Annotated in this window: 58 protein-coding genes (1 of these 58 running past the window's edge); 31 read left to right on the forward strand and 27 right to left on the reverse strand. The window is 60.6% G+C overall.

The annotated features are described in order from the left end of the window. Nucleotides 1-26, reverse strand: partial view of an integrase gene (locus SJY33_RS14755; protein ID WP_379923657.1) — the start only. Its footprint begins 1,300 nt before the window's first position; only the first 26 of its 1,326 coding nucleotides appear in the window; its start codon is at nt 24-26; its stop codon lies off the left edge, out of view. Nucleotides 27-188: 162 nt separating this feature from the next. Between SJY33_RS14755 and SJY33_RS14760 the strand changes: the two genes are divergently transcribed. Continuing rightward, the gene (locus SJY33_RS14760) at nt 189-1,091 is read left to right on the forward strand and encodes a hypothetical protein (protein ID WP_379923659.1); all 903 of its coding nucleotides are present in this window, start codon (nt 189-191) and stop codon (nt 1,089-1,091) included. Between the two features lie 305 nt (nt 1,092-1,396). Here SJY33_RS14760 and SJY33_RS14765 read toward each other — a convergent pair whose 3' ends face one another. From SJY33_RS14765 to SJY33_RS14880, 24 genes are all read right to left on the reverse strand, one after another. Continuing rightward, a complete protein-coding gene (locus SJY33_RS14765; protein ID WP_379923660.1) occupies nt 1,397-1,927 on the reverse strand; it encodes a hypothetical protein in 531 nt (176 codons plus the stop codon). A gap of 131 nt (nt 1,928-2,058) precedes the next feature. Further along, nucleotides 2,059-5,139, reverse strand: coding sequence for a class I SAM-dependent DNA methyltransferase (locus tag SJY33_RS14770; protein ID WP_379923661.1), 3,081 nt, complete (start codon nt 5,137-5,139; stop codon nt 2,059-2,061). Nucleotides 5,140-5,180: 41 nt separating this feature from the next. Next, complete coding sequence (locus SJY33_RS14775) at nt 5,181-5,471, reverse strand: XRE family transcriptional regulator (protein WP_379923663.1); 291 nt, start codon at nt 5,469-5,471, stop codon at nt 5,181-5,183. Nucleotides 5,472-6,389: 918 nt separating this feature from the next. After that, entirely contained in the window at nt 6,390-7,304 is a 915-nt protein-coding gene (locus SJY33_RS14780) for an Abi family protein (protein WP_379923664.1), read from the reverse strand. A 739-nt stretch (nt 7,305-8,043) separates the two neighbouring features. Next, nucleotides 8,044-11,400, reverse strand: a complete 3,357-nt coding sequence (locus SJY33_RS14785; RefSeq protein ID WP_379923665.1) for a conjugal transfer protein TraG N-terminal domain-containing protein — start codon at nt 11,398-11,400, stop codon at nt 8,044-8,046. 38 nt (nt 11,401-11,438) lie between these two features. Then, nucleotides 11,439-12,896 carry a conjugal transfer protein TraH gene (locus SJY33_RS14790; RefSeq protein WP_379923667.1) on the reverse strand — a complete coding sequence of 486 codons (1,458 nt, stop codon included), beginning with the start codon at nt 12,894-12,896 and terminating at the stop codon, nt 11,439-11,441. Beyond that, entirely contained in the window at nt 12,896-13,723 is an 828-nt protein-coding gene (gene traF / locus SJY33_RS14795) for a conjugal transfer protein TraF (protein ID WP_379923668.1), read from the reverse strand. The genes SJY33_RS14790 and traF overlap by 1 nt, the downstream gene beginning before the upstream one ends. A 4-nt stretch (nt 13,724-13,727) precedes the next feature. Continuing rightward, nucleotides 13,728-14,315, reverse strand: a complete 588-nt coding sequence (locus SJY33_RS14800) for a hypothetical protein (RefSeq protein WP_379923670.1) — start codon at nt 14,313-14,315, stop codon at nt 13,728-13,730. Then, nucleotides 14,315-16,027 carry a conjugal transfer protein TraN gene (locus tag SJY33_RS14805; protein ID WP_379923671.1) on the reverse strand — a complete coding sequence of 571 codons (1,713 nt, stop codon included), beginning with the start codon at nt 16,025-16,027 and terminating at the stop codon, nt 14,315-14,317. Before SJY33_RS14805 ends, SJY33_RS14800 begins: the two co-directional genes overlap by 1 nt. 317 nt (nt 16,028-16,344) lie before the next feature. After that, nucleotides 16,345-17,091, reverse strand: a complete 747-nt coding sequence (gene trbC / locus SJY33_RS14810) for a type-F conjugative transfer system pilin assembly protein TrbC (protein WP_379923672.1) — start codon at nt 17,089-17,091, stop codon at nt 16,345-16,347. 10 nt (nt 17,092-17,101) lie between these two features. Continuing rightward, nucleotides 17,102-18,118 (reverse strand): conjugal transfer pilus assembly protein TraU, encoded by a 1,017-nt coding sequence (gene traU / locus SJY33_RS14815; protein ID WP_379923673.1) that lies wholly within the window; start codon nt 18,116-18,118, stop codon nt 17,102-17,104. Further along, nucleotides 18,115-18,393 (reverse strand): hypothetical protein, encoded by a 279-nt coding sequence (locus SJY33_RS14820; RefSeq protein ID WP_379923675.1) that lies wholly within the window; start codon nt 18,391-18,393, stop codon nt 18,115-18,117. Before SJY33_RS14820 ends, traU begins: the two co-directional genes overlap by 4 nt. Further along, nucleotides 18,390-19,046 carry a type-F conjugative transfer system protein TraW gene (gene traW, locus SJY33_RS14825; protein ID WP_379923676.1) on the reverse strand — a complete coding sequence of 219 codons (657 nt, stop codon included), beginning with the start codon at nt 19,044-19,046 and terminating at the stop codon, nt 18,390-18,392. Before traW ends, SJY33_RS14820 begins: the two co-directional genes overlap by 4 nt. After that, on the reverse strand, nt 19,043-19,567 hold the full coding sequence (locus SJY33_RS14830) for a S26 family signal peptidase (RefSeq protein WP_379923678.1): 525 nt from the start codon (nt 19,565-19,567) through the stop codon (nt 19,043-19,045). The genes traW and SJY33_RS14830 overlap by 4 nt, the downstream gene beginning before the upstream one ends. Before the next feature lie 161 nt (nt 19,568-19,728). Further along, nucleotides 19,729-20,328 (reverse strand): TrbI F-type domain-containing protein, encoded by a 600-nt coding sequence (locus SJY33_RS14835; protein WP_379923680.1) that lies wholly within the window; start codon nt 20,326-20,328, stop codon nt 19,729-19,731. A gap of 2 nt (nt 20,329-20,330) precedes the next feature. After that, nucleotides 20,331-20,759, reverse strand: a complete 429-nt coding sequence (locus SJY33_RS14840) for a hypothetical protein (RefSeq protein ID WP_379923682.1) — start codon at nt 20,757-20,759, stop codon at nt 20,331-20,333. Beyond that, entirely contained in the window at nt 20,756-23,314 is a 2,559-nt protein-coding gene (traC, locus tag SJY33_RS14845) for a type IV secretion system protein TraC (RefSeq protein WP_379923684.1), read from the reverse strand. Before traC ends, SJY33_RS14840 begins: the two co-directional genes overlap by 4 nt. A gap of 3 nt (nt 23,315-23,317) precedes the next feature. Then, on the reverse strand, nt 23,318-24,055 hold the full coding sequence (locus SJY33_RS14850; RefSeq protein ID WP_379923685.1) for a conjugal transfer protein: 738 nt from the start codon (nt 24,053-24,055) through the stop codon (nt 23,318-23,320). A gap of 1 nt (nt 24,056) precedes the next feature. Further along, on the reverse strand, nt 24,057-24,833 hold the full coding sequence (locus SJY33_RS14855) for a DsbC family protein (protein WP_379923686.1): 777 nt from the start codon (nt 24,831-24,833) through the stop codon (nt 24,057-24,059). Nucleotides 24,834-24,902: 69 nt separating this feature from the next. Then, nucleotides 24,903-26,204 carry a TrbI/VirB10 family protein gene (locus tag SJY33_RS14860; protein ID WP_379923687.1) on the reverse strand — a complete coding sequence of 434 codons (1,302 nt, stop codon included), beginning with the start codon at nt 26,202-26,204 and terminating at the stop codon, nt 24,903-24,905. Next, nucleotides 26,201-27,025, reverse strand: coding sequence for a type-F conjugative transfer system secretin TraK (locus tag SJY33_RS14865; RefSeq protein WP_379923688.1), 825 nt, complete (start codon nt 27,023-27,025; stop codon nt 26,201-26,203). Before SJY33_RS14865 ends, SJY33_RS14860 begins: the two co-directional genes overlap by 4 nt. Then, complete coding sequence (locus SJY33_RS14870) at nt 27,022-27,600, reverse strand: type IV conjugative transfer system protein TraE (protein ID WP_379923689.1); 579 nt, start codon at nt 27,598-27,600, stop codon at nt 27,022-27,024. Before SJY33_RS14870 ends, SJY33_RS14865 begins: the two co-directional genes overlap by 4 nt. Nucleotide 27,601: 1 nt before the next feature. After that, complete coding sequence (traL, locus tag SJY33_RS14875; RefSeq protein WP_379923690.1) at nt 27,602-27,886, reverse strand: type IV conjugative transfer system protein TraL; 285 nt, start codon at nt 27,884-27,886, stop codon at nt 27,602-27,604. A gap of 34 nt (nt 27,887-27,920) precedes the next feature. Further along, nucleotides 27,921-28,196 carry a hypothetical protein gene (locus tag SJY33_RS14880; RefSeq protein WP_379923757.1) on the reverse strand — a complete coding sequence of 92 codons (276 nt, stop codon included), beginning with the start codon at nt 28,194-28,196 and terminating at the stop codon, nt 27,921-27,923. Nucleotides 28,197-28,753: 557 nt separating this feature from the next. Between SJY33_RS14880 and SJY33_RS14885 the strand changes: the two genes are divergently transcribed. The 6 genes from SJY33_RS14885 (at nt 28,754) to SJY33_RS14910 (ending at nt 34,423) form a co-directional block, all read left to right on the forward strand. Next, nucleotides 28,754-29,242 (forward strand): hypothetical protein, encoded by a 489-nt coding sequence (locus SJY33_RS14885; RefSeq protein ID WP_379923692.1) that lies wholly within the window; start codon nt 28,754-28,756, stop codon nt 29,240-29,242. Between the two features lie 187 nt (nt 29,243-29,429). Continuing rightward, on the forward strand, nt 29,430-30,632 hold the full coding sequence (locus SJY33_RS14890) for an AAA family ATPase (RefSeq protein WP_379923693.1): 1,203 nt from the start codon (nt 29,430-29,432) through the stop codon (nt 30,630-30,632). An 80-nt stretch (nt 30,633-30,712) separates the two neighbouring features. Further along, complete coding sequence (locus SJY33_RS14895) at nt 30,713-31,768, forward strand: ParB/RepB/Spo0J family partition protein (RefSeq protein WP_379923694.1); 1,056 nt, start codon at nt 30,713-30,715, stop codon at nt 31,766-31,768. Nucleotides 31,769-31,886: 118 nt separating this feature from the next. Next, entirely contained in the window at nt 31,887-33,122 is a 1,236-nt protein-coding gene (locus SJY33_RS14900; RefSeq protein WP_379923696.1) for a replication initiator protein A, read from the forward strand. A gap of 639 nt (nt 33,123-33,761) precedes the next feature. Then, nucleotides 33,762-34,028, forward strand: a complete 267-nt coding sequence (locus SJY33_RS14905; RefSeq protein WP_379923697.1) for a WGR domain-containing protein — start codon at nt 33,762-33,764, stop codon at nt 34,026-34,028. Nucleotides 34,029-34,147: 119 nt separating this feature from the next. Then, a complete protein-coding gene (locus SJY33_RS14910; RefSeq protein WP_379923698.1) occupies nt 34,148-34,423 on the forward strand; it encodes a hypothetical protein in 276 nt (91 codons plus the stop codon). On the opposite strand, the gene SJY33_RS14915 is transcribed toward SJY33_RS14910, so the two are convergent. Beyond that, on the reverse strand, nt 34,390-35,325 hold the full coding sequence (locus SJY33_RS14915) for a lytic transglycosylase domain-containing protein (RefSeq protein WP_379923699.1): 936 nt from the start codon (nt 35,323-35,325) through the stop codon (nt 34,390-34,392). The genes SJY33_RS14910 and SJY33_RS14915 overlap by 34 nt on opposite strands. A 311-nt stretch (nt 35,326-35,636) precedes the next feature. Between SJY33_RS14915 and SJY33_RS14920 the strand changes: the two genes are divergently transcribed. The 8 genes from SJY33_RS14920 to SJY33_RS14955 all read left to right on the forward strand — a co-directional run bounded on the left by SJY33_RS14920 (nt 35,637) and on the right by SJY33_RS14955 (nt 45,833). Continuing rightward, entirely contained in the window at nt 35,637-36,266 is a 630-nt protein-coding gene (locus SJY33_RS14920; protein WP_379923700.1) for a toprim domain-containing protein, read from the forward strand. A 64-nt stretch (nt 36,267-36,330) separates the two neighbouring features. After that, nucleotides 36,331-40,557, forward strand: a complete 4,227-nt coding sequence (locus SJY33_RS14925; protein WP_379923701.1) for a strawberry notch-like NTP hydrolase domain-containing protein — start codon at nt 36,331-36,333, stop codon at nt 40,555-40,557. 91 nt (nt 40,558-40,648) lie between these two features. After that, nucleotides 40,649-42,694, forward strand: a complete 2,046-nt coding sequence (locus tag SJY33_RS14930; protein WP_379923702.1) for a ParB/RepB/Spo0J family partition protein — start codon at nt 40,649-40,651, stop codon at nt 42,692-42,694. 102 nt (nt 42,695-42,796) lie between these two features. Further along, the gene (locus tag SJY33_RS14935) at nt 42,797-43,768 is read left to right on the forward strand and encodes an ArdC family protein (protein ID WP_379923703.1); all 972 of its coding nucleotides are present in this window, start codon (nt 42,797-42,799) and stop codon (nt 43,766-43,768) included. A 44-nt stretch (nt 43,769-43,812) separates the two neighbouring features. Then, complete coding sequence (locus SJY33_RS14940; protein WP_379923704.1) at nt 43,813-44,463, forward strand: hypothetical protein; 651 nt, start codon at nt 43,813-43,815, stop codon at nt 44,461-44,463. 26 nt (nt 44,464-44,489) lie between these two features. Continuing rightward, entirely contained in the window at nt 44,490-45,152 is a 663-nt protein-coding gene (locus SJY33_RS14945) for a DUF6927 domain-containing protein (protein WP_379923706.1), read from the forward strand. Nucleotides 45,153-45,159: 7 nt separating this feature from the next. Continuing rightward, nucleotides 45,160-45,372 (forward strand): hypothetical protein, encoded by a 213-nt coding sequence (locus SJY33_RS14950; RefSeq protein ID WP_379923707.1) that lies wholly within the window; start codon nt 45,160-45,162, stop codon nt 45,370-45,372. Beyond that, nucleotides 45,369-45,833, forward strand: a complete 465-nt coding sequence (locus SJY33_RS14955; RefSeq protein ID WP_379923709.1) for a thermonuclease family protein — start codon at nt 45,369-45,371, stop codon at nt 45,831-45,833. Before SJY33_RS14950 ends, SJY33_RS14955 begins: the two co-directional genes overlap by 4 nt. On the opposite strand, the gene SJY33_RS14960 is transcribed toward SJY33_RS14955, so the two are convergent. Continuing rightward, nucleotides 45,823-46,308 carry a hypothetical protein gene (locus SJY33_RS14960; protein WP_379923758.1) on the reverse strand — a complete coding sequence of 162 codons (486 nt, stop codon included), beginning with the start codon at nt 46,306-46,308 and terminating at the stop codon, nt 45,823-45,825. The two genes, SJY33_RS14955 and SJY33_RS14960, sit on opposite strands and share 11 nt — an antisense overlap. 280 nt (nt 46,309-46,588) lie before the next feature. On the opposite strand from SJY33_RS14960, the gene SJY33_RS14965 reads away from it, so the two are divergent. The 16 genes from SJY33_RS14965 (at nt 46,589) to SJY33_RS15040 (ending at nt 56,434) form a co-directional block, all read left to right on the forward strand. Then, nucleotides 46,589-47,683 (forward strand): hypothetical protein, encoded by a 1,095-nt coding sequence (locus SJY33_RS14965; protein ID WP_379923710.1) that lies wholly within the window; start codon nt 46,589-46,591, stop codon nt 47,681-47,683. Nucleotides 47,684-47,812: 129 nt separating this feature from the next. Further along, the gene (locus SJY33_RS14970) at nt 47,813-48,451 is read left to right on the forward strand and encodes a DUF7007 domain-containing protein (RefSeq protein WP_379923711.1); all 639 of its coding nucleotides are present in this window, start codon (nt 47,813-47,815) and stop codon (nt 48,449-48,451) included. Beyond that, the gene (locus tag SJY33_RS14975; protein ID WP_379923713.1) at nt 48,448-48,777 is read left to right on the forward strand and encodes a hypothetical protein; all 330 of its coding nucleotides are present in this window, start codon (nt 48,448-48,450) and stop codon (nt 48,775-48,777) included. The genes SJY33_RS14970 and SJY33_RS14975 overlap by 4 nt, the downstream gene beginning before the upstream one ends. After that, complete coding sequence (locus SJY33_RS14980) at nt 48,774-49,739, forward strand: hypothetical protein (RefSeq protein ID WP_379923714.1); 966 nt, start codon at nt 48,774-48,776, stop codon at nt 49,737-49,739. The genes SJY33_RS14975 and SJY33_RS14980 overlap by 4 nt, the downstream gene beginning before the upstream one ends. Further along, complete coding sequence (locus SJY33_RS14985) at nt 49,733-50,092, forward strand: DUF3768 domain-containing protein (RefSeq protein ID WP_379923716.1); 360 nt, start codon at nt 49,733-49,735, stop codon at nt 50,090-50,092. The genes SJY33_RS14980 and SJY33_RS14985 overlap by 7 nt, the downstream gene beginning before the upstream one ends. A gap of 265 nt (nt 50,093-50,357) precedes the next feature. Next, nucleotides 50,358-50,708, forward strand: coding sequence for a hypothetical protein (locus SJY33_RS14990; RefSeq protein ID WP_379923717.1), 351 nt, complete (start codon nt 50,358-50,360; stop codon nt 50,706-50,708). A 52-nt stretch (nt 50,709-50,760) separates the two neighbouring features. Beyond that, nucleotides 50,761-51,267 carry a hypothetical protein gene (locus tag SJY33_RS14995; RefSeq protein WP_379923718.1) on the forward strand — a complete coding sequence of 169 codons (507 nt, stop codon included), beginning with the start codon at nt 50,761-50,763 and terminating at the stop codon, nt 51,265-51,267. A gap of 99 nt (nt 51,268-51,366) precedes the next feature. Beyond that, complete coding sequence (locus tag SJY33_RS15000; protein ID WP_379923719.1) at nt 51,367-51,711, forward strand: hypothetical protein; 345 nt, start codon at nt 51,367-51,369, stop codon at nt 51,709-51,711. Between the two features lie 109 nt (nt 51,712-51,820). Next, nucleotides 51,821-52,927 (forward strand): phosphoadenosine phosphosulfate reductase family protein, encoded by a 1,107-nt coding sequence (locus SJY33_RS15005; protein WP_379923720.1) that lies wholly within the window; start codon nt 51,821-51,823, stop codon nt 52,925-52,927. After that, nucleotides 52,924-53,226 carry a hypothetical protein gene (locus tag SJY33_RS15010; protein WP_379923722.1) on the forward strand — a complete coding sequence of 101 codons (303 nt, stop codon included), beginning with the start codon at nt 52,924-52,926 and terminating at the stop codon, nt 53,224-53,226. The genes SJY33_RS15005 and SJY33_RS15010 overlap by 4 nt, the downstream gene beginning before the upstream one ends. Nucleotides 53,227-53,353: 127 nt before the next feature. Beyond that, nucleotides 53,354-53,857 (forward strand): hypothetical protein, encoded by a 504-nt coding sequence (locus SJY33_RS15015; protein WP_379923723.1) that lies wholly within the window; start codon nt 53,354-53,356, stop codon nt 53,855-53,857. Nucleotides 53,858-54,062: 205 nt separating this feature from the next. Further along, nucleotides 54,063-54,515, forward strand: a complete 453-nt coding sequence (locus tag SJY33_RS15020; RefSeq protein ID WP_379923724.1) for a DUF736 domain-containing protein — start codon at nt 54,063-54,065, stop codon at nt 54,513-54,515. A 138-nt stretch (nt 54,516-54,653) separates the two neighbouring features. Continuing rightward, nucleotides 54,654-54,902, forward strand: coding sequence for a hypothetical protein (locus tag SJY33_RS15025; RefSeq protein ID WP_379923725.1), 249 nt, complete (start codon nt 54,654-54,656; stop codon nt 54,900-54,902). 116 nt (nt 54,903-55,018) lie between these two features. Then, the gene (locus tag SJY33_RS15030; protein ID WP_379923726.1) at nt 55,019-55,294 is read left to right on the forward strand and encodes a type II toxin-antitoxin system Phd/YefM family antitoxin; all 276 of its coding nucleotides are present in this window, start codon (nt 55,019-55,021) and stop codon (nt 55,292-55,294) included. Further along, nucleotides 55,281-55,694 carry a hypothetical protein gene (locus SJY33_RS15035; protein ID WP_379923727.1) on the forward strand — a complete coding sequence of 138 codons (414 nt, stop codon included), beginning with the start codon at nt 55,281-55,283 and terminating at the stop codon, nt 55,692-55,694. The genes SJY33_RS15030 and SJY33_RS15035 overlap by 14 nt, the downstream gene beginning before the upstream one ends. A gap of 200 nt (nt 55,695-55,894) precedes the next feature. Then, nucleotides 55,895-56,434, forward strand: coding sequence for a hypothetical protein (locus SJY33_RS15040; protein ID WP_379923728.1), 540 nt, complete (start codon nt 55,895-55,897; stop codon nt 56,432-56,434). Nucleotides 56,435-56,971 lie beyond the last annotated feature (537 nt).

The following is a 56,971-nucleotide window of genomic DNA, read 5'->3' on the forward strand; positions in this document are numbered from 1 at the left end:
ATCAAAGAGGACGAATTGGCGGTCATTCGCGCACCATAAGGGCGCAATCCACCAATGTCACTATCGATAGTATGCAATTATCGATAGTGAATAAACAGATCCTATTTAAGCGCAAAAGCAAACTGCGGTTTTGCTTTCTTTGACGACCGGCATGTGCTTCATTCGGCGCGATTTCAGGACATTGCTCGATGACTCCCTTGCATGCTCTTCTCGCCCTTGGACGGCTCGACGGCCGCCTCACCCACAGTCCGGCGCACACCGCATGGAGCATCCGCGCGCGCTTCGAAGGTGCCGCGATTGCCGCCTGCAATGCTGGCGTTCCGACCGATGCGAATGCCATCGAGGCATGGTTTTCCGGGTCTGGTGCGCCCCCGCGCGCAAGCGAAGGCCTTAACGATCCGCTCGGTGTGGCGGCAATCGTGCATTTCTTCCTCGCTGGCCTTAGCCCGAAAAATGGAGGCCGCGACCGCGAAGTGTTGCGCCTGCTCGGGAGCCTGCTTGACGCGGAACGTGAGGCATCAACTTGGTCGAACGCGGATTTGGTGCACTATGGTCCGCTGTGGCGTGCTTTGCTAAAGACGGCCGAGGAGCCCGGGCTTGAACCATCGCTGACCTCGATCTCAAAACGCCTTGCCCTAATGGCGCGATTGGTGACACGGGCAGCGGATCATTCTGCGGTTATCGCAACGCTTCCCGACAGCCGCACCGTCTCCTTCGACCGCGACCATCCGCGCGCTTGGCTGGTGCTCGCTCTGGTACCAACCTTGCTGCAGCGATCGGGAATGAGCGCGAACCTTCTCCCTGCACTAGTTCCGCGCCGCAAACTCCTGTGCTCGTCGGCCGCCGAGTGGCGCGAGCTCCTGCTCGAATGCCTGTCCGCACAAGTTCTGCTGGCCACGCGCACTCTTGAAAGATTGGAGCGCGAAATTGCACAGTCGCGCTCGCGCTATGAACGCACTGCACGCAGCCGCTTGGCGGATGCGGCCGAACTGTGCATCGCGCTGCCGTCGCTGACGCGCAATAAGCTGGCAATCGCAATTAATGCGACGCCTGCGGGCGCCGGCTATCTGATGCGCCAGATCGAACGCTAGCGAAGCACGAAAACACAGGACACCGTGCGATGGGTTTGCCTGCCGGACGCTTGAAAGCGAATTGGATTCCCAGATAGTCAATGATCGAATTTAAGACAAACTCGCCGTTCCCGCACCAAGAATTCAGCGGCAGGTTCATCACCAAAACCTGACAGTCGGCGAACGCAAGCCTGAGCTGGAACTCCGGCTGCAAATGGGGCGGTTGCGGACCGGCATCTTTGTTGTTCACCTTAGTGCTGTCAGGCGGTGCGCTTGGGGACACTAATGACGGATTGCCGGTGGACCGCCATGCGGACCGCAGCTGGTTATGCCCTACTTCGAGACAGCCCGGGGTACTCCAATACCAAGTGGTAGCAGTTGAATGCGGAGGGATAGAGTTTACCGGTAGGAACAATCCTGGTGTGTTTCGAAACGCGATTTGGCCGCGCGCTGTGCTCGACAACATCGTGAAGTTCGCAGCCGAGCTTAGTTGCAATCGAGGCGAATGCGTCCGTCGCACCGCCAGAGATCAGGTAGGCCAGCATCGCACCGGAACTCGAAAACGGTGCATAGCGGCACTTCAAAAATTCGTTCTCCACGTCGTGAGCATAAGCAGCTACGGCGCCGGGAGTTTCTAAAACCTTCGCCTCGAGCGGCCACATGATTCGCTCATCAGCTCGTAGCACGAAAGCGAGATCGTATTCCGGCGGCTGTGCAGGTGCTGGACGCTTGGTTTCCCTTTCGAACGGTCCGTGCTGGACGTAGAAGGGTTCAAATCCCGTCATCGCAGCGGAAATTCGCGGCTCAAGAACTTGAGTGATGCTGCGCTCCAGATCACCACAGTCGATGAACGGCATCGACTCATGCATCGCGTCATAGGCGAGCCAAACGAGAGACAAGAACTGCCGTGCCGGCTCGGGCGCCCACGTTGCGGCAAGGACTAGAAATGCAGGGTCCGCGGTAGACCGCGACGGCGAGACAGCCCAAGTCAATTGACCGTCTCCTGGATGGGGCGCCCCCACGTAAGCAAATCCAGCGCGACCTCATCGCCGTCCTGGAGACCAACGCTTCTTGTCCAGAACCGCTTCTGATCTGGCTTCACGAGAAAAATCGTCGGGACGCCACTGCTTGCATCGTAGATGCGGCCAATCCGGCGGTTGAACAATCCGCCACCCGACGGGGCGTCTAAGTCGACCAGCCGCTCCAATTGATGCAGAAGCACTGGTGAAGCAATCTCCTGGATGGAGATCCCCGTGTCGCCACCAAGACGGAAGGCGACAAGTCGCAAGGGCATTTGTTCCTGAGACGCCCGGAAGATCGTTGCCGAGAGCGTTTTATCCTCGCCGAATCCCGCTCGGATGACCCTCATGAAATGTTCGCAATAGGAACGGAGGTGGCCCTCGTCGTCAGTATCACCCGACGCAGTCGGCTCATCACCCAGAGTTCCATCAGTCTCCAGAAAGCCGCCAACGGTGTAGGCCAGCGCATCCTCGATCAGCACACGCTCCGCTTCGTTGAGGCGAAAGAGATCGAAGACTCGTCTGTCGAGGCTAGCGTAATCCGAAACCCCTTCCAGTGAGGCTTCGGCCGGGTCTGGTATAGGGAGAGCAAGAATCTCGTCGCGCGATAACTTAGGGCGATAGGCGGACACCCGTCCGCTCGTCAGAAAGTGGAAGTAAACCGCAAGGCACGAGTTGTGCGCTAGGCAAGCGGCATCTAGGATCGCTGGGTCGGCGTGGACGGAAAAATAGCTCTGGTTGGGAAGAACGCCTTCCTTGGTTGGCGATTTCGTAATGCGCGCATGGAAACGCCGCGTCGGGCTGTTCAAGCTATGCTTGATGATGAGTTGGGGCCAAGCGAAGGCGGCAACCCCGGTCGAAGCCTTCGAGTGAATCTTCAGGTCATGCGCGACAGGCAGTGGTTCGGCGTCTAGGCTCAGGAAGCTATCCGTAGGGAACATCGTTTCATCGAAAATGCGGCGCCCTTCGAGGCTCGGCATCGCCTTCGTCCGGTCTCCGAAATTAAGGCCCTGCTGATACGGAAATGCCCGCTGAGCAGCTAAGGCGCCTAGGCTCGGAAAACTCTGAAGCCGCCGGATCAGTTGGAGATCGCGCGGTGCGCCCCACATGAGCTGTGACCAAATTAGCGGTTCCGAAATGGCATCAGAAGTCTGCAGCGCGCGATCGTCTTGAGGCTCGATTAATATGCTGAAGTCATCAACTAGCGGACGGACATGCTTTGGGCAGACGTAGCGGATTAAATCGTCAGTTTCCGGCGCAGCCGGAGTCATGATGACCACACATGCGGGGGCAGCCGAAGTCTTGGTCGTGTGGGTCTTGCGCCGAAAGACCTTAAAGCGGAGCGCCGAGAGATTGAAAATCGCCTCGATCCGGCGGCGTCCGAAAATCTGCTGCCGAAACAAGGTCGCCTTTGGACTAATATTGAAAAGCAGCGAGTTTGCGGACTGGATCATCGCAACGCGTCCAGATGGCGCCGCCAGATCCGATCCCTTTGCTAGGAACAGTCCGCCGATGTCCTTGTTGGGAATAGACCATCCCCGCCCTGCCTTGGCCCATATTTTCGCGTCCTCAGTGATCACACCGTCGCCCCACGGCGCGTTCCCGAGCACCAGATCGTATGAGGCGCCATCTGTCGCAGTATCGAAACCGGTTTGCCCCTCAGTGAAGAAGTCCGAGCAAATCAGGCGGCGACCGCGCATGGGTGGGAAGGTTACCTGGGTCCAGTAGTGACGCGGCTCAATCTCGTCGCACATGGCGAGGTAAAGACTGAAGCACGCGACCCGCACCGCATGCTGATCCTTGTCGACGCCAAATATGTTACGCTCGAGCAGCCGGCGCAGCGTTTCTGCACGCACCGTATCCCCCGGGTTGGCGAGCTTCCAGCGGTGGACCAACCTTTGGAACGCTTTGACCAGAAAAATCCCGGATCCACACGCAGGATCGATGATCTTCAGATCCCATTCGCTTCCGTTCCAGGGCAGAACCTGATCGAGAATGAAGTCCACTAGATAGGGCGGCGTATAGAAGATGCCGTCCTTGGCAGCACGCTCCGTCACGAATGTCTCGTAGATACTGCTAATGAATTCGAGCGGGATAACGTCGAAGGCGTATTGCGGCCACAGAGACATCTGCCGGGACTCTAAGTCTACATCGCCCCGAATGAATTCAGCCAAAGATGCCAAGTGTTCCGGGCGAACAACGTCCTTCTCTATCGCCCAACCGACCGCCCGAGCCTGATCTGTGTCACCCTTGCCTAGAAACAAATCACCGTTGAACTTCGTGTTCAGCCAGTCAAATAGCCGGTAGGTATCATCGTAGCTCGACAGGATGCTGGCGAAGCTGCCGTGAGTTTTTGCGAGGACTCCCTCTTTCTGCAATCGCTGCAAGGTCGCAGGCGTGAGGGCGGCCTTTCCGTCTTGGTCCTTCCGATCGAACAGGAACTGAACGAAGATGATCCGCGCCAGAAGGTCGTGGCAAATATCGTCGTCGACTAGCCCCTGACCGGCCAACACTGCCCGTATATGCCGAAGATTCCGGAGCAGCATTTGATCGGCTCGCCCATCGCGATGAAACCGTGCCGCGTGAGCTAAGAAGAACCGGCCGGAAACCAGATTGATCCAATGCAAGGCCCGCACAGCCTGGGCTTCGAGTGGGTCGGAACCGTGCGGAGACATGGCGTCGGATGCCACGTTCTGAACTAGATACGTCGAAAGATCCCGGCTCGGGTCAGGTGCTTCGCAGCAGGTCCAGACCTTGAGGATCGTGGGTTCGATCGTAACCAGGGTGGGCGCATGCGAGAAGTTCCACGCCAAGCGATGAAGTTCGCGCAGCGTGTCTTCGCTCACAGGGCCTGCGAACTCGGCGACGATCGCCAGAGGTGGTTCTGATGTCGCGGCTTCCGCGTCCGCCATGAGAACGCCCAGGCGAATGCCTTGTGCATCTGGCATGGCGCCGAGTGATCGGCCGATCTTACCTCGTACCAGATTCGCGAAGACTGCCGCGCCCGCGCCCTTGGGGGAAAGGATTGCATCGGTATGCGGCCAGCCCAAGTGGCCGCCAGCAATATCGAGGGTTAGGGGTGGGCTCTCCGTCACGAGCGCAATTCCAGCGTGCCCTGTTTGTCTCCCGCAAACCGTCCGGCGGCCGCAGCACCACGAGGCTTCTTTTTGGTCAAGCCAAGTCGAGCGAAAACGGGCTCAGCCGAAACACCGGAGAGGCGTAATTCAGACAGTAGAGCCGCTATGACAGCCAAATGATCAGGGACCTCCCCCCGCTGCCGATTGTTCGTGATCGAGTTTGGTCTCATGCCAAGCAGGCTGGCAAACTCCCGGATCGTGAGCCCGGCCCGAGCAAGCTCTGTAACAAATTCGTCATAGGTCATAGGAGGGCAGCATCCACATCATTTAATGTACCAAGCACATAAAATGATGTGAATCCACAAGCGATCACTCGCGACTGCGATTTGTCAGATGGCTGCGTCGTGCTTGCGACCGGCAGTATCGTGCTTCGCAGCTGCGGTTAGTCCTGACCACGTTCGGTAGGATAGGTCGGGATTGCGTTCTTTTACTCGAAAGCGATCATGCAGCTTGCCACCCATCCCCGGTCATTCCAGTGGCGACGCCTGCATTCCAAAACCGGCCATAGCCGACAACTGCTTCGACCGGACGCTTACCTATCTGACGCGGAATCTCGTTTTCCAAGGCATTTGATACGCAGCTGGTGCGGTTTCCGGCTTCGTTGTCAGCTTCAACGACTTCATGTATTCGATCCCCCGCGAGTGATACATCACTGGAAATTTGCTACAATTTCCTGGAATCCCATTCCTTGAAGTCGGGAAAGACCGGTCCGTATAGACCGTTTTCCGCTTTGATCGGCACCTGACATCGGACATGGTCTGGCCGCCGAGAGCCGCGGTGCTAAAACTGGGCAAAGACTGAAGGAAAACGTGGGTTTCAGTCGTTATTTTGTTTCGACCGCGCTGGCATCGAGCGTTTCGAAAAAAATTTCTCGCTGAACGTGCCGCAACCGCTGTTCGAAAAAAAGTCGACCGAACTCCGACCGATCGCGTAAATTGCTCGTATTTAACAGCTATTCACAGATTGATTTGTCACAGCGGGTGAGAATCTCACAGTTCCTGACACGGAATCTTATTTGCCGTGACTTTTAACACGATCAGCGACCTCGGCAAACTGTTCAAGGTCTCGCGGCCGACCATCTATCGTACGATCCCGCGGGAAGAGGTTGCTCATAGGCGTTGACTGTGTCCGCACCAGACGGTCGAGCTAACCGGAGAGACCGATCATCGCCATAATGGCTTCTCTTGCCAATCTTCCGGGAACCCCATTGCAGCCAAGTCCCCGGTCGGATGGGTCAGAATGTGCGCCTTCACGTCACGTGCCCACAGAGATTCAGGAGCTACTGTTAGCATCACCCCATTGATCATGGTGATGGTGTTGTAGAGCTTCGCAGGCGGTCGATCACCGGCCGAGTGGTCCAGCGAAAGCTGAAGATCTCTCGGTTTGCTCGGCAAACGCGGGCAGATCAAGAAACCCCGATTCCAAAGGCGCCCATGGTGGGCGCAAATATTGCGGACGTCGACCAGGTGGCGGACGAAAGGCACGAGAACCGTCTCGGTCAGCCCCAGGGGAACTGCTATGCGGTTACGTAGCGATCGGTCCGCGAGGATCGAATACCATCGAGAGAGCTGCCCGAACGACATCATCTCGGCGACCATCCACACCGGTGGCAGAGCCGGGGCCCGATACGTCTTCCGATAGTGATCGATGTAGGTTTCGTTGGACTCCCCGACATCCTTTGCCAGCTTCGCAAGATTGTCATGAAACTTCTTGCGCTCGGAATAGAGACCCGCGTCGAGGTAACTGTGGCCATGATCGAGCGACGCAAGTTGGTAGGCCCAACTGCCGCGCAGAGCGACCTCAACGTGCTCGGTGCCGCGCATGACAAGGCGCCGAAGGAGGCGGTCAAAATCGTACAGCGCGGTCACCGTCTCGAAGTCCGTGCCCCGGTTGAAGCGCGGGCCGGGCTCATCCTTCGGGCGCTCGAAATAGAGCCAATATGCACTCAGCCGATAGTAGCTGACGTGCGTCAGCCAATACCGGGCCCGCTCCTCATCAGGGATGGCCATGCCATTGTCGCGCAGGTGGGCGATCTGCTGATCGAGATTGAGCGAGGGCTTGCTGAAAACGCGCGTCATGCCCGCCGATGCTTAGCGACAGGGGCCTGAAAACAAAAGACCCGCCCAGTGTGCATATCCTTGCGGACAGAGGCCGGGCGGGTTCGATTGAGTTCGAAATAGGCCGGATATCCCAACAAATCAATAAGGCTTGTCATCGGCTCACCGCAGATGTCCAAGAGACCCTCCCCGGCGGCATAGGATGACGGCACCTTGCTGTAAGCGACGCATCAAGATCCAGGTTCAGCAACGCGAATACCGGAATGTTTTCTGGGCATGCGATAGTGATCGAGGGCTGGTCCAATTAGGCTTCAATGAAGCGCTGAACCTGATCCAGCCATTACGGCCGTTCGAGATCAGCCGGATGGTGTTTTTGCACAACTGACCTGATTGCCGATTCCCCATGTTGCGGGAGAGGAAGGCGAACAAAGCTAGAACGCTTGGAAGAACATGACCGCCGTGATATGATGCGTGAGAAAGGCACGGATTATGTCAACTCACAATTACTCATCGCCACATAACCCGCTCAGCCAACCGGATAGCCCCTACACGCCGGGAACACCATCGGGCGAAGCGCATCGAGGGTATGTATTTCAGAAAAGCGAGTCGCTCTTCGAATCGACACACACGCCTCGCTCGAGTCAGCTTCCGGTTGCTCGTATTGTGATGATGCTGATGCTCGGTTTCTGGGGAAGCATCATCTTGAGCATAGTGCTTTCGGTGATCTAAGCTCACTCATGCTCCAAGCTGCACATCGTAATCACTTCCTGTTAGGGAATGAGAGGTGCAAATGATTGTCATGACCCTCGTATTTCTGGGTTAGCCCTTCCTTCACCAACACAGGATCGTTGAAGAGAACGGTGGCACCAGGGTTACGCTCCTTCATGAACTCAATGTAGTTACGCGTTTGCTCGCGATCATAGGCGCGGCTCTGCCAAGTGACAGGAGCATTACCACCATCACGACGGAACGGCCGAATATCCACCTGCCTTCCTTGCTCATGGGTTTCATGGCCAGCAATGTCGCCGCCACCGCGCTTGCTGATGTCCCCGATATTTACCGGAGACCCCCCGCGCCTTGCCCATTCGGCTGACGAAGCGCGCAACTCGTTCGCGACCGACTCGGTTGCATACTGACTGCCAGGCGCGGAGTAGGTTCGAAAACCTTCGCCGGAACGAGGCAGCACAGAATTCACGGGGCCGCCACCAGTGGCCCCTCCCCCGCCGATGCCGAGAGTGTTTCCAACCCGCTCGGACGTATCCGAGATCCAGCCCTTTGCATCCTCAAGATAATTCTCAGCGCCCTTGATCACCGGAGAGACCAGCGACCTGCCGATGGATTCATGATTGCGCTCGTCAACCCGGTCTCCGAGAGCTGCGGCACGGCTCTCGGCGCCGCTGACTTTGTTTCCAAGAGACAGGCCCTCTGAAGTCAGACGAAACGAACCCTCGTCAATTCTTTCTGCCGCTTCCTCTCGTACGGAAGCATCTCCCGAATTAGAGCGCACGCTAACATTGGGGCCACGCGCCGAGATCGCGCCAATGTTCGCCTCGCCGAACGATTGGACATCGTCAGCCGATGAGACCGAAGGCCGCTCACCTGTCGGAGTGCCCAGTTCGGGAAATGATACACCAAGTTCCTGACGCACCTGATCAACCTTGTCGTCCATGAATTGCCGCAGCAGGATCTGCTTGACCTGCTCCTGCTCCGGGGTGGTGGCCACGAGGCGAGGTTGCCAGCCTGTCGATGCAAGGACGCTGTTCTCCGGGGCGCGCAGCGCCTGCTGCGCATAGGTGACGAACTCCTGTGTCTCGTCTTGGCTGAGCGAGTATCCGCGAGACGCAGCCTCGCTGAAGTCCTGACTGTGCCGTTCGTAGGCCTCCTGTGTGCGAGATGCCTCATTCGAATAGGTGCGCGTGTCGGCCAAGCTGGCCGAATAACGATCGGAAAGCGACTTGAGTTCGGTGTCGGAACTCGAACTCGTTGCGCGCGTGAAGTCCTCTCGCGCCTGCCGTGCCTGGGTTGAGTTCGATTCCTTATAGGCGTAATCCGCGACCCGGGAGAGAGCCTGATCGGTGGTCAAGGTTTCGCCGGTTTCATGACGATGCTGAGCAATGATACGACCCGCAAGATTGGCAGAAACGTCGGCTCCGAGAGATGCGATAATGCCTTCAGTACTGCCAGCCCCAAGTTTGCCATTAACGCCTCCAGATCCCCCAGCTTCGCCGGACAAGAAAAAGGTCCTGGCGACGTTCTGGGACTCGCTCTCGGTCAATCCAAACCTCTCTTGAAGAGTATTGGATAGCGAACGAACCTGGTCGTTAAACTTCGACACGCTCGAATTGAACGCCGATCCATTCTCGTTCGAGGACGACGCGCTCCGACTAGCGCTTTCGAGAAGCTCGGTGCCTGTAGAAACAGTGGCGCTACGAGACTCGGATGCCGCTTGCCGAAGCCCCTCTGCCCTGTTGAAGCCTTGGGAAAGAGCCTCCCTGAAGTCCGATGCGAACCCGTCGGTGCGTACCGGCTTGTAGGCCAAGGAAGAGATTGCCTGTCGGGTGTCGAAGGCGTTGGCACCATTGGCGAACCCTGTCTCGATCCCGCCGTCGGAATGAGTGAACGACCTCTTCCCGAACCCGGAGCCATAGCTGAACGTGTCATCGTGCTTGTTGAGGCTGCTATTGTTGCCCGACAGGTTCTGGAACGAGATGTTGCCAGTCGCATAGTTGCCCAAGGTGCGCTCGGCCGCAGCCGCCTGCCCCGCAGCCTGGGCCGGGCCGAGCAGCGACGTGGCCTGCCCGGCAATTGCCATCGCACCGCGCGCCATGCCGGCGGCGATGAACGGCACACTCATCATCATGAACCCGGCAATCGTCGCAATGTCGTTGTTCACATTGGTGATGCCATTGCTGACCAGCAGCGTCGGCCCGGTGGGCGCGACCGCCGCATAGGCGCTGGCGGCGCGGTTCATCACGAACATGTGAAGAACCACATAAAGCGGTCCCCAGCTCGCAAGGTAGAAGAAGCCCATCCCGTAACCGCGAAGCGTCGTGACGCCGGTTCGGGGGAAGAGGAAGAGCGGAAAGATGACCGGGAACATGGCGTAAAAGACGACGTGCAGGACGATGCCGAGGAGCGGCACCCACGTCATCGCCTGCTGCGCGATCGACGTGTAGGTGTTGCGCGCCTGAGCGTCAGCGCGCTGTGCCGCATAGGCGTCCCACCCCGCGTCCGAGAAGCTCTCGCGCGCCGCCATGAAGGCATCCATGACCGAAACCTGCTGGAGATAGGCATAAGGATCGATGGCCGCTCCGTGCATGTTTCCGGCTATAATGCCGAGGTCGTTCCTCAGGCGCTGCGCGGCGATGGTGTCGAGAAGATCGGGATAAGCGCCCTTTGCGAACAGAGGCAGATCGGCATCGATTTCGGCGGTCCATTGCGCGTCGAGCGCCGCATAGGCCGCGTCGCACCGAATGATCGACGACGTCACTGTCGTCCCGCTGCGAACAAGGAATTTCTGGGCACGGGAAGGACTGCCTGTCCCAATATCGCGCCACAGGTTGTTGCTGTTCGTGAGCGTCTCCATCGGCTTGAACCCAAGCAACACGTCATAAAACACGCACTGCTTGAAATGCTCGTCGAGATTGGCGCGGAAGACCGGATCGGTGATCTGGAATGTCTGCGCCTTCTCAAGCAGCCGCGCGCCATAGATGATGCCATTGTTGGTCATCTTGAGCGCGTCGGGCATGACGAACACGGTCTCGGCCGTGCGGGTCATCCAGTCGCCGAACTGGCTCGTGAAAGAAGCCATAACCCCCAAGCCCAAGGGGACGTTGGCGACCGTGGCGGGCGCAAGCCCGGGATCGATCCGGTCGGTGACCTTGATGGTCACCGTGGGCACCAGCAGCATCATGTAGATGGCGGTCGCCTGCAGGAACCAGTTCATCCATGCCCGCCAGTCGAAGTTGAAGGCGAGCACAAGCAGAGAGTAAATAAGGCCCATCACGAACACGACCTGGAGCATGGAGCGGAAGCCCCCTCCCCCAGACCATGCCGCAACAGCATTGAGGACATTGACGATGTACTCGCCGCCGCCAACCGTGAAGACCTCAAGCATCGCCAACGCCCTTCCCTGAAACCCGCGGCCGCGGGCGCTTACCTGATGCCCTGAGCCGAAAGACCACGACCGAACCTGAGCGACGCTGAGATCTGCGGACTCATGGTGTTCTTGAGCGATGCCTCGAGGAACTGCGTGCGCTGGATAATCTGATAGGTATCGCCGAGCTTGCCCGACATCTCGGCGCGCTTGGCATTGAGATTGATGCGAACGTCCTGCACCTGCCTGCGCCAGTCGTTGAAGTTCTTCTGCTCAGGAGCGTCGAACCCGATCTGCGAGCGGGCGACGTCGTCGAGCATACGGTCGATGTTCCCGAGAAGCACCTCAACCGCGACGATCTCGGCAAGGGAATCAAGCTCGCCCGCTCCGAGACCAAATTGTGAGGCGGCGTTAACGACCAGGATCTTGTAGAGCGGAATCGACGACATTCCGAGTAGATTGACCTCATCGTTCGACAACGTGTCGTTGATGCGGATCCTCTGCGCAATGCTCTCCATCATCCGCTTGACACGCGCCTTGTACGCGGAATTGGCATCAACCCTCAGCGGGGTCGGCTGCGGGTTAAGACATTGGTCGGGACCGCTTCCATCGCTACAACGATAGATCTGAGCAGGCGCAACAGACGTGCCGTCGAGGAGGGCAGTGTATGTGTCCCAACTCGCTGGTGCGATAAAGCGGAAAGTCCCGGGAACGCTATCGCTCTCCGGCTTCACATAAATGATCGTGCCGACCATAGTCATGAGCCATTCGGCGTAATCCACATCCGGCCTCGTAGCCGAATTGTTCATCAGCGCCTTCCAGGTATAGTTCTTGCTCTTAGCGATCTCAGCCTGAGGGTCGCTACTGCCATCGATGACTGCGTTACGCCTGTTTTGGTCAGGGCAATTGTGCCGAGCACTAGCGGCGTCGGAGAATATGCCGCTGCTACGCCCGATATTCTGACAAATCGTCTGCGTAGCGCCATCCATCTTCGGCCAAAGCGCACCAACGGCTTGCTGCGCGAACTCGCACGAGTTCATATTGTACTCGTTCATCTGCTGGATCTTGTGGCTCATGTCCTTCATCACACCGCCGATCTGCGCCGAGATGGAATCGATCGCGAGCTGGAAGGCGAAGCCGATCGCATTGTTAGCCGTTGCCTTCAGCGTCGCAACGATCTCATCGGTGTTGATGAAGCTGAAGGAACCGCCGAACAGATCGATCCCGCCGCAACCCCCGCTGGCACGGGGCAGCTGCAGGTTAACCGGATTGATCTGCTTGGTCGGGAACCGAGTCCACAGACTTCCGCCGGAATAGTAGCCTGCCGCCTGCCCGTCGAAAGCCGAGGGTCCGGTGACATTGGCAGCTGCGCCAGATGAGTTGAAATAGGAGTTCATCTCGCCCTCGACACTGGCCATCGCCGGCGCTGCGGCGAGGCTGACAGCTGCGAGACACGCGAGCGAAGCACCGGCGAGACGGAAACCACGACGAAATAAGGATTGCTCAGACTGGCTCATCAGAAGTCACTCCCCGGTTCGGTGTTGGTGAGGGTGAAGATGCGGTCCATGACATCGTCGGCCGCCATCACGCCGTAACCGATCGGCATGGGCTGCTTGGTCACGGTGTCGAACAGCACCAGAGCAGGCACCTGCTTTCCGGCCATGCCCATCGCCTGGAACTGCCCCGTATCGATCAGGTAATTGGGAAAGGCGGCGTTGGGGCCGCCATCGATCGATACGGCCATGACGGTCATCCCGAAGCGGTCGGAGACGCCCCTGATGATCGGAGAGAAGACCTCGCACGCCGCGCAGCCCGAGGAGTAGAAATAGAACACCCCGTAGCGCTGGCTGATGGCGGCAAGCGCGGCATCGCGCTGCGCGGTGCGCTGGGTCGTCCACGTCTTCTTGCCAAGCGCATTGATCGGGCGCTGGAGGGTGTAATCCAGCTCGGGGTTCTGCCAAATGGCGCGGCGCCACACGTCGGCGAAATCTGAAGCGCGGTCGAGCTGTTCGCGCTGATAGGAAATATAGGCCTGCACGTTCTGGGTGGTGGGCTCGAGGATGGCCTTCGCCTTCAGCTCCTCCAGTCTCTCGCTTATGGCCTTGAGACGAACCGCAGCCGGAATACTGGCTTGGGCCTGCGCAACCGTCTCGGGATCGGGTTTGGGCTTCTCGCAATAGAACCACTGCCCAAGATTGCGTTCGCGGCAGTAGAAATCATCGCCCTGCTGAAACCGGATCAGGCCGTCATCGCCCTCATCGCTCTGCTGAGCCACCGCAACGCTCGGAGCGAGCGTCGCACTCATCATGGCTGCACTCAGCACAGCACCCCATATCCGCGTCATCGCCTCACTCCTTGCTGCTGTCGTCCGAAGCTTGATGCCCCTTGCCCTTCGCTTTGCGCTTTGGCGGTTTGACGGTCCCGGACGCGACGTCCGTCCCGGCCGCCTGCGAGCGCGCCTCGCGCGCTTCTTTCCGAGCGTGATCGCGAATATCCTCGCGCTGTGCATCGGTCAGATTTGGCTTGCCCTGGCGCTTGCGCAGGGCTTCCTCGGCGAGGACTGCCTCGTCCTCCACCGATTTCTTCATGATATGCGCCAACAGCGGCGGGTCGGCCTTCTTGAGAGCACGACCAAACTCGCTCCCGACGATTCGAATGAGCGCGGTGAATGACAGCGCCACAGGCTCTGCCGAAGCGCGACGTGTACGAAGTGTGCCGTCCTCCAGCGTGGTGAGATAACCCAGGTGTTCGAGGCGTCGCACCGATGGGCGAATGGCACTCAACGAAATAGCAAAGCCGAACCAATCCGATAAGGTCGGCAGCAAAGCGGGGGCGGGCTGCGGACCGAGGCGCATCAAAGCGATCATGATCGCAAACTCGACCACGCTGAGGTCGGGCAATGCGCGGCCGCTCGAGAGCGGTGTTATCGTTTCCATTACTGTGGTCCATGCTGCTGCAAGTAGTCCTCTATGCGTTGCTGGATTTGCTGCGACGTGTCCAATTCATCGGGGAGCTTGGCAGCGTCGATGAAGTCGGCGTAGACCTCGGAAAAATCCATCACCGAGAGGTCGAGACGTGAGAATTCATCGAGCGTGAAGCCCTTGCAGGTTTCGCTCTTGGGAGCGCCCCACGGCTTGTTGATTTGCTGGCGTCCCTGCTGCTGAAGGATGCGGCTAAGCTTTGATTCAAAACAACAATATGCATCTTTTCGGGTTACGCAGACGCCTAGAACCCTGTCCGAGCAATAAGAGCCGACCCGGTGGCACAGTCCCTTGTCGTCCTTCTTGTCGAGCTCGCGCTCGGCTGCGTTGCACAGGAACGGCGTCAGCAGAGGAACGCCCTTGCCCGAACAGCAATTGGAAAGCCCGAAAACCTTCTTGGTGCAGGTTTCTCTCGAGCCGGCAAATAGCGTCAGATCCGCTTCATTGAACTCAGCGTTAGCTTGCCCGAGGGTGTGGAGGCCAACCAGAGCATCCTTGAACTCAGTAGAAGCCTCGCGCTCGATGGGCTCGCATTCACCATCGATGCAATAGACATCATCTCCGCAGATATACTGCGCGGGGTCGCTGGTTCCGCCGCCCGGAATAGGGCAACGATAGACCTTCGTGGTCAGCTGACACGCGCCTACCTGGGGATCATCAAGACATTCATCCCGAACGAAAGTGCATTGGGGATTGTCGGCGATATCACCGCAATCGGTGGCTTGGCCCGTCCCATTGCACTGATACGTGCGCTCCCACTCCCAACAGGGCCGCGTCACTGCAACACCGTTGATCATCCGCGTCTCGGGTTGGCCGGTGCAAACCTCGGCAGATTGCGTGCAGGTGAGCCCTTCGGTCGCCGCCTGACACTGGCCTTCATCACGCGTTTCGCTGACGATCCGCGTGGTATTAACGAGAGCCCCGCCCGGCACGCCCGGGAGCTGTCCAGGACATGACCAAACCTCGAGATAAAGAGGCTCGCCGGGTTCAGCGCACCATGGACGCCTGTTGGGGGGCCTTACCCATTGCAAACATGTCTCGCCGATCCGTCTGCGGTCAATGAGGCTGCACGTACCATTTTCGAGGGCTGTGTTGATAAGGGCGCAGACGGGACGTCCAGCTTGAGGTTCATCAGAATAGCATTGATACTGCCAATACTGAGAGCCCTCCGTCTGGATTACGAGGGGAACTCGGCAGGTTCGCGCCTCTTCGATCAGCTGCGCGCCCTCTTCACATGTCGCCTCGTAATACTCCGTTCCTGCGCCACTCGGGGGAAGCGGCGCGCATTGACCATTGGTCGAACCGAGCGTCGACCCGGCCAGATAGGCGTCGGGATCTTCAGCGACAGCCTGTGCGCGCAGAAGCCCATCGGCATCCAGCGTGACAACTGTCCGGTCAGGATTGGTCACCAAACGCCACGCATCGTTGCTCAGAGCGCCGCTTGCGCCCTGCGCCGTCAAACCATCAGGATCATCCGCCAGAGCTTCCTGCGGAAGCGTCTGCCCCGTATAGCCGGGAATGGTGCCGGTGAGGTTCGTGGTCGTCGAAATCTGACCACTGGCAGCTCGAGCGCCAGTGACGAAGGTCTTCCCGTCAGCCTTGGCAGCGCTGATGTCTCCTTTAGGAAACGTAAGTGGGCCGCCCGGGACGTACGGCGCGACTGGCACAGACCCTCCCCCGCCCCCGCCAGCTGGGGGCGGGTTCCCCGGAGGTGGCGCGGGTGTGGGAGTGGGAGATGGTGAAGGCGCCGGGGTTTGCGGCGGTTGCGGGAAGACAGAGACGTACGGCGGGATCGGATCGTCAGGCAGTATAGGGATGATCGGCTCAAAGCGCTGCTGCGGCTGAGGCTGCGGGAAGTAGGTGTAATCGTCGAGATCGTAGAAGCCGCCACCCGGCGCAGGCTGCGATGCCTGCGCAAAGAGAGGCAATGGACCCGCTATCGAAAGGCAGGCGGCACCGGCCAGAACAGAGGCAAGCGCCCGCCTCATTTCGAAGCCCTGATATTGCCGAGCGCGGTGCGCGCGACCAGAGCACCGGGGCCGTTGTCCTCAGCGAAGGTCTCCAGCGCATAGTGCACAGTCACGTTGCCACTGATGCTGTCGAACGGCGGCGGCGTGGTGATACAGCTGAGGCCATCACAGGGCGTAAAATCGCTCGACACAGCGACATATGTTGGAACGGCCTGGACATTGAAGGCACGAAACAGCCGGGGATCAACCCCGATCGACGCGAACTGATCGTCGTTGCTGACGATCTTGCTCATGCCGGCGACGAACTGCTTGACCGAGTTGTTGGGAAAGCCCCTGAACACCACGAACCCGCCAGCGGCTGACGTCTGGTCGATGATCGTCTTCAGCGACTCTTCAGGCATCGAAAGGCTGACAAAGACCATGAACTGCGGGGCAGACCCGCGATTGTCCACGAGGTTGCCCGAGGCAGCAGCGATCATCTCGTCAAAATCGACCGCACCTTGGGGGCCCTTGGGCAGCGCGGCGGGATCGAGACCTTGCACCTTCTGCCTGGCAGCAGCATCGAGTGCTTCGGCGTCGGGGCGGTACTCTTCGACGCGCCGGGCGACCTCGGCCGAGAGAACTGCCGCATCCTCGCTCTGTGCGGCAGCACGAGCACGGATTGCATCGAGATCGAGACCATCGACCGTCTGGGCGAGCGCAGCCCCTACGCCGGCAAACCCGCCAATCAGTGCGAGCGTGATGAGAAATTTGCGTGTCATCTCGTCCCCCTCACAGCATGCAGCAATTGCGTTTGCGCCACAGAAGGTAGCCGAAGTCCTCGCCCCCCACCGGATAGCTGCGGCCGGCATCCGGCGGCATGGTCGAGGCCCCAATCGGGGAGCAGGCATATTTGCCGCTCACCGTCGCAATCGGATTGGTCATCTGGATGCGGTATTGCGACTTCTTGAGGATCGGCATGATGTATTTGCCGCACAGCGCACGCGAACCCGCCGTTCCAAAGGCAAGGCCCTGACGGTGCATCTTGAAGAGGAGACGTTCGGCAGCGAGCCGCGACGACTGAACCGGCGAATTGTGCGTCGCAATGTTGCCGTTCATCGGGAACATCGATCCGTTGCAGCCATCACACCAGAACAGCTCGTCAAGCGGAAGGCGAGCGGTTGCCGCTGCGCAGTCCCCAGCGCAGGCAGCGACCGCGATAGGATTGGCAAAGAGGGCAACCTCAGGATTGATGAGGGTGGTCAGCGTGTCGTCGTTCCAAAGCGGATCGATTTCGGTGATGTAGGCGATGTCGAAATTCGCTGCTTCAAAGCACAGGAAATCGGTCAGGATCTCCATCCAGTAGAGCAGCGGGTAGACGTAGTAGTGCGCATGGTAATTGGCGGTGTTGGCTGCGCGCCCTCCCCCCATCTGCGGTGGTGTCACCTGGCCGCGGCCAATGTCGAACCCGGGATCGAGCTTCAAACCGCCAAGGTTGGGAAAGCACCAGGGCTTGGTGGTCACGTCGACCATCCGCGCCGGCTCCCAAAAGCCAACCGCAAGACCGATACGAGGGATCGGTGTGCCACAAGCGCAAATCGGCAGATCGGGATTGTTGGTGTCGGGGCGCCCGGGCCAGAGCTTCGCGCCTCCCAGGGAGATCGGGAAAATGCAGCTCCAGCAGATGTCGGTCACCGGATTGACAAACTTACCCGTACATTTGGAAGGCGCGGTCTGCGCCGATGCGCTGACTGGCACGAGGCACAGCCCAAAAAGCGCGATCAGACCAAGGAGAAAGCGGCGGATCATTGGTCCGTCTCCGCCAACAAAGCCGCAAGATGCGCATCATCAGCGCGCGTTTTGGCGACAAAATAGACAGGCACGAGAACCATGAGGACAATGAGAAGCCCTCCCACAACAGCGCCAGCGCCGATCCCGATCACAGCCCGCAATAGGTCGATGGAGGCAATCGAGACGACCAGCGCAGAGCAGAGCACCAGGATTGTCATCCGCATGCGTTTGATACCTGGGGTCTCGGGTGCGGCCATTGGCGTGCGAAGGACATCAAACAGAGTGAGCATCATGATGCTCCCTTCGCTGGCAGAACGATCTCTCGAACCTCGAGCAGTTGACCCTTCTGGGCGACCACTGCTGGCACATGGACGATGCCGAAATGGCTTGTCAGCTTGCCATGCTGGTCGAAGAAGAAGCGACGTTTGTACTCGCCCATACGGTCGAACGGAGAGCCAGAGACGAAGATGATCTTGGCCTTGTCGCCGGCCCAGTTCTGCGTTGCCCATGCGAGCTGCTCGGCATCGCGGCCGTCGACGAACACCAGATCGGTGGGCATGTCGATGAGTGCGAGCGGGTTGACCCTTGCACCACGCGCAGCGATCACATTCCCCTTCTGATCGCGGATATCGTTCTCGACCACGATCGATGGATCAAACATCCAGCGCCGATCCTTCCGAGTCATTGAAATGCCGGCAACCGGCAAAGGATTGCGCACCCGTTGCTCGGTCTTGGCCACGAGCTCGCGCTTCATCCGTTCGATACTGCCGTTGCCCTCGAGCGTCTTCAGCTTCGCATCGATCGTCGTCAGAAAATCAGGCTCAGCGATCGGCCAGGTCTGGCCCATAACACCGTGGTCGCGCGCAAAAGCCATCGACACCAACGGCGCGACGGTGGTGAGACTCAGAAGCGTGAAGCCCGTCGCGATGATCGGCCAGGCCCTCACAGGATGGGTGTTCCTGTGCCCAGGATCGCCTTGCGGCAGGCAAAACCGATTTCGGCATAGCGGCTGTCGAACCCGTCAGGATGATCGGTCCCGACATAGTAGCAGTCGCGCGGCACAACACCCGTCGGCCCCGGATGCAGCGGCTCGCCCAGACGGGTGCGCGGCTTGATTCGCGCAACCTTTACACCGTCGACATAGACCGATCCGTCGCGATGCTCGACCAGCGCCCCGGGCATACCGATGACCTGCTTGCCGAAAGGGCCCTGATCCGGCCCGAAGTGACGGCTGACAATCTCACCGGGCGGAGGGACGAAGAAGACGTAATCGCCCCTATGCGGCTGTTTGCCCGCGCTGACGAAGAAAGCCCAGTTGGGTAGACTCTCGCTCGCGTTGATCATGAAGGAATGACTTTCCTGCCATGCGGCGATCGCGTTGTGCGAGACGATGCCAGCGGCGAGAACGCCAATCATAGCCCAGCGGGCAAGAACCGAAGGACGGCGAGATGGGATCGAAGCAGTCATTGAGCGATGCTCCAGCCAGCAGTTGATGTCGCTTCAGGCGCCCGCGCAGCCTGCAGGCAGCCCGACAGTGCGGAAACAGGCAGAAGGGACGCCGCCAACACAGATCCGCGGATGGATGACATCGGCGAAGTGCGCATGACGGCGACCCTCCCCTTCCCGATCTACTGTCCGGGGACCGGCATAACGGCCGGCCCCGTAGGCAATTGCTGCTGCGGCGCGTACGCGGGGGGCGGAGCGGATGCTGCCGCGGCAGGCGGGGGAACTTTGGCATAGATCGCGTTACGCACATCGGCCGTGATGTCGGGCACGTTCTGCGAGAGAACAGCTTCGCCGACCATGACCGTGGTCCCATCGGCGCCGCGCGCCTTCAGCTCTTCGCCGAGAGCGGCCATGAAGGCCTGGGTCTGCTGTGTTACGATCTCGGGGGGCGTGTTGCTCCTCGCCTGCGCCTGAACATACTCACCGATGATCTGTTCAAGCCTGACGCTGGCAATTGGAGCCTTGACCACCGCAGGATCGACGATGTTCTTTGTGACCCAGGCGCCCCACAAGAGAACGGCGACCGCGAGACCTGCAAACAGGAAGGTGGCGGGCGGGAGACCCTTGCTGCGAGAAACCGAACGACGTGCGAACGGCGCCGACGACTCCGCATGCGGGCGGCCATTCGCGGCATGCGGATCATTGTGGTTGCCATCCGCGAACGAAGAAGGCGCTGTGTGCGTCTGCACCGCAGGCGGAATCAGGGTGAGCTGCTCGGACATGGTCAATCCTTTCGCTGGGATGCGGCGGCGGAGAAGACGGCTGCAAGCGACCGATACCGGGCAGCGCTGACAGTCAGGAAGAGAACGAGTGTGACAACCGAGAGCTGGCGGACGAACAGCGCCCGGCGGGCAGGCTCGGCATCGCCAAAGCGAACGGACAGATTGGCCAGATGAGCGAAGAAGCCTTCGGCCGAGAATGCACCCAAAGCCATGAAGAACACGGTGTAGAGGCCAAGCGTCGCAAGAGATGTGAGCGCCAGCCATGCCGAGATGCGAAGCGCAAAATAGCACAGGTCAGCGAGAATGGCGCGGAGCGGCGGCGTTGGTTCTGCATTGTCGTTCCGCGCCTTGGATTCGACAGCCAACGGAATGATTCCCGGGGCGGCAAGCCGCGATGCCCGGTGGAGGCGGTGAGGGAGAAGCGCGTTCATTCCGCTGCCTCCCGCATCATCTCACGATCAAGATGGGGGAAGGCGACCATCTCGATCGCCTCATCCATTGTAAAACCCTCTTCCATCAGTCGCTCGATGCGCCCGAACACGGCCGGCGAGGACGAGTAGAGGGTCGCCGAATAGGGATCGAGCACAAGGCGACCGACCGCCAGGGTGTCGGGACCCTTGATCATCACGTCCGAGTAATCCGTGCCGCTGCGCTTCAGAGAACGAAGGAGCGCTTCAGTGTACGAGTCCATGTCGAAGCGGCCATGCTTCTGGAAATCCGCGATGGTCTCGGGCTTCTGCTGAAGAATCACGGACCAGTCGGAGTTCTCGAGCGCAGCCAGCGAACCTTCCGACTTGTAGTAGTCATTGAGCGACTGGGTCGCGGTGATGAGCGAGGCTCCATACTTGCGGCAGGTGCGGCTGTAGGTCTCGACAAAATCAGCCATCGATCCGCCGCGCAGCATCTGCCAGGCCTCGTCGATCAGCAGGGCCTTGGGGATCTCGCGGTTGATCTTGCGCATGCTCTGCGAAGACAGGAACATGATCGCGGTTAAAACAACCGAGCGCAGTTCCTCGCGGCTCGACAGGTCGGAAAGCTCAAAGACGGTGAAGTCGGACGACATGTCGACCGTCGCCTCGCCCATGAAGAACCGGCCATAGGTGCCCTTCGAGGAGAACGGGAACATGGCGGTCGCGAGATCCTCGGCCGCGACACTGCCATGGGACACAAGAACCTCGATAACGTCATCGATCGAGCCATCCCTGCCCTTGGCATGCCAGGCTTGCCCCACCGCATTGTCGATGAGGCCGCGCTCGGTATCGCTCAGGTGATCGACGTGCCGCGCCATCTGGCCGATAATGGATTTGAGCATGGCGAGCGCATCGACAAGGTAATCCTCGTCGCTGTCGATCAGCCCGGCGTCGATCATTGAGAAGGGGTTGAGACTGAACCCGTCGCGCAGCCGGAACTCGACGAATTTGCCGCCCAGCATCTTGGACATGTGTTCGAAGGAACGACCATCGTCGATCACGATGATCCTGGCACCGATCCCGGCAAAGGCAGCACACAACTCCTGAAGCGCCACTGACTTACCGGACCCCGATTTGCCGAACACCGCCACATTGTGGTTGCCGGCGCTGTTCTCGAAGGGTGACCAGAAGAAGGGCTGGCCGCGGCGCCCGATAAACATCAGGTGCGGCTTGGCGCCTCCGAGAAACTCACCCTGCAGCGGGGCAAGGTTGGCAGCGGTTGTGGTGAGCATGGTACGCAGCCGCTTCATGCGCTTTAGATCGACATCGAGCCCGTTGCCGAGCGTCATCGGCAGGCATGACATGAATGCCATGATCTGGAGGAAGCGTTCGTCGAGCAGGTCCCAACCGGCCGCCTTGTAGATCGACTTGATGGTGCGCTCGTTGGCATCGCCCTTCCCCTTCGGGCTCATCATTCCGACCGTGTAGTAGACCTGCACCAGCTTGCGACCCCGGCGGAGCTCCTCTGTGACGTGCCGCCACTCTTCGCTCTGATCCTTCAGCTGCGGGAGCAGGCGGGCCGAGGGCGTATCGGCAAGGCTGGTCGTGCGCATGTGCTTGTAGCCCGCCTTTGAGTTCGCAGCCTCCTCGTCCTGATAGACGATGCACAGACTGGTCATGGTCGGGCAGCCTGGCCGCAGCTTGTCAGCAAACATGTCCCCGATGACCTTCTGGCAATCCCATGGGGCCCAACGCACCGGCAGATTTCGCACCGAAAAGAACCGGTAATCGAAAGCATCCGGGCGAATTTCCTCGAACTCGGTGTCCCCGCCCAGCGTCGTCACCGCGCGAAGAGGCTTGCAAGACACGAGAATGCGGTCGGCCTGCACAGCCGTCTGGACATCGCGCCGCACGCATTGGTCGGCGATCGGATCGAGCTCGCAATAATCCTCGACGTGGTCGGAGACGTCGAAAGCAGGCGCGGTAAGGTCGTCGATCAGAGCGATGAGTTCGACCGGCGAATAGCGGCTTACATCGACATTGATCGACTGGAGCAGCGCCGTGATCGAATCGCGCACAGTAATGAGTTCCTCAACAGTCCCCTTCCCGAGCTTGAAGGAGACCGAGATGACGCAGCGGTGTTGGCGAACGTGGAAAGGCCCATCATGCGCAAGCGAATTCCACGCCCCATGCCCCAGCATCCGCGAGCGGTGCTCGGCGATCTTCTTGTGCACACCGCCGGCGGCATACCGTGGCAAGGCATAGCGCGCGATGGTCCGGCCGACCCGCGGACTCTGAAACGACAAAATCTGCAACCGCGAGCAAGAAGGCAGCGCCTCGGACAGGAATTGCGCGAGGATCTCGCCGGTGCGCTCGTCGGCACCGATCAGGGGTGCGACCTCCAGAGCAAAAGCAATCGAATCGGTCTGATAGAAGATCTCGGTCTTCGGATCGAAGCTGCGATAGGGAAGCCAATGCGCCAGCATTGGAGCGCCGTGGCCGGGTGTCCCCTCGTCGGGCGCATGCTCGTCTCCGAACAGGCGGGCGAACCAGCTTTTCTTGCTCGCAGCGGGCATCGCCTATTCCTCCACGACCGGGTTGAAGGACTGCGGGCGGTTCGCCGGAGCATCGACAGGAGCGGAATCGCCACCTGACGCAGTTTTGGCAGACTTGGCCACAGCGCGCGCTCGCGCGGCAGCGACAGCTTCAGCCGAAGGAACTCCGCGATCATTCATACTGATGCGCGACGTCCCGCCACCTGCTGCCTGACCTCCGACGCTAAGATCGTCGCCAAGCTGTGAGAGGATCTCCGGATTGACCGTCAGATTGACCGTCTGGGCCAGAGAAGCACCGAGCGGGGCACTGGCCTGCATCCAGGCGCCGTTGTCGACCACCGCATTGACGACACTGGTTTCGTGGTAACGGCCGGCGCGATCGACGTGCGCAGGAAACACGATCCGAAGGACCTTTTGCTGACCGGGCATAACGACGGTCTGCGTCGCAGAGGCAAGTGCCACGGTGCCGGGCTGCATCTCGCGAACAGGCGCTCGATAGGGCCCTGCAGGGACGTAGCTGGCATCGCCAGTGATCTCAGCAAGTGCGCGGTCATCGATGACGGTGGCCGGGGCACAGGAGCCCTCGCCCGCAGGGCCGCAGTTGAACTTGCCATTGATGTTCGTGCCGAACGTCGTGCAACCGGCAAGAAAGACGACGCCGGCGGCCAACCCAGCCATCTTGCGTCTCGTCACCGGAGGACGCCAATTGGCAGCAGACCCGTGAGGGAGGCAAATCACATCGGGCAAAGACTTACGCTTCATCTTACGCTCCCTTCAGCCAGGCAATGAGGGCCGCCTTCGGCCGGTAACCTTCAAGAACGGCGCCATCCGAGCGGACGAGCACCGGCGTTCCGGAAAATCCATGCTGGCGGGCGAAGGCCTCGTTTTCATCGAGTCCGCGGGTGTCACAGCTGGATGACTTGACCGGCATCTGCGCGTACGCGGCGCGAACAGCCTCCTGCGGATCGCGCGCACAAAGCACGCGGTCGGCGATGTCCCGGCTGCCAAGCACCGAAATCGGGCGCTCGATCACAGTGACGTTCATCTGCTCAAGCTCGCGGCTCAAAGCGCGGCAGTAGCCGCACTGAAAATCCGAGAAGACCGTGACCTTCTGCCCGCCCTTCCCCCAGACAATCGCTCCCGCGTCAGAGAGCGAGGAGAGGTCGACCTTCTGGGCGACCTGCTGCGAAACGGTGCGCTCACTGCGAGAACCTCTCCCGCCCCGTGCGTCCTCCGCCTCACCGGCATTGGCGAGCGCATTGGCTTTGGCGGCCCCGCCGACCAGCATATCGGGGTTTAGTTCGAGAAGGCGCGCGGCCGTCAGATCCTGCCGGGTTTCCATGTCGTAGACGCGCCCAATGATAAGATAGCGCGCGCTGCCATCGACATAGAACAGGTTCTCCTTCGCGGTGACTTCGCACAGTCCGGCAATGCGGCTACAGTCGACAGCGGTAACCTCGGTTTTGGGCAACCGTGTCTTGAGCAGTGACAGCACATCGGGCGAACTGCCCACGGCGCTGGCCCCAAGCATGAGCGACATCGATGCGATCGCGACATTCGTGGTATTGAACATAACCAAACTCCTTCACTCCGCGCGGCGCGGATGTGCTCAGTTCTGGATGAAAACGCCCTCGAGGAAGACGATCTCGACCTCGATCCCGGTCGGCATCTCGATGACGGGTTGATATTGTTCAGCGCGCTCGATCAGATATTGCGACAAGGTCCCGCCCGCGTTGGCTGCACCGCCACCGATCGCCTGAATGCCGACATCCGAAGCCGAAGGAAGCGTCGGATCCTGCGCGATGCGCGGGATCTGGTTTGCACCTTGAAATGCATTGCCGACGCCGCTGACGAGGCCAGCGAAAAACGCTTGTGTCGCAAGCCCGCCCTCGCGGCTCACCACTCTCCCGCGCACTCCGGTCTTGCCGCCGAAACTGATGAAACCCTTGACGTCGGAGACAGCATAGCGCCCATTGGCCTGGGGACAGGTCATGCGCTGCAGTTTCACATAGACCTTCTCGCTTGAGAGGTCTCCGCGCGCAGCGCCGTTGATCAGACACCCTTCGATCTTAGTCGTGAGCAACTTGCCATCGCGATAAACCGACCGGGCCGGGCCGGTGATACGCAGGACAACCGGCAAGGGATCGGTCTGCGAATTGACACCTGCCGAAGCATCGACCCCGACGATAACGCGCGCCTTGGCGATGGAGTTCGGGGGAAGATAATTCGGGCTGTCGGTGTAACTCGTGGAGCCGCCACTGATCCGGGTTCCGGTGCCCGACGGGCCGCCTTCGAAAGAAACGAGCTTAATCGAGCGGGGGCTGTAGAGAGAGCCGGCCACGGCAGCTGCGGCGGCAGCCCCTGCCTCGCCCTGCGGCGAACCACGGCCGGCCGCGGGGCCGTTGGGACCATACATGCTTTGGGGCGGGATCGGCGCCGCCGCACGCTGGGCGAGCTGCTGGCGCAGCTGGTCATTCTCGGTCTGGTAGGCGCTGACCACGCGTTGGCCATCCGTCGCCATCGACTGGTTCTCGGCTTGGAGCGCCGCGATTTGAGCCTGCAGTGCATCGAGCCGCTGGTCCTGGCCCTCGACGCCGCGCAGCTGGTTCTCGATCCCCTGAATCTGCGCCTCGGACTGGGCCTGCCATTCCTGCTGGCCCATGTTCCTGTTGACCATGTCGTCGGTCGAAACCTTGATCTCGCCGGCATCTGCGACCTTCTTGGCCTCATCGGCCGTGTCGTCAGCGAAGATGTAGGCAGAGCCGGCGACAAGTGCGACCAGGCCCGCGGCGGTCATCAGCATCATCTGCTTCTTCTTGACCGCATCATTGGTGCCGAATTCCTCGACATCAACCGTATCATCAGCATCGAGCTGCTTGGGCTTGCGCTTGAACGGGTTCGTGAAATTCATGGACGTCCTCCCACGGAACTGGCCGCGATCTGGCCCGATGGTGTGATGATGTAGGCTGTGGTCACTTCATCGCTGGCAAGCTCGTGCTTTGCGACGCTGACCGCGATGGCGTTGCTGGGAGCAATGGTCTGCTCGTTCAGGGCAACAGCGACCTTCCCAGTGTTCTCGATCCTGAGCACACGGCCGACAAGGTTGAGGCCGCGATATTCGGTTATCATCTGAACCTTGAGCGGACCCACCATCACCGCGTTCATCGACGGTTGGCGGATTTCGAACCCGTCCATAGCCTGTCCCTGGTACATTGCCTGAACGAGCGAGGCCGAGGTTTCCTCGGGCGACAAAGCGCGCGCAAGCTCGGCCGGTTGCTCGCCGAGGATATCCCGATTCTCGACGAACACCTGATGGGCGCGCTCGCCCTCAAGACGGCAGGCGAATTTGTAGACGAAGCCCTTGGCCGTGGTGCCGAAGAACGAAACCTCTTCCCTACTGAATCCTTCGGGCACCGAGATGTAGATGTCGCCGCGCGTCGGCTCGTTCACGACGGTGAAATCGTCGGTCTCACTGCCGGTGGTGAGCTTGGACACGCTTGCAAAGCGATCATCCTTGAGACTCACACGGGTCAGACCGGACTTCGAAATGGTACAGGCCACCTCACTGTTATCGGTGGCGAGCAACGTCTCGTCTGCGAAAGCTGGCGATGCCATGAAGAGAACGCCCGCTGCGACAAGACCGGTTCCGACGGCCCGACTGCTGATGCAGATCGGACGCGAAAAGAGCGCCATGCCGCTGGCGAACAACCCGAATGCAAAAGGCGTGATCATGCCTCTTCCCCTTGATCCTGACCTTCGACCTTGGAGATCATGCCGAAGCCCACCAGCTGCAGAGACAGTCCCGAATATTTCCAGGTGAAGCGAAAGCGCTTGTGCTCGGCGGTTACGGCCTTTGAGCCAACGACCGTGTGAAGCGTGCCCGACACCTCTGATGTGAGAGTGTCGGGATCAACCCGGATGGACCCGATCGTAAAATACTGGCTGATGCTCGAATTGCCCTGCTCCTTGATGACCTTCATGAGGTCGCGCTTGAGCGCCCCGTGGGCCTCGGGCGCGGCAATCTCGAGGATGGATTCCATCCAGTAGTTGAGGTTCTCGGGACTGCGGTTGAGCGCGATGAGCGCGGTATCGCGCGTCACCATTTCCAGATAGTCCTCCGAGACACCACTCGAAGAGATGATCAACGGACTGCGCAGGACCGGTTGAAGCACGATCTCCCGGTCCCGTGTGAAACCGAAGATCAATACGAGCACCAAAAGACCCGCCAGCGTCAGAGCGGTGATGCCAAGCATGTTGCGCTGCTTGAGCACACGCTGCGATTGCGCCAATCCGTAGGAATGATCCATGTCAGCCCACCATCAAACGAAGATGGGAGGGCGGCGTCGCCTTCAGACCGGTGAAGCTTGACGGCAGGTACCAGTAGGCCATGTGGAATACCCACGATGTGGCCCGGCCGGCTTTGAGCTTGCGGAAGCCCCACCATCCAAACACTGCCAGCACCAATCCGATCACGACGTGCTGCGTCAGAATGCCCCAGATGAACGGAATCGCCATCGCGAGGAACTCATCCAGCGTCCAGAACCCGATAAGTTCGGGATCGTCGAGATGCGAAGGAATGCTGTACCGATCCATTTGCTTGCCACCCTCCCCTTTGTTGCACCCCGCCTCAGATCGTCGCGGTGACGGTCGAGGTGACGATCGGCACACCGGTGCCGGCGCCGACGCCGACGGCGACCGGAACGGCGACCTGGGCGAGGCTGAAGCGACCCGAACCGAGCGCCACGAGGCCGCCGGCAAGGCTCATGACGGTGATGATCCGACCGCCCGAACCTTCGAGGAAGTCCGTGAAGGTGGTCAGCGCGGTGTTGAAGGTGGTGTCAGCACCGGCGTAGGCGGCACTGATGGTCAGGAGACTGACGACAGCGAAGACCGCCAGCGCCATGAGGATCGTGTTCAGCGACAGACCCTGCTTCATCGAGATTGCATTCATTGCAGTTCCCCATTCCAAGGCCCCACGGGATTGCGGAACCCTGTTTAGAAAATGGGAAACGAATTAATGCTTCAAGTGAAATATGATTTACTTGCACTCGGTTCGTCGCAACTCGTCAATTGTTTTCCTCATTAGAGGAATTTCGATATCTTTTGAGGGAAACAGATTGCGACGCATGGCAGGAATTTTCGCCAACGCGGGAACTTCGCTCCTCCGCCATGGAATTTTTTTCCTCTGGGAATCAATTAATTTCCCATCACGGCATCAGCCTGACCGGATGTGTCGTGCCGAGTCGACTTCGCCGCAGCATGTTGCGCATGAGGCAAACTGCCTAGTCGAGATCATTAAAGCTTGACAACTCGAAGGGCTGTTTAGTTAATAGAGTCGCTTGCGATCCGATATTTCTCAGGTCGACCGCGCAAATTTTCTGTTTTTGTCGCCATCTCCGAGTGCCAGAACAACGCATCTGCGCTCGGGGTTTCTTCAATAACCAGGGGGTCGCAAACGCTATGGACAAAGGTTGGAACGAAGAACGCCGATTCGCTCGCTTCGGGCAATATCGTCTGGTGCTGGAAGAGGCCTGGCGGCGCAACGGAATGACGAACAAGCAGGTGGCCATGGCGACGGGCAGAGGGCCAAGCCTGATCAGCAAAGTTAAGAACGGGCGAGCGAACATCTGTGCTGATCTCAGGCATCAGCTGATTGACCTCTTCGAGCTCGATCGGGTGCGGCTTTTCATGGCCATCGAGATAGTGGGCAATGGGATGCTCTATTTTGACCCGGCTTTCAAACATGTCTGCCATGCATCAATGTGCTTCGTGCAGGAGTTGCTGACCCTGATCGATGAAGACATCAATCCGGAGCATAAGGCGTTGTTTGCAGCCTTTTCGGAGCAGACCATCAGCAGTGTCGCTGGCCAAGCCGGCTGCGAGGTCACAAGTCGCATCACAGCAATCATTCCCGCCTTAAACCATCTGGGGAGACGATCGCAGTCCTAATCTCGGTCGCCGGGTCAAGGTGCAGTCTGAGAACGGACCGCTTTGGCTTTGGGTCAAACATCGCGAAGATTGCCCAAAACAGGTTCTGACAAGCTCTACCCCAAATTTGAATGCCTTGAACGCTCGGGTTGCTGATTTGGAGGCTTTCCGTTAATTGGAGCCTAGAAAACCTTCAAGGACCTCCCCAATGGCATATTCAGATTCAGTGGTGGGTCAGATTGGCGATCTCGCTGAAGCAGGCGAACGCATGATCGAGCGGCTTCGTCGCAAGGCTTTCCTGCCTGACAGCCGCAAGGGTCTCCATATCCGATTCGGAATTGCTGAGACAGCGCAGCTGCTCGGATGTTCAACCAACAGGATCCGAATGGCCGAAGAGGACGGCAGGCTCCCCCCTCCTCCGTCAGGCGAGAACGGACGGCGTCTCGGCTACACAGTCGAGGACATACTCCTCATGCGGCAAGTGCTCGACGCAAGTCCCGCCCGCGGCCCCGAAGACACGCCCGCCATGATCGCCGTCCAGAACTTCAAGGGCGGCGTCGGCAAATCGACCGTCACCACTCACCTCGCGCACTACTTCGCAGTTCAGGGCTACCGCGTCCTCGTCGTTGATTGCGACAGTCAGGCTACGACCACGACCCTGTTTGGGTTCAATCCACACTTCAACATTACGAGGGAAGAGACCCTTTACCCGTATCTGTCGATTGATCCGACGCAAGCGGACCTTCTGTACGCGGTTAAGAACACGCCTTGGCCAAACGTCGACCTGATCCCGTCGAACCTCGAACTCTTCGACGTGGAATACGAGCTCGCAGCCTCGGGAGCAGACGGCCAGAATGTCCTTGCCGCGCGCTTTCGCAAATTGAAGCAGGGTCTGACCGATCTTGCCCGAAATTATGACGTCGTGATCCTCGATCCGCCTCCGGCGCTAGGAACGATTTCACTTGCAGTCATGCAAGCAGCGAACTCGCTGTTGGTACCCCTTGCGGCAACCACGCCGGACTTCTGCTCGACGGTGCAATTCCTCTCAATGATGGATCAGGTGATTGATCAGCTGATCGAAGCCGGGGTAGCGGTGGAATACAATTTCGTTCGGCTCCTATGCTCAAAGTTCGACAGCGGTGATCCGAGCCACGAAATGGTGCGCGCCATCATGGAGCAGGCCTTCGGTCCCGCCCTGCTGCCCGTTCCCATCCTCGAGAGCGCCGAAATCAGTCACGCTGCACTGCGCATGATGACGATCTACGAACTGGAGAAGCCTATCGGCACGTCACGGACGCACAAGCGATGCAGGTCTAACCTCGACGAAGCTCTCGGACAGGTTGAGCAACTTGTGCGGCAAGGCTGGGGACGGATCCAGGCCATTGATGAAGCCCTCCTCGTCAATGGTTGAGGCAACAGCATTTCTCGGGTCAAAATTGTGCGCTCGGAACCACATCGCGCCGCCACTGACGGCACAATGAGAGGCCTACGATGGCAAAGAAGCAAAAGGATTATCTGACCGCATTGCTGGCAGATGAGATCGACGGCCAGGAGGCAGAAGCGACTACAGGCCAGCCCGAAGGCGTGCCTACTCCGCGTACAGACAGGGCCCGCAGAAATTCACTTCTTGGACGCGAGAGCGCCCTCGCCCGGGTGGCCAGCGGCGAAGTCAGGCAGGTCACACAGATTGCGCTGGACCCCGCGCGCGTACGCCCATGGGCGGGCAACGCGCGCTCCTATAATCATCTCCATGAAGAAAATTGCCGCGAACTGATCGACGCTATCGTCGCCGAAGGGGGCCAGAAGGTCCCTGCTATTGTCCGCAGGGTGGAAGGCGATCCTGCGTTCGAGTTCGAGGTCATCGCAGGCACGCGCCGACACTGGTCAATTTCCTGGCTTCGCCAGAATTCCTATCCGGACATGAAGTTTCTCGCACAGGTTGCGGATCTCGACGACGAGGCGGCTTTCCGCCTGGCAGACATCGAAAATCGCGCCCGCAAGGATGTCTCTGATCTCGAAAGAGCCCGGAACTATGCCGCTGCGCTAAAAGCCCATTACGGCAATCACCAGTCTCGGATGGCTGAACGGCTCAAGCTCTCGCAAAGCTGGCTTTCAAAGATGATCAAGGTTGCAACAATACCCGACGCAGTCGTTGCAGCTTTTGCGTCTCCCGCCGACGTCCAGCTTAAGCCAGCCTACCCACTCGCGCAGGCATTGGGCGACTCAAAGAGAGCGGCAGCGATCCAGAGGGCCGCCAAGGATTTGGCAGCCATGCAGGCGCAGCTGCAAAAGGAGGGGAAGCCCCCCTTCCCTGCCCAGGACGTCATCAAGGCTCTGCTGACAGCAGATCAAGCTCCACCAGAGAGCCGCGAGATCGTCTTGAATGGAGCGCACGACCGCCCAGCGGTAAGCCTGCAGCGTGCGAACCGGCAAGGTGTAACCCTGTGCCTGCACGCCGGGCACGGCCTTTCCGATGACGAGCTACTGGCGAAGGTGAAGCTGCTGCTTGAGACACTCGCCGCAGACGGCGGGGGACTTAAGAGATGACCACCCCCCTGCCCTTATCAATCAGCGTCACGCGATCGCCTGATTATTCCCCGGGGAATAATGCTCAGTCGAATTATTCCCCGGGGAATAATTTCTGCGGCGAAGGGGGCAATTCCCAATGACGCAGGCAATCAAGAAGCGCGTTCCCGAGCAATTCGACCTCTTCCTGCCCTACCTCGCAGACATGCCGCTGCGTGACCAACGCGAGATGATGGAGCGCCCCTTCTTTTCGCTCGCGAAACGCAAACGGACCAAACCAATCGAATACACTGCGCCGGACGGCAAGCTTTGGGTGCATGTGAGTGCCAACCCCGATTACGGCATGGCCACAATCTGGGACGCCGACATTCTGATTTATTGCGCCAGCCAACTGACTGATATGTCCCGGCGCGGGGTGAACGATGTGCCCCGAAAGCTCCACATCATGCCCTACGATCTACTCCGTGCAATCGGAAGGCCCACGACTGGCCGCGCCTACGAGCTTCTCGGACAGGCGCTAGATCGCCTCGTCTCGACAACGATCAAGACCAACATTCGCGCCGAGAACCGCAGAGAGGCCACCTTTAGCTGGCTCGATGGCTGGACCCAGCTAGTGGACGAAAAGACCGAGAGAAGCCGTGGCATGACGCTCGAGCTATCCAACTGGTTTTGGGAAGGTGTGATGATGAAGGGCGGTGTGCTCAGCATCGACCGCGCTTATTTCGATATCACAGGCGGCCGTGAGCGCTGGCTCTACCGCGTCGCCCGCAAGCATGCAGGCGGTGCCGGCCAAGCAGGATTTGCGATCTCTATGCCCGTTCTGTTCGAGAAATCGGGGGCCGAGGGTGAGTATCGCCGCTTCAAATTCGAGATTCTCAAGCTCGCTGAGAAAAATATCCTGCCGGGCTATCGGCTTGTCATCGAGGAGGGAAGGGGGGCAGAGCCACTTCTCAGAATGATTCGGCTCACTGACTTGGCAGGTAGCTCCGCTGAGAATGAGGCGCACGAAAGTGGGTCTGCCCCAGTATCAGAGGCGCTCAAACCAGAACCAACTCGGGCAGTTAAATTGAAAGATCCAGAGACAACAGCCGCCGAGTCTCCCCAGGGGGAGACCCCGCTGTTTTTTGACGCCCGTACTCTTGTTCGATCCGCTGTCGTTGGCTTGTCCGACAAAGCGACGCGCGGGCTGATAACGGATGAAACCATCGCCTATCTACGTGAGAAATGCCCGGGCTGGGACCTCTACGCTCTCCATGCCGAATTCGAGGCATGGGTGAACGCGGACCCAGCACGGACGCCTGCGAGCTGGCAGAAGGCCTTCATCGGTTGGGTTAAGCGCCATCACGAGAAGCACAAACACGACCTGCGCAGATAACCAACCTGTGTGTGAATACCGCTAGAATCGGACGCCACTGAACAGCGCAGGCTCAGTGCGTGAGGGCCCATGCGTGCGAAGCGTTCCAAATGTGTCGTGTCGATCAGAGACGCATGCGCTCGAATGGTAACGCCAAGGCAAGATTGAAGCTCTTCTCCCGACCTCGCCTCGATAATGATTCAATTTGTCTCGCTCCTGACCCCCATAAGACGGGATTTCGACACTTTAGGAACAGCCTTTCCACAACCTCCGACACTTCAGGAACGAAGACACGGTCTTTCGGGAACAGACATTCGGAACATCAGGAACACATCGCCGACACTTTGGGAACCGCATGTCCGAAATTCCCAAGAGAATCCGACGAGTCGCGACCCGGGAGCGCAGCCTTAACTGATCTAACTTAAATATAACCCGTCTAACCAACGGGAAGCTTACAGCTTTTTTGGATCGGTATGATGATTGCTCCCTGACAGATGCCACTGCTGACGATGGTCCCTGCGGAGTAAACAGGACCAACGGGCGTGGGTCGGCACGCGCCTCGTCACAGAGCCAGGTGCGATCGTTCCTCTGAATCACAGGCTGCACAGTGATTCAGAATTCCAATTGGACCCTGCGATGATCGGTCTGGCAGCATAAGGCATGGAAAGACCTTACGATCAGTCATGGCATTGGCAGGCAATTGACCCCTCACGGAACATTGCTCGCAATTATCACCTCTGGGTCGCCACTGATTTATTCGGATGGACAACAGTCGAGCGACGTTGGGGACGGATAAGTACGAAGGGGAAGGGCGCTACGGCCTCATTTGCGAACAGAAGCGATGCGGAAGTGGCCGCTAAGTGCATTCGTCAGCGGCGAAGGAGCTCCCTTCGTCGCATCGGAGTCGTCTATAACGAAATCGATTGATGGCTCGGTCGGCGGGCGATCTCGACCATCGACCTTACAAGCATTCGACCCTCAGTAATTTCCGGCATACCAGAAGCTGAGTTCGTGTTACCCTGTGAAAAATTCAGGAGGCTTTGCGCATGCCAATTGCGACCTACAATGCCTGGCTCGCTCTCTACATCGGCGTCGGGCTTATGGTCGCGCTCTGCGCTGTGCTGGCTGCCGTGAAAACCATCTATGACCTTCGCCTGGGCTTGCTCGTGCTCGAATTCAGCGACTGGAGAGGACGGGTCTTCGCCGTCCCGAAACTATGGTGGCGCTGGCAGATCAATTATCTCTCAGGCACGCCAGTGATCATGCTGACGGCGATCCTGTTAGCCCATCATCTGGGATTTGCCACACTTGTTGATGTGTAGTCAGCCACGGACGCCCTTTGGGGACTGCCAAGTGTCGGAATAGTGGAGGACCCAGCGAAACGGGTCGGGCCGCGCTGCTCTGCGTCGGCCCAGGCTGCGGTGATTGTGCGGACATAGTCGATCGTTTCGCGGATACGCGGAATGCTCCGCGTCGCCCGGACCCTCCCGGGCCCTGCATTATACGCTGCCAGCGCGAGGTCATATCGGCCGAACTCTTCAATCTGCATCCGGAGATAACGCGCGCCGCCGCGCAAATTTTGAATGACGTCCCACGGATCGGCAACGCCAAGCTCCCGTGCGGTTCCCGGCATCAGTTGGGCAAGGCCGATAGCTCCCTTGGGCGAGCGGGCAAGGACCTGATACCGGCTTTCCTGCCAGATCAGTGCGTCGAACAGGCCAACCGGAATCTTCTCCTGGCAGGCGATAGCGGCGATCAACGGAAAATACTGCAGCCGTCGCTGCTCAGTTGCCGCAGGAAGATCATTTCGAGGTCTGTACTGGGCATCTCCGCAGCCACCCATGGACATCGGCGAAAGGAAGAGTGCCGGCAGGATGGTTGAGGGTGCAAGACCGCTCTGCATCCATTGAGGAACATCGATGGCTGTCGCTGGAGGGACAGCATCACTTGGATGGCCTGCGCCAATCCCGGCAAAGTCGGCGGCAAGGGTCGTTGTCAGATCGGGCTCCTCGCGGATAGTCGTTTGATCGACCGGATCTGTCTCCGGGCCAACATGGATGACAAAGCCCAGGGGCGGGGCGCCACCGAATTCTATAAGCTCGACCTCCTGCGCCGTAGCCGCCGGATGAAACGCTACGATGAACAGGCTCCCGATGATGGAACGAAAAGGCATGACCTTGCTCCTGCAAAGGGCTGAGCATCCCCTGCTAACACTCAGAGTCAATTGGGAAAAAAATTCCGTCTTGCGTTGCTGGGCCGTCCAACGTCGGATCCGGGACAAAGGAAAGGGGGGAGGGGAGGGAGAACTCGAAAGGAATTGCCATGCCCCTTATTGCCAAACCCCCTTCACAGCGCCTGGTCGATATCGTGGGAGCGCTTGGCGGCAGCTGGTCAGGGTACAGCGCCATGTGCCGATGCCCTGCCCATGCAGATGCCACTCCCAGCTTATCGCTGAGGGAGGGCAACCACGACATCCTTGTCCATTGCTTTGCCGGATGTGATCCGGCTGATGTGTTGCGGGAGCTCGCATCCGTCGTGCCGGGCAAGAAATACGGCTTCCCGGACGGTCCTGCACGCCCATTCGACTCCACCGCGATCGCGCGCAACCTTTGGTCGCAAGGCCGCAAGCTCGCGAACACCTGGGGCGAGGCCTATTGCCGTTACCGCGGCATTTCCGAAGAGCACGAAGACCTGCGTTATCATCCCCGGTGTCCACGAGGCAGAAATCCCGATACCATGTTCGAGCCCGCCTTGCTCGTCGGGGTACGCCAGGGCCAAGGAATTGTGGCAGTCCAACGGATCTACCTCAAACGGGGAGGGCAGGGCTACCGCTCCAAGCTCATGATCGGAAACCCGCAAGCCGGCAGCTGGCAGGGCCGTCGCCCCGGCAAAAATCTGGCACTTGCAGAGGGATTCGAGACCGCCGCCCGTTTTGCCGAACTTCATGGAATCCCGACTTGGTCCTCGCTCGGGGCCGAGAGGCTCGATCTCGTGCGCCTTCCTCAGGGGATCGAAGAGTTGATCATTGCCGAAGACAATGATCCCGAAGGGAGGCGAGCGAGTATCAAAGCCGCCGATGCCCACGCCCGCGAAGGGCTGACGATCCGGCGCATGGCACCGCCCGTAGGTTACGAAGACTGGGCAGCGGTCCCGAGACACCATTAAAGGGGAGGGGGAGGTGAGTATTTGGCTTGTCCGTGATGAGGCGAGCCGAACCCAGGAGACCTCCATGACAGACCTGTTCGAAGCGGCCGCACAGCGCCGTACGCCCGCTCAACTTGCCGCCCGCGCGCTTTCCATCCTTATCGAGAATGGCACCACCATCACGCGCGCGATGATGAATGAAACGATGACCAGCGCCTTTGGCGCCGGCGATGCAAGCGGTCGATGGACCCAGCGGGACAGTTTCGAAGTGCTTGAGCATGCGCTCGCGCTGAGCCTCACGTCTCGTAGGAGGGCAGCATTCGGCAGGGACGATCTCGGCAAGGCCATGGAGATCGCATCGCGGCTGCCCACTCAGACCGTTCGAAGCGAGGAACAGATCGACTGGCAACAGTTCTCAACACCCGTCGACCTTGCTGCTGTCGCCGTCATGTTGGCCAATGCTCAACCCCACGACGTCGTCCTGGAACCGAGCGCCGGTAATGGGCTGCTGGTCGCGCAGCTTCCAGATGTTGCGGTGCTTCAGCTGAACGAACTCAACGACGCGCGCCGCAATCGCCTCACCAACATCTTCCCCGGCGTGACGGTTACTGGTCACGACGGCGCGGCGATTGCCAGCACGCTTGGCGCCAAGACCAGGCCTTCGCTCATCCTCATGAATCCACCGTTCTCGCGTTCACTTGGACGCGGTGCAGACCACCTTGCTGCCGTCCGACACCTTGCCGCCGCCATTGCCCATCTGCGCGCCGGCGGCCGCATCGTCGCAATCATGCCCGACTGGTTCTCCCGCTCAGCCAAAATGAGCGACATATTCGAGAACACGCTAGAGCCCGTTACGGTTCGCAACTTGATCCGCTTGGAGCAGGCTTATACCAAGCACGGGACCACTATCGCGGTCAGGATCTACGTCCTCGACAAAATCCCGGGCACTGGGTCTCATACGACCATCCAGCGCGTGGATGTGGCTGGCCTGGCAGACAGTCTCGAAATTGCGCCGCGCGCAGCCGTCGCCGAAGAGCAAGCCAAACCTGCCGCACCTGCCAAGGCCATCTCGCTGTTCGGAGCGACACGGAACGCAAAGCCCCCGGCACCCCGCATCTTCCGCGCACCTGCTCGCAACAACGTCCTTCCCGTGGCCTACAAGGCGCTCGAGACACCAGCGCCGCTGCTCGAACAGGCCGGGGTATATCTTCCCTATCGACCGAGCCGGGTTATCTTTGACACTGCCGGGGAGCACCCCACCGCATTGGTCGAATCCGTGGCGATGGGGTCGATCCCCGCGCCGATCCCGCAGCACATCCCGCAACTCCCGGAACGCACCGTCTCCGAGCGCCTGCTGTCAGCCTCGCAGCTCGAAACCGTCGTCTATGCAGGCCACGCCTGGGGACAGTGGCTTCCCGGCACATTCCGGCCTAATCCCGAAGGCGTAGGCCTCCTCATCGACGAGGATGGCGCCAGCTACCGCAAGGGCTTCTTTCTTGGTGATGGCACAGGAGCGGGGAAGGGGCGGCAGATTGCAGCGACCATCCTCGACAACTGGCTCCAGGGCCGCCGCCGGGCGATCTGGATCTCGAAGAACGAGCCGCTGCTCGACGATGCCCGCCGTGACTGGGCGGCCCTTGGCGGGCTCGCTGCCGACGTCCAGTCGCTTTCGTGGTGGAAGATCCACGAGCCGCTCACCCTTGATGAAGGCGTGCTGTTCGTGAGCTACCCGACGCTGCGCTCGGCGCGCGGCGACCACAGCCGCCTTGAACAGCTGATCTGCTGGGCCGGGGAAAACTTTGACGGTGTCATCGCTTTCGACGAGGCCCACGAGATGGGCGGGGTCGCAGGCGGGGAGGGCGCTATGGGAGCCAAGAAAGGCTCGCAGCAGGGGATTGCCGGAGTTCTCCTTCAGAACCGCCTGCCCAAGGCCCGGGTGCTCTATGCTTCGGCCACAGGGGCCTCCGAGGTCAACAACCTGGCCTATGCCGTCAGGCTCGGGCTTTGGGGTCCTGAGACCGCCTTCGCCTCGCGCGAGGCCTTCATCAGCGAGATCCGCGCCGGCGGTATTGCCGCCATGGAGCTGGTCGCGCGCGACCTCAAGGCGACCGGCCTCTACATGGCCCGGGCGCTGAGCTTTGCCGGTGTCGAATACGACATCCTGCGCCACGAGCTGACGCCTGAGCAGGTCACCGTCTACGATACCTACGCCGATGCCTGGGCCATCATTCATCGCAATCTTGAAGCGGCGCTTGAGCAGACCGGCATCGTCGATGACCTAGACGGAAGCACCCTGAACTCAGGGGCCAAAGCGGCAGCTCGGTCTCGGTTTGAATCCTGCAAGCAGCGCTTCTTCGGCCAGGTGCTCCTGTCGATGAAGCTGCCGACGATCATCAGCGCGGTTGAGCAGCATCTTGCCGAGGGCAAGTCGGTGGTCCTTCAACTCGTCACAACCGCTGAGTCGATCCTCAACCGCAGGCTTGGCGAACTCTCGGCCGAGGAGCGCGCTGAGCTCGATATCGAGCTGTCCCCCCTCGAATACTGCCTCGACTATCTCACCCGCGCTTTCCCGACCCGGCAGATGGAGGTCTACACCGACGATACCGGCGAGCAGCATTCGCGCCCCATGAGCGACGAGCACGGCAATCCGGTGACGAACCCGCAGGCCGAGGCTGCCCGGGCCGACCTGATCGAGCACATCTGCGCCCTTCCGCCCATCAAAGCCGCGCTCGACGCTCTTCTTGAACGCTTCGGACATGACAACGTCGCTGAGGTGACCGGGCGATCCAAGCGGATCGTGCCCGCGGCAGGCGGTCACCAGAAGATCGAGACACGCACCGTGCGCTCGGCCCAGGCCGATGCAGCAGCCTTCATGGACGGGACCAAGCGCATCGTCATCTTCTCCGATGCGGGCGGCACGGGACGTTCGTACCACGCGAGCCTTGATGTCCCCAACCAGCAGCAGCGCGTCCACCTGCTCCTGGAACCGGGCTGGAGGGCTGATCGCGCCATTCAGGGGCTCGGGCGTACCCATCGCACGCATCAGGCCTCAGCGCCCCTGTTTCGGCCTGTCACGACCGACTGCAAGGGCGAGCTGAGGTTCACCTCGACCATCGCGCGCCGCCTCGACAGCCTTGGTGCGCTCACTCGCGGTCAGCGGCAGACCGGAGGACAGAACCTGTTCGACCCGGCCGACAACCTCGAAAGCGACTACGCCAAGGCCGCGCTCGTCACGTGGTTCCATCTGCTCGTCGCGGGCAAACTCACCAGCACCACTCTGGCCGACTTTGAGGCGCGCACCGGTCTAGCGCTGCTCGATGCAGACGGGGTCATAAAGGAAGAGCTGCCGCCGATCCAGCGTTGGCTCAACCGGCTGCTGGCGCTTCCGATCGGACACCAGAACGTCATCTTCGATGAATTCCTCGCGCTTGTCGAAACCCGGGTAGCGGCCGCCCGCGATGCCGGCACCCTCGATATCGGCGTTGAAACCATGCAGGTCGAGACCGCGACCATCCTCGAGGACACGCTGCTGCGCACCGATCCCGTGAGCGGCGCGACCTCGCACCTGCTGACGATCGAAGTCGCACGGCGACGCAACCCGGTGTCGCTCGAGCGGGTCCTCAAGCTTGGTTCCGCCGATACCACGGCCGTCTTCTTGCGCAACGGCCGTTCAGGCAAGGTCGCACTCAGAACCAAGGCGCGCTCCGGCATGACAGAAGAGGGCACCCCGGTCCCGCGTATCGACCTGCTCCGCCCGACGCGGCGCGAATTCCTTCGCGAGCATGACCTCTTTGAAACCGCGTGGGAGCCTTGCGACCAGTCGGTCTTCGTGGCGGCCTGGTCGGCCGAGGCCGAGGAAGCCGCCAAGACAGTCGATACTGAGATCATCCGGATCGCGACCGGCCTCCTGTTGCCGATCTGGTCAGCGCTTCCTTCCGATCATCTCGCCGTCAACCGGATCGTCGATGCCGAGGGCACGTCATGGCTCGGCCGAATGGTCTTTCCCGAACATGTCGCCAAGCTGCTGAAGGATCTTGGCGTGGAGACCGCTACCCCGCTCAGCCCGTCAGAGACCCTCCGGGCGGTTCAGGGCGGAGGAAGCATCGCGCTCGTGCGCCCGGTCCCGTGCGAGCTCAAGCGCTCCCGCGTCAACGGATCATGGCGGATTGAAATTGCTGGCGCACCTGCGAGCCAGCTTGCCTGGTTCAAGTCGCTCGGCTGCTTCACCGAGGTCATTCAGTACCGGACACGGCTGTTTGTGCCGACCGAGAAGGCTGAAGCGATCATCACCGCTCTCATCGGTGCCCCATAGGCAACAAAGACCCCTGAAGAGGAAAGGGGAGGGGGAGTGGATGGGGTGGATCCGGGGAGGTTTTCACCGGACCACGTCCAGGAGAATGACGATGGAACAGATGATTGCCCTTTCGAAACTGCGCCACTCGGACAGCAACGTCCGCAAGTCCGGGCGAACCAACATCCCGCAGCTCGCCGGCGATATCGAGGCCCGCGGGCTGCTGCAGAACCTGTGTGTCACGGCTCTGAAAAAGCCCCGCGGGCACTACGCCGTATTCGCAGGCGGCCGCCGTCTCGAGGCACTGCAGCTGCTCGCTGCAGAAGGCCGTATCGGCAAGGACATGGATGTGTCCTGCAAGGTGCTCGAAGGCGATGATGCCACGCTGTCGGAAGCCTCGCTTGCCGAAAACTTCCAGCGCGTCAACATGACGCCGACCGATGAATGCCGCGCCTTCCAGCACTTCATCGGCGAAGGCTGCGACCTCGATGCCGTCGCGAAGCGCTTCGGTGTCACCCGCCGTTTCGTCGAAGGGCGTCTCCGGCTCGCCGGCCTTGCCGATCCTGTCTTCGAGGCACTCGCCGAAGGTCGGATCACGCTCGACATGGCCAAGGCCTATGCCACCACCGCAGATCAGGCCAAGCAGACCCGGGTGTTCGAGCAGTACGGCAACTACAGCTACACCACGCCCGATCAGGTGCGCCGTGCGATTGCCGGCGACGCCCTCAAGGCAACAGACCCGATCGCTCAGCTGGTGGGTGAGGATGCCTATGTTGCCGCGGGCGGCACGATCGAGCGCGAACTCTTCAGCGAGAACGGTGATCGCTGGTCCGATCCCGAGATCGCTCGGGGACTGGCCGCGACGATCATGGAGACCGAGGCAAAGCGTCTCGGCGAAGAACAGGGCCTCGCATGGGTGCGACCGGTGGCTGCCGCGCACATCTACAACGCAACCGACGGCCTCTACCGCGTCAACCTTCCCAAGCAACCGATGTCTGAGGCCGAGGAAACCCGGGCCGATGCCATCCAGACCCGCATGGAGGAAATCGGCGACGAGCTGGACAGCGGCGAGCTGGATGACGAGGCGGGCAGCGCGCTCGAGGCCGAATACGACAAGCTCGAAGACGAGTGGGACGAACTTCAGCGCCGCCCGACGATCCTGCCCGACGACCTCAAGGGCCAGATCGGCACGTTCCTGACCCTCGCCTCCGACGGCAAGATGGTGCTGGAGACGACGTACTTCAGCGAGACCCCGATCCGCGATCCGGAGGACGACCGCGGGAGCTCGGGCAGCACCGGCGCGACGGCCAAGGCACCGCCGCCTGAAAAGATCGCGCCGGGCGGCAAGCCTCTGAGCGCCCGGTTGTCCGATGAACTCGCGATGCAGCGCCGGGATATCCTTGCGGCCGCGCTGCTTGCCGATCCGGCCCTTGCGCTCGACTATGCGCTGTTTGCCATGATCGATGGGAACCGTGGCTATGAGCGCTACGGGACCACAATGAAGGCAGCACGCCCCAATGACCCGGTCATCGGGAAGGATTGCGAACCGACCCAGGCCCGCATTGCCATCGAACAAGCACGCGGTGAACTCGATACGACCTGGACCGAGGCCGGTGACGTGGTGGCGCGGTTCGAAGGCTTCCGCGCTCTTGATGACGCAAGCAAGGCCGCCTGGCTGGCCCTTATGGTGGCCGGATCGATCGAAGCAAAGCCCGACTATTCGGACACGACCAACCCGCTTCACGCCCGTCTCGCCGCCATCCTCAACATTGAGCCTGCGCAATGGTGGCGCCCCACGTCCACCAACTTCTTTGACCGCGTCTCAAAGGGTACGCTGCTCGCACTCCTCACCGAGATCGGCGGGGAGGTGCTGGCGGCACGCTATGCGGCCTCGAAGAAGCCTGAAGTCTCGGCCGCCTGCGAGAAGCTGTTCGCCGGTGAAGCAATCACCGAACCGGCGATCAAGGACGCTGCACTGGCCTGGGTGCCAGATGCCATGCGGTTCGACATCGCCCGTGCGGCGGTGATTGAAGAAGGCGAGGACGATTGCAGCAACGCCGACGAGGATCCCGAAGATGATCCTGCCGAGAACTGCGGCGATGATCAGAACGACTTCGAGGTCGAGCACCCCGACGAAACGCTCGAAGCCGCCGAATAACGCTCTCTCCTGGGCGTCCCTGCGGGCAGCTCGGCTTCGGCCGGGCTGCCCCTTTTTTCGTCATCGCCCGTCACTCGGGCCAGTCCGATAAAGGATCACATCATGGCAAAGACCTTCTCGCGCCGGACAGCCGGCAAAGGAGCGCGCCGCGACATCGCTGCCGAAATCACCGCCCTTATCCTTTCCAAGCTCGAACAGGGGGTCATGCCCTGGGTGAGGCCGTGGAACGCCACCCAAGGGGGTGGCAGACCGCTTCGCCATTGCGGTACCGCCTATACTGGCATCAACACGCTGTTCCTGTGGGCCATGGGAGACGCCATGGGCTACAGCAGCCGCTACTGGATGACCTACCGGCAAGCCGAGGCGCTTGGAGGACAGGTGCGCAAGGGCGAGACCTCGTCCCTCAGCGTCTACTACTCGCAGATCAGCAAGACCGAGCAAGACCGGGTGACCGGGGAAGATCAAACCCGTGCGATCCGCTTTCTCAAGGCCTACAACGTCTTCAATGCCGATCAGATCGATGGTCTGCCTGCTCACTACTATCCAGTGCTGACGCCGCCTGAAGATCGGCCCGAATCCGCACACCGCGGCGCAATCGACAGCTTCTTCGCGACGCTGCCGATCGACATCCGGCATGGGGGCAACGCCGCATTCTTCTCGCCAGCAGGCGACTACATCCAGATGCCGCCGCGCGAGGCGTTCCATTCTGACGACCACTATGCCAGCACGCTCGGGCACGAGGCCGTTCATTGGTCTGGCGGCAAAACGCGGCTTGAACGCACCTTCGGTAAGCGGTTTGGCGACAAGGCTTATGCCTTCGAAGAACTGGTCGCCTCGATCGGTCAGTGCCTGATCTGCGCCGACCTCGGGCTCCCCGGTGAGCTCCATGACAATCACGCGAGCTACATCAGTCATTGGCTCGAGATCCTCAAGGGCGATTCCTCCGCAATCATCCATGCCGCGGCCAAGGCCGAACAGGCCTTCAGCTACCTCAAGGCATTCGGCTCCGGCGCCGCCAGCGAGCGGTCCGAGGTCCCGTCGGAAGACACTCCGGCGCTGAAGCGCGCGGCTTAGAGGGGAGGGGGAAGGGGGCGGGCGTCCAATCAAGGAGACTTCGGATGCCTGTCACCCTTCACCTCGACCTGCCCTTTCGCTTTCAGCGCGCGCTGCAGCCCGATGGCTTGCGGATCATCCAGACCTGCAGCGCCGCCCTCAACGATGCCATGAGCGATGCCCGGCGCGCGGGATACGACCCCAACACCGATCCGGCGGTCCTGCTGCTCGGAAGACACTTGGGCCGCGTGGCGGCAGGCGAGTGCCCCGAGACGATGCATCCCGAAGATGAAGCGCTGCGCAGGGAGTGCGAACAACGGATCGCAGACCTGAGATCCGCCCCCATCCTGGTCCCGCTCGTTCAGCGCGGGCTCGACTGCGATCCCGATCTTATCCGGCTCTACCGGTCTTCCGCCCGCGAAGCCTTGCGCTACCTTGCGCAGACACTGTGCCTCGACCCTGCTGACTACAGCATCGAACAGGACCCGCACTTCACGGCCGATAACCCCGCGATCAGCCTGTTCGCCAAAAGCTTCTGCGTCAGCATCGATCCTTGCCGAATAAACCCGGGACGAGAGATTGGGTGGGTCAGGACCCATGGGCGCAATGGCCCATGGGCAGGACGCCAGCTGCGCGGCCCCATCGACCTCATGTCCAATATCGCCCGATTTGCCGCAACGGTGCGGCACGACTGCAATCTCAACCAGCCCGCCTGACGCGCGCACAATCGAAGGAATTTCTCATGGGTTGGCTCTCAATGCCGCTGTCGAGCATGCACCCCCACAAGACACCCAAGGAGTACCTCGATGCGCAGTTTACCTTCGAACATGCCTATGACGCCGACGGCAAGCGGATCGAAGCCGGGTCATGTCACCCGCTCCCCGAAGGGGCTTCCACCCGAGGCCTGCGGGTGATCGCCTCGTCCTGTCTGCGCAACAAGGTCTGGTATGCGGCCATCGCGCACGTCGCAAACGGCAAGACCGGAGCTGTCTTCGCGGCCGTGGTGCTCGTACGCTGGAATCCGCGTGCCAGCGACGGCTACGTGTTCGCTTACAAGGACATGGACGAAACGGCGGGCCCGTTCGAATGTGAGTGCCCTGAGCGCATCCTGCGGCTGCTCGATCCTACCGACAATCATTCGTCGCTGGTATGGCGCCGGCGATGCATCCGAAATGTCATGCGGGGATCGCGCAAGCTCGAAGACGGAATGCAGATCCGACTGCCGTCCAAGATACGCTTCACCGATGGCTATGAAGGCGATGTGTTCTTCATTCGCAAGCGAGGCCGCAAGACCACGCTCGCACTTACCGCCGACGGACCTCCCTGCTACCAGATCAGCAACCTTGCGCGCAGGGACTTCACGATCATCCCCCAAACCCGCGTCCACAAGACGATGTTCGGATAGACCCGCCATGAACAGCCAGCCCTTCAACGAACCAACGATTGTCAGCCTGCGTCGGCTCGAATTGTGCAGCCGTGAAAACGCCCATCGCGTCGCTAACCGTCTCTTCGAGCACAAACGGCGACCAGTCGCGGTGATCAGGACCGACAACCCGATGAAACCGTTCCACGTAACCGACGAAGCGACGTACGGCGACCATGTCGAAGTGGAATTACGGGCATGAAAAACCGCCTACGCATCGTATCCGCCGTGCTTTGCAGCCACTTAGTTGCCGCAAACGTAGGATGCGCGGACCAGATGAAGCTCCCTCCTTCAGAAGCTGTCCACGGCTGCACTGTCACTGATGGCGATACGCTGCGCTGCGGCGACGAACGCATCCGTCTGCTCGCGATCGACGCGCCCGAAAAGCCGGGCCAGTGTCGTGCAGGACGTACATGCGCGCCGGGCGACCCTTTTGCGAGCGAGCGAAGCCTGAGCGCGGCGGCGAAACCGACCATGAGCATTCGCCGCATCGGCTACGACCGGTACGGTCGAACGCTCGCGCTGATGGAAGCCGAAGGCAAGGACCTCTCATGCCACCAGCTTGAAAGCGCAGCGGCAATCTACAACCCGAAATGGGATACAGGCGGCTATGTCTTCGCCCTGTGCGGCAAGGCCGCAGTGAGGCGCTCACTCATTCGGTAAGCTCAGGATCGAGATACCACGAAGGCCCTTGATCAAAGTCACGCGCCACTGTCACCAACGGGCCATCAGGCTCGGCCGCAACGTAAGGCCGAACCTGCGGCATGACGGGTGCGCGCCGCTTGAAAAGCTTGCCCGCAACGCGGCCCCGCGCCTCAAGCAGATCTTCGAGCCAATCAAGATCTTCGAGCATCTGGACGATCCCGCGTCCGGCAAGGATGAAATAGAGGCAGCGCTGATAGTCATCGCAGGCATTGCCAAGGATCATCGACAGCTTCAGTATGGCGCCCGGATGACCATCATGAACCCATTCGATGGCCTCGCGCAGCTCTATTGCCGAATAATAGGCGTCATTGACTTCAGTGCCGATCGCGGCCGCCGCCAACATACGCCGGGTCGGGCGATTGGTCGGATCGAGGCTCGCATCGCGCAGTCCAAGATCAAGATCGAAGCGGCCGACAAGATTTTCATTGGTCATGGCAATCATCTCCCAAAATGTGAACATACCGTGAACGATGTAGACCGTCAAACCGAAATGCAATAGGTTAGCCGTCATGTGGCTTGTCCCTCGACATTCGAGAGGCCTCACTCTCAGAACGCCGGTTCCGGACGTTGTCCGCGAAGCGCTCGTACGCTGGTATCAGGGGGACGGAAGCGAAGCGGATCACCGGGCGAGTGTCACGATGGTGACAAAGGCTCGGACGCATGGCCAGTGGATCGCCTGCAGCTGCATCGGCGACACCGAAGCACCCCCGCTCATGTCCGCTTCATACCTCTCAGAAGCAGAAACCTATTATCTGCGACGTCTGACCAGCAAGCGCCAACGCCGCCCCGAGCATGCAGCTGATTGTCCGTTTTTCCGCGAACAGGCTCCCCAGCGCTTCCGCGAGAAGCGCTCGGCCGAAGCACCGGTGATCGATGTGCCTGACGGATTGTTCATCGCCCACCGCCTCGCACCGGAGAAATTGGCCGAAGCGCCCGCAGACAGCGAACCCGATGATCGCAGTCGGGGCGTCACCATTCCGCGCCTGGCCCGCCTGTTGTGGCACCTGATGGATATGGCGCACGTCAACGAGGTGCATCCCCTGCCGGCGGGCCGAGGCCGTAACATGACGATGGCCTCGGAGTTTGCCCGCTTGCGACATGCCGCAACACGGCTCGAAATAGCCCCCGGCATACCGCTATCTGCGCACCTTTACACCCATATCGATCCCTACGAGCGCAAGGCCGTTTTTGCGCGTCTGCGCAAGGCCGCCAGGACATGGCCCGAAGGCCTGGCGCCGCAGGCATTCCTTGCGCTCTATGCCAACGACATTTCGGGAACGACACTGTTTCTGGGGGAGGGGAGGGAACTCGACCTCAAGACCCGCGTCCAATATTCAGGATCGCTGATCGGACCTCCCTATCTCGTTCTCGTTGTCGTCGGCGAACACAACCCGCGCGACGGCTACGCAGCACTGCGCGCTTTCGCGCAGCCACTGGCGCGAACCTCGGCGTTCATCCCGGTTCACAATCACTATGAGCGCAAAGTGGCCTGCGATCTGCTTGACCTGCAGTACCATCTGCGAAAGCGCGGCATTGCCCTTGGCTTCAAGCGGCCGCTGTTCGACCTCCCCTCAAAGATCGGAACAGTGCGCCCGGACTTCGTCCTCGACATCCACGATTCCACCACCGGCGAACTCATCGAAACATCGCTTGAAGTGATCGCCAGCGAAGACGCTGAGTACCTTACCGCCAAACGTCACCAGCTTGCGCTTCTGGCCAAAGCCGGACGGGTCATAACTGCACGCGCCGCCACAATAGATTCCCACGGAACGGGCGCGATCCTCAAGGCCAACCTCGGCATCAGCTGAGCGCGAGCGCATCCCGAGAACCCACCGCGCTTGCCGGCATATCCGGGGCACGACCCCGACCCATGACAACCTCGAGGCTGTGAAAGGGGAGGGGGAGGCAATTAGTCAGATCCTGGAAGGAGATGACCAATGCCCAAATTCAACCCGAGTGAACCGCCGCGGGAGACCCTCTGGGGCGCGCCGCAGACCGCAGCCCAGTTGCTCCGCGGCATCTGGGAGGTTCACACGGCCAGCCATGGCGGCATGATCCTGTCAGACGAACGTCAGGCAGCCATGCCGAGCGCGCTGCGCCTCGATAGCACCTCCTACGAGGAGGATGTTGACTGGGCACTTGTCGTGCTTGGTTTCGCCGCCGAATTCGCAAGCCTGCCCACAAAAGGGTTCGATCTCCTTGTGCAGAACGCACGCGCAAGCGTGAAGGCATGGCACCCCGATCGCTATGCGGGTCACACAGGCGAGGCCGTCGAAACCAGTGACAGCCCCGTCCTGCGCCGCCGGCAGGCGCTCACCGATATGATTGGCAAGTATGTCGTGGTCAGCGCCTCAGGCGACTGGTCAGATTGGGTGCCTAAGGGCAAGGTCGGCGTCGTCGCTCGCCGTGTCGTCCGCGTCGATGCCCTTGGATACGCCCAATACGAGGGCGATTCCATCCACGGACTGGTGGACAAGGACGCTTACGACAGCAGCCGCATCGTCAACGGGTTCGAAGAGATCGGCGCCGTGCGCATCGAAGCCAACGCACCCGCGACCAAGGAGGTTGTGCTGTGACCCCCACGACCAACCCAGCGGTCGCCGCGCATGAATTTGCAATGATGCTTGCGCTGAGCACCGCCCACATGTCGCCGGGCACGGCGGCTGACTGGATGCCCCAATGTCCCTGGGCCTGCTTCGCCAAGGGCGAGTGGGGCTGGTTCATGTATGTCTGCGACGATGTCAGCATCACTGAGGCCGCCAGCGTTCCCCTCGAAATCCGCTCCGCTCTCCATGTTGCCCGCAAGCTGCGCTGCCAATGGATCATGTGGGACTGTGACGGGCCGATAGTGGCTGATCTGCCCGAGTACGACTGGGGCACAGCAAGCGGACCACTGTCGTGATCGCCGGACCGGCCTGCGCCAAGCCCGCAGCCCGAGCCCGGGACCTCCTCGATCTTCCGCGCCCACCAGTGGTGCTCGCTTACGGCATCGGGGTTGATTCCACCGCAATGCTCATCGAGCTTGTCGCGCGAGGCGAGACCCCTGATCTCGTCCTGACAGCCGATACCGGGTCCGAAAAGCCCTCGACCTATGACTATCTCGACATCATCCGTCGATGGATGGAGGCCCACGGGATCGAATTCCAGATCTGCCGTTATCAGCCCCAGCGGTTCAAGCACTGGCCACCCTACGCGACGCTGATCGAGAACGTCCTCACGAATGCGACACTGCCATCGATCTCGCTCGGCCGCCACTCATGCAGTCTCAAATGGAAGATAGCGCCCCAGGACAAGTATATCGCCGGATGGCCACCAGCCATCGAGGCCTGGAACCGCGGCCAGAAGGTCGTCCGTCTGATCGGTTATGACGCATCCCCGGCCGACACCCGCAGACATGCGCACGCTCTGACGATCCCAAGCGAACGCTTCGAGTGCCGATATCCTCTGAGAGAATGGGGCTGGACCCGCGAAGATTGCATCGCCCGGATCGAGGCCGAAGGCCTTCCGGTCCCGCCAAAGTCGGCATGTTTCCTCTGCTGCGGCTCGAAGCCCGAAGAAATCCGCGATCTTCCGCCATGGTGCCTGCGGATCATCGTGCTGGTGGAGGCCCGCGCTGCACCCCGGCTGCGCACCGTCGAAGGCCTGTGGCGCTCGTCAACGCGCACCAGGCCCGGAAGAATGACCGATTTCATCCGCAGCGAGCGCTTGCTTCCTGCCGAGGAGATTGACCGGATCGAAGCCGACGCGCCGACGTCGCTGAGACTCTTTCAGGAGACCGCCGCTGAAATACCGCTCCCTGAGCGGCCACACCTTGCCGACTGGATCGCACGCTTCCAGCACCAATTGGAGACAACGCCATGCTGACTGCGCCAATCACACGGGCCGAGCAGATCGCCAAACTCAACGATCGGGCACGTTCAGGCTTTGACCCCAGTGCTCGCATCATGTTCACACGCGGCTGCCTTGATGCCTTCTGTAGTGGCGACACCCCGAGCGGACTTGTCGCACAGGCCGAGCTCATCAAAACCATGCGGCGCCACCGATTCGAGGAGGATACCTACGGCGAGCGCGACTTCGGCGCGTTCATTTTCAGGGGCGAGAAGGTCTTCTTCAAGATCGACTATTATGACAACAACATGGAATACGGGTCCGAAGATCCCACAGACCCGTCGATCTCCGCGCGCGTGGTCACTATCATGCTTGCCGCGGAGTACTGACAATGCCCAAGCTCAGGCCAGCCCACAAAGGCCAACTGCAGGCCGCCAGAGACGCAGTGAATGCGCTTGCGACGCACGAACCTTCGCACGCAAAGCGAACTCCCCAAAAGCTTTAGTCGCAATCAACAAAGCGATCAAAAGTGCCGAGGGGGCCGCCCGCCACGCCGCGCACAGGCAGTCGAGGACGGAACGGATGACTAAGCAGCCAGAACGGACGGCACAGACATCCGTGACCACTTACCCCATAACACGTAGGTGATATCCCATGAGCAGACGACAGGTTCCCCTCAAAAAGGGCTGCCCTCACATCGACCGCGTCGTGGTTGGCTATGACCGCCCCCTCGAAACCTTCTTCGCGCAGGCCATCGCCATCGATGCTGATGGCGAAGACGTCACCGTGATCTGGCAGGGCACATATCCCGGCGAACTGACGACCCCGCGCAGCGCGATCGCGCTGATCGAGCAATACTGCGATGTGCCCGAAGACCTCGCGAGGCAGCTGGAGACAGATCGCCTTGCCACCCTTGCGCGAGCTGATGGCCCAAACCAGCAAGCCGCAAAGCGGGCCCTGATCATCGGCGAGACCGAACCACCCCGGCCAAAGCCGGACCGTTAAAGGGGAGGGGGAGGGGGCTTTCGATCCAACGAAGGATCGAAGGAGAACTCCCATGCCCCTTATCATCGATATCGGCGTTGCGCCGGCGAACGAAGACTGTGCACAGCTCGGCATTACCAGCGACTTTGGCGCCGCTAACCGCCTTGAGGTGCTTGCCTACCGCGCGGCGATCATCGCCATTCATGGCGCGCCGCCCGAAGGCTGCCGTCTGGAGCCCAAAAGCAGCCACCACGATTTCGGCACCTACTGCTCGCTGACGCTGATCGTCACGGACGAAGCCCCGGTCGGCACTGCACATGCCTATGCAGCCGTCGTCGAAGGAGGTCTTGGCAATTGGACCGAGGCCGCCATGGCGCCTCCCATCACATATCGCGAAGGCACCGCGCGCTGGCACAAGCGTACTGCCTCCGACGTCGTGTTCGGCGTGCTGATGAGCACGCGTCCCGATGATGACGGTAAGTTCCGCATCCCTGCCTTCGCCAGCATCCACGCCAATCTCTCGGCAGCCTACGAGGCAGAAGCCGCCCGCTTTGCCGCGCTCCGGGGAGAACTCGCGTGACAACGATCCCCCCCGAGCCCTGGATGCTGCGCGGCAATCCGAAACGATCACCGAGGCTTGATCCGACCATCAACAGCGCGAGTGCAGAGGAGATGGCTCATGCTGACTGACAGCGAGCGCTTCGCCTTCGTGCCCTATCGGATCCACGTCTTCGAAACGAGCGGCAATGCCTACGACGCGGTTCAAACCGATGATCGCATCGCGACCGGCGATCTGCTCCTGGTGATGGACGAGGCCATTGTCGGCGTCGCCATGACATGGCCCTTCGCGGTGACAGCGGAAGCCGGCCACCTGCATCAGGTCGCACCGAAACCCGGACACGGCTTCGACCAGCTTGCCGCGTCGCTGGGCGTCGAACCTGCTGCAATGTCCAGGGCCACCAGCCTTGCACGCCAGCTCGGGTTTACGATCGAACCCGCACTGCAATCCCTGATGGCGCCCTGATCAGCTTATCGAAGGACAACGCCAATGACCAAAGTTACCCGGCAGCCATGACATGAGTTCTCTGAACGCATTGCGCGCCCGCAATTCACTGACGAACCCGCCAATCGCATTGCCGCCCGAAATCGAGGCCGCGATCCGCGCTGGCGCTTGGCTCGTTTTCAACCTGTCAGGAGGCAAGGATTCCTCAGCTGCGCTTTTCGCCGCAATGACGATGCTCGATGCCCTCGACCATCCGCGGGAGCGAAGAATTGCCATTCATGCCGACCTCGGAAGAGCCGAATGGGACAGCACCCCTGACACCGTCGCGAGGATCGCTGCACGCGCCGGCATCGCGCTGACGATCCGAAGACGCCAGAGCGGTGACCTGTTTGACCGGTGGCACCAGCGTTTCGAGGCCGGCAAGGCGCGCTACGAAGATCTCTCGACCTATAATCTGATCGGCCCGTGGTCGTCGGCCTCGCTTCGCTTCTGCACCTCGGAACAAAAAGCCCAGGTCATCGGGCCCTACCTCGCGCGCCTTCTCGCCGGTGAAACGATCATCCAGATCATCGGAATCCGGCGCGATGAAAGCAGTGCCCGAGCCGCCGCCCCAGACTGGAAGCGCGACACGCGCTTCGCCGCCGAAGGGAACAGGGCCGGCACCCGGATGATGATCTGGCATCCGGTTATTGAATGGTCGACGACCGACGTCTTCCAATTCCATGAGAAGCACGGAATCCCGCTCCATGAAGCCTACACACGGCACGGTTCGAGCCGCCTCTCGTGCCGGTACTGCGTGCTGCAGTCGCTCGCCGACCAGCAAGCCGCAGCTTCATGCAAGTCAAATCACGAGGCCTTCATCCATCTGGTCGCGCTCGAAGCGCGATCGACATTTTCGTTCCAGCCCGCCCGCTGGCTAGCCGACACTGCCCCGCATCTCCTTCCCGAAAGTCTCGCTACCGACATCGCGCGTGCCAAGGATGACGCAGACCATCGCCGCCAGCTCGAAAGCACCATGCCGTCCCATCTCCGGTTCCAGCGAGGATGGCCACCGCGCATGCCAACATCAGACGAGGCCGCGCTTATCGCAAGCGTCCGAGAGCGGATCCTGAACCGACACGGGCTGGAAAACCGATTCCCCACAGGCCCGGCCGTCCGCGAACGCTTTGCGGGCCTGATTGCGCAAAAAAACTCAAAAGAACTCGGCAAGCCTATGGGTCAGGGAAACCCATCATGACACGGCCGGGCGAATACCAGCGCATGATCGCCGCCCGAGACGCGACACAAAAACGGATGGGAGACCTCGACCGCCGACTGCGTCAGGCGGCGCGCAACATGGTCGAATCTCCTGCAGCCCATCGCGGCGACAGCGCATGGCGCAAAACAGACGAAACTGAGTGGCAAGCCGCGCTCGCGACACTGCGCTACAAAAGCCGCAATGAAATCGGCGCGCTGAGCGCGAAGCTCGAACGGCAGCAGGCCGCCATTCGCGCATGGATATCGCGTCCTTCCAACCAACCACCAACACGAACCTGATCAATCAAAGCGGGTAGTCCATTGGGCTAACCATGTCCCCCTCCGGGACATTGGCCGACGCGGCATAATAACGCCTTGCATTGCAATCGTTTTTAGATTCAAACCATCCAATATGAAGGGGCGCCTCATGGAGATCGTGTATCATTTCGGCACGGCAAGCGATGCCGTGCGCGCCTGCCAGAACGAAGACGTCGCGAGCGGATCGGTTCTTGTCGTACCCTCCGATTGCATCATCGGCCTCGCAGGCAATCCGCCACGCGCAATCACCGACACATCCGGCCCGTTCGAACCATTTGCAGGATCAACCCGAAGCGCCATCCTTGCAGAGAGCGAGCACAGCGCTCAACAAATTCAAACCGCGGTCGACGAGGCCTACCGTCACGGCTTTCCGGTTTCCGAAGCGCTGGGCGATTTCGCGACGCTCCGATCGCAAATGCCAACCTGCGCAAGAGAATACCGTCTGACCAATGACGAGATACTCGCCTTGGTCGATGCCTGCGAAAGCCGAGCAGGCTTCTTTCATCGCGCTTTGTCCAGAGGCCCGGCGAACTCTGAGGCAGGAATTGTCCTGCAGACAGGAATAGCAAACCTGTCATCTGCCCGGCGAAAGCTGCTGGACAGACCCCTCTGAGGAACACCGGCCGCAACCGTTCCGGTTGGCAGCCCAGCACCACCTGAAACCTCTGAAGCGATCCCATTGGCGCGCCAGGAGCGCGGCCAATGGAGGGCGCGCAATACGCGCGCCTGCTCGTCCCGCAGGCGGGCCGAGGAGAGGAGGGGGATTGAGAAGGGTGTCGAGGACAGGGTGTCCGAGACGCAATCTCAGGAGAAGCATCATGAACATCGGTTCCATCAAGCAGAACGACAGCGGCGTTTTCATCGGCCGCGTTGACACCATGGCTGTCGCGATGACGATCGCGCTGAAGCCGGTCAACAGCAACAATCCGAAGGCTCCGCGCTTCGAGATCCATGCCCTGACGCCGGCGCGCAAGTGGATCCAGGTCGGCGCGCTGTTCGAACTGTTCTCGAACAACACCGGCGAAGCCTTCCTCAACGGGAAGATCGACGATCCGTCGATGAACGCGCCGCTGCAGATCTCGGCCTTCAGTCAGGACGATGGCAGCTACAACATCGTCTGGTCGCGTCCGACCCGCCGCCGCGATGTCACCGCGCAGCTCGCCGCCAAGCAGGACGAGATGCCCGCCTTCGACATGGGCGACGACAGCACGAGCGACAGCGGCGCCACCACCGACGGTCTCGGCGAATCCACGGCCCAATTCACCAGCTGACACCAGCTCCCCAGCGCAAGACGGCTCCCAGTCCTCCGGCCGTTTTGCGCACCTTCGGGCCCGTCTCTCTCCCCCCGAGAGACGGGCCCTTTCTTTTGCAGTCACGGCCCGGAGCCGTGCCCTTGGAAAGGACACTCCATGACCATCATCACCGCCATAGTCGACGTGCGTGAACACACCGGAGTACCGGGCAACGCGACGATCGAACTCACCCCCATAGGCACGATAGGCGGCATCAAGCTAGCTGACGGAAGGCGCGTGCGTCCATGGATCACATGGGAAATCGAGGAAGCCGACGGCACGCACCGCGACCTCACCTTCGACGAGCTCAGCGCACTCGGATTTGTCCCCACCCTCGACAAGACCATTGCGATCGAGATCGCCTGACACGAACAGTCAAGTGCCGCTCCCGCAAGGGAAAATCCGCAAAGCCAATTGCGGGAAAGGGGCGCTTCAAACTATCCTGTTCGGCGCAATTCAAGCATCCAAGGAGCGAGGTCCAAATGGAAAACCCCTTCACCGAGACGATTTCCGCTGCAAGCTTGCGGAAGAACATCGACGAAACACTCAAGGCGGCCGCGTCGCGCGCGATCGGGATCACCGACAAGGGCTCAGTGTCGGTAGTCCTCGTCCCGGCCGATGAATACGCTTCCCTGCGGACTCTCGTCGGACGTGCGATGCAATCCAACGCTCTGGCAGACGTCATCAAGGATCTGACCGGCGCTCGCCCGGGCGCACATCCCAATTCGCCTGAAAGGTACGACGATGCTGCAGAATGACCCCTTGAACGAGCCTGAAGCAGGCGCAGTCATCGACTTCCGCTATCTTGAGCACAAGGATGCGAGCAACCCCGACAAGAGCATGGCCGAGGTTCGTCCATGCCTTATCTGGAATGTCCGAACGATCGAGCGGCTTCAGCTGGTAGCTGTGCTGCCCATCATTTCGGGCGCCACCGGCGCACGGGTCAGCATCCCGCCTGCCGAACGCGCCGCGCTTGGGCTCGATAGTATGGCCGATGTCGTGTTCGAAGAAGCGAACGTGTTCCTGTGGTCTGGACCCTACCTTCAGCCGCAGCCGGATCGGAGCCTTGTCAGGCAGAACCGGGCCTCCAAGCAGCTGCTTGAAACAATCGCGGACGGCATGACCGGACGCTCCCGCAACATCGTCTTTCGTCCCTGACAATACAGGAAACCACGACCAGCTATCTACCCCTGGAGACCGCCATGGCAGATGATGGAAATATCGGCGAACGGACCTCGACGGCCAGCGCTGCCGTCTTCCTTTTCGCGATCACTAGGCACTGGCGGCAAGTCCGAGCTTCTGACGGAACGCGCATCCCGAACCATCTCTTCGCTTCATCGCGAGCAGGCTGCTTTCTTTTGGAAGGCGGACCGCCGGACCACCTTCGCCGCGAATGGGGCATTCCTCCGGGCGGCATACACCTTGGTCCTGCCAACGACACCATCGATGAAGTCATCGCTTATCTCGGCCTCAACGATGCCGACATTGCGTTCCTGCAACGCTATTACCGTCTGACCGGAGGATTGCAGCTGCTCTCATTCTTCAGGGACCGGGGCGCATTCTTGCGACTGTGCGAGCGCACTCCGCGCTTCACAGTCGACATGCGCGACATAGCCAAGTTCGCTGGCCCCGCAGCACTCGATGCACACTACGCGGACCCCGACACACTCGACGAATTGCTGTATCTCGATCCTGATACACTTGTCCCCCTCAATACGACCTACGAGTTCGTGCTCGGCAAAGGCGATCGGGAAGCTGGACGCCGCGCCCTCAACGACATCGAGCTCGCCGAGGGTATCCTGGTGCGGGAAGGGGACGTCCATATCGCCATCAGGGATTTCGTCGATTTCATCGAAAAGGACACCTGCGACCCGCTCCCGCACCATTCAGGTCGATAGCGCAAGGGGATGCAGGCCCGCCGCCTTCGGCGTCGACGAAGATCCCGAAGAGCGTTTCAGGAAATCTTCCAGGGCGCCAGACGAGAGCGACACTCCCGTGCCAAGCCTGCGGTCCGTCAAAATTCCGCTCGACTGACCGACCGCCCGCATATGCTGGCTCCGGCTCTCCAACGCGGGAAAGCGTCCCAACCGTGCAGAGCATGCCTCTGAGTGCTCACGAAGCCGGCAGCCCCGTGCAGACGACAATAGCCTGCGAAATTCCGCCGCAAGGCACAGCCCATATCGGCAACCTTGGACACCCAACCAAAGGGCGCACGATGACCACGGATCTAAGTCGCATCGTTTCTGTCCGACACCCCAGGCAACGGGGTAATCCCGCAGCGAGCCTGTGCGCGACGAGCGTGCCGGCGTTCAGTCACATCAAGGCCCCTCGTGGCCGACAGCCCGTCCGCCGCCAGTGCCCCTGCCTCTCTGGTCGCGGTTAGGGCCAACCTGCGAAAATACGAGCCGTGTTGCTCGGCAAGCCGAGCTGCCCGC

The organism is Erythrobacter sp. R86502 (assembly GCF_042466465.1).
Classification (GTDB): Bacteria; Pseudomonadota; Alphaproteobacteria; order Sphingomonadales; family Sphingomonadaceae; genus Erythrobacter.

Bases quoted from the DNA above. Each gene is read 5' to 3' on its own strand.
- SJY33_RS14760 (WP_379923659.1), top strand. From the start codon at position 189: ATGACTCCCTTGCATGCTCTTCTCGCCCTTGGACGGCTCGACGGCCGC.
- SJY33_RS14765 (WP_379923660.1), bottom strand. From the start codon at position 1,927: ATGCCGTTCATCGACTGTGGTGATCTGGAGCGCAGCATCACTCAAGTT.
- SJY33_RS14775 (WP_379923663.1), bottom strand. From the start codon at position 5,471: ATGACCTATGACGAATTTGTTACAGAGCTTGCTCGGGCCGGGCTCACG.
- SJY33_RS14780 (WP_379923664.1), bottom strand. From the start codon at position 7,304: ATGACGCGCGTTTTCAGCAAGCCCTCGCTCAATCTCGATCAGCAGATC.
- SJY33_RS14785 (WP_379923665.1), bottom strand. From the start codon at position 11,400: ATGCTTGAGGTCTTCACGGTTGGCGGCGGCGAGTACATCGTCAATGTC.
- SJY33_RS14790 (WP_379923667.1), bottom strand. From the start codon at position 12,896: ATGAGCCAGTCTGAGCAATCCTTATTTCGTCGTGGTTTCCGTCTCGCC.
- traF (WP_379923668.1), bottom strand. From the start codon at position 13,723: ATGACGCGGATATGGGGTGCTGTGCTGAGTGCAGCCATGATGAGTGCG.
- SJY33_RS14800 (WP_379923670.1), bottom strand. From the start codon at position 14,315: ATGGAAACGATAACACCGCTCTCGAGCGGCCGCGCATTGCCCGACCTC.
- trbC (WP_379923672.1), bottom strand. From the start codon at position 17,091: ATGACACGCAAATTTCTCATCACGCTCGCACTGATTGGCGGGTTTGCC.
- traU (WP_379923673.1), bottom strand. From the start codon at position 18,118: ATGATCCGCCGCTTTCTCCTTGGTCTGATCGCGCTTTTTGGGCTGTGC.
- SJY33_RS14820 (WP_379923675.1), bottom strand. From the start codon at position 18,393: ATGATGCTCACTCTGTTTGATGTCCTTCGCACGCCAATGGCCGCACCC.
- SJY33_RS14830 (WP_379923678.1), bottom strand. From the start codon at position 19,567: ATGACTGCTTCGATCCCATCTCGCCGTCCTTCGGTTCTTGCCCGCTGG.
- SJY33_RS14835 (WP_379923680.1), bottom strand. From the start codon at position 20,328: ATGTCCGAGCAGCTCACCCTGATTCCGCCTGCGGTGCAGACGCACACA.
- SJY33_RS14840 (WP_379923682.1), bottom strand. From the start codon at position 20,759: ATGAACGCGCTTCTCCCTCACCGCCTCCACCGGGCATCGCGGCTTGCC.
- traC (WP_379923684.1), bottom strand. From the start codon at position 23,314: ATGCCCGCTGCGAGCAAGAAAAGCTGGTTCGCCCGCCTGTTCGGAGAC.
- SJY33_RS14850 (WP_379923685.1), bottom strand. From the start codon at position 24,055: ATGAAGCGTAAGTCTTTGCCCGATGTGATTTGCCTCCCTCACGGGTCT.
- SJY33_RS14855 (WP_379923686.1), bottom strand. From the start codon at position 24,833: ATGTCGCTCATGCTTGGGGCCAGCGCCGTGGGCAGTTCGCCCGATGTG.
- SJY33_RS14860 (WP_379923687.1), bottom strand. From the start codon at position 26,204: ATGAATTTCACGAACCCGTTCAAGCGCAAGCCCAAGCAGCTCGATGCT.
- SJY33_RS14865 (WP_379923688.1), bottom strand. From the start codon at position 27,025: ATGATCACGCCTTTTGCATTCGGGTTGTTCGCCAGCGGCATGGCGCTC.
- SJY33_RS14870 (WP_379923689.1), bottom strand. From the start codon at position 27,600: ATGGATCATTCCTACGGATTGGCGCAATCGCAGCGTGTGCTCAAGCAG.
- traL (WP_379923690.1), bottom strand. From the start codon at position 27,886: ATGGATCGGTACAGCATTCCTTCGCATCTCGACGATCCCGAACTTATC.
- SJY33_RS14880 (WP_379923757.1), bottom strand. From the start codon at position 28,196: ATGGCGCTGGCGGTCTTCGCTGTCGTCAGTCTCCTGACCATCAGTGCC.
- SJY33_RS14885 (WP_379923692.1), top strand. From the start codon at position 28,754: ATGGACAAAGGTTGGAACGAAGAACGCCGATTCGCTCGCTTCGGGCAA.
- SJY33_RS14890 (WP_379923693.1), top strand. From the start codon at position 29,430: ATGGCATATTCAGATTCAGTGGTGGGTCAGATTGGCGATCTCGCTGAA.
- SJY33_RS14895 (WP_379923694.1), top strand. From the start codon at position 30,713: ATGGCAAAGAAGCAAAAGGATTATCTGACCGCATTGCTGGCAGATGAG.
- SJY33_RS14900 (WP_379923696.1), top strand. From the start codon at position 31,887: ATGACGCAGGCAATCAAGAAGCGCGTTCCCGAGCAATTCGACCTCTTC.
- SJY33_RS14905 (WP_379923697.1), top strand. From the start codon at position 33,762: ATGGAAAGACCTTACGATCAGTCATGGCATTGGCAGGCAATTGACCCC.
- SJY33_RS14910 (WP_379923698.1), top strand. From the start codon at position 34,148: ATGCCAATTGCGACCTACAATGCCTGGCTCGCTCTCTACATCGGCGTC.
- SJY33_RS14925 (WP_379923701.1), top strand. From the start codon at position 36,331: ATGACAGACCTGTTCGAAGCGGCCGCACAGCGCCGTACGCCCGCTCAA.
- SJY33_RS14930 (WP_379923702.1), top strand. From the start codon at position 40,649: ATGGAACAGATGATTGCCCTTTCGAAACTGCGCCACTCGGACAGCAAC.
- SJY33_RS14935 (WP_379923703.1), top strand. From the start codon at position 42,797: ATGGCAAAGACCTTCTCGCGCCGGACAGCCGGCAAAGGAGCGCGCCGC.
- SJY33_RS14940 (WP_379923704.1), top strand. From the start codon at position 43,813: ATGCCTGTCACCCTTCACCTCGACCTGCCCTTTCGCTTTCAGCGCGCG.
- SJY33_RS14945 (WP_379923706.1), top strand. From the start codon at position 44,490: ATGGGTTGGCTCTCAATGCCGCTGTCGAGCATGCACCCCCACAAGACA.
- SJY33_RS14950 (WP_379923707.1), top strand. From the start codon at position 45,160: ATGAACAGCCAGCCCTTCAACGAACCAACGATTGTCAGCCTGCGTCGG.
- SJY33_RS14955 (WP_379923709.1), top strand. From the start codon at position 45,369: ATGAAAAACCGCCTACGCATCGTATCCGCCGTGCTTTGCAGCCACTTA.
- SJY33_RS14960 (WP_379923758.1), bottom strand. From the start codon at position 46,308: ATGACCAATGAAAATCTTGTCGGCCGCTTCGATCTTGATCTTGGACTG.
- SJY33_RS14965 (WP_379923710.1), top strand. From the start codon at position 46,589: ATGTCCGCTTCATACCTCTCAGAAGCAGAAACCTATTATCTGCGACGT.
- SJY33_RS14970 (WP_379923711.1), top strand. From the start codon at position 47,813: ATGCCCAAATTCAACCCGAGTGAACCGCCGCGGGAGACCCTCTGGGGC.
- SJY33_RS14985 (WP_379923716.1), top strand. From the start codon at position 49,733: ATGCTGACTGCGCCAATCACACGGGCCGAGCAGATCGCCAAACTCAAC.
- SJY33_RS14990 (WP_379923717.1), top strand. From the start codon at position 50,358: ATGAGCAGACGACAGGTTCCCCTCAAAAAGGGCTGCCCTCACATCGAC.
- SJY33_RS14995 (WP_379923718.1), top strand. From the start codon at position 50,761: ATGCCCCTTATCATCGATATCGGCGTTGCGCCGGCGAACGAAGACTGT.
- SJY33_RS15000 (WP_379923719.1), top strand. From the start codon at position 51,367: ATGCTGACTGACAGCGAGCGCTTCGCCTTCGTGCCCTATCGGATCCAC.
- SJY33_RS15010 (WP_379923722.1), top strand. From the start codon at position 52,924: ATGACACGGCCGGGCGAATACCAGCGCATGATCGCCGCCCGAGACGCG.
- SJY33_RS15015 (WP_379923723.1), top strand. From the start codon at position 53,354: ATGGAGATCGTGTATCATTTCGGCACGGCAAGCGATGCCGTGCGCGCC.
- SJY33_RS15020 (WP_379923724.1), top strand. From the start codon at position 54,063: ATGAACATCGGTTCCATCAAGCAGAACGACAGCGGCGTTTTCATCGGC.
- SJY33_RS15025 (WP_379923725.1), top strand. From the start codon at position 54,654: ATGACCATCATCACCGCCATAGTCGACGTGCGTGAACACACCGGAGTA.
- SJY33_RS15030 (WP_379923726.1), top strand. From the start codon at position 55,019: ATGGAAAACCCCTTCACCGAGACGATTTCCGCTGCAAGCTTGCGGAAG.
- SJY33_RS15035 (WP_379923727.1), top strand. From the start codon at position 55,281: ATGCTGCAGAATGACCCCTTGAACGAGCCTGAAGCAGGCGCAGTCATC.